Raw genomic sequence first — 51457 nt, forward strand, 5'->3', positions numbered from 1 at the left:
CGTTGTCGATTCAAGTCACGCCCATTCGACTATGCAATGAATCACTCAACTTCAACGGAGACAAGACCATGCGATTCATGATCATTGTAAAAGCCAGCCCCGATTCCGAGGCCGGCGTGATGCCCAGCGAAGAACTGATGACCGCAATGGGCAATTACAACGAGGAACTGGCCAAGGCCGGCATCCTCATCGACTGCGATGGCCTGCAGCCCAGCAGTAAAGGTGCCCGTGTGCGCTTCTCGGGAGATAAACGCACAGTGATCGATGGCCCGTTCGCCGAAACCAAAGAGCTGATCGCCGGCTACTGGCTGTGGCAGGTGAAGTCGAAAGAGGAAGCGATCGAGTGGGTCAAGCGCTGCCCCAACCCGATGCCGGGTACAGAGGCCGAGATCGAGATTCGCCAGGTGTTCGAGGCCGAAGATTTCGGTGCCGAGTTCACCCCGGAACTGCGTGAACAGGAAGAGCGCGTGCGGGCACAGGCGAAGAAGCAATGAAGCACACCTACGCGCGACTCAGCATTCAACAGTGATGTTGACTGACAATCCTTCTTCGCGAGCAAGCCCATGCCCACAGGAGATTGTGGTTGGCAAATCAGCCAAGGCTCACTCAATACCTGTGGGAGCGTGGTTTGCCCGCGAATGGATCTTCAATTCAACAAGCAAACCCGTTGACGCGACAACCACCTGCTAGAGTAAAAAAAGCCTTCATGCAGGCCAGACCGAATGTCATCTTCGGAAAATGAGGAAACGTCTATGAAAGGTTTGCTTCGCGTTGCGGGATTCAGCCTGATGGCGCTTTTCGCAAGTTGTGGTGTCGGTGCCCAGACAATGCAAAGTCATGCGGCGCCGGTTGCGCTCACTGTCATACCGGCCGACATCCCGGGGGAATAGCCAAGGGGATTGATCGTTCCCATGCCTGGGAACGATCTTGCGCGAACAATAAACCCGCGTTACTTGGACTTGAATTTTACAAACGACTGATTCATGTCCGAAGCCCAGCCATCGATCACGTTTTTCACGTCATCGGCTTTCATCACCTGAGCTTCGTTTTCCAGCGGTTTGCCGGTGCCCTTGCGCACCACCTGGGCGATGACTTTGTTGGTGCCGCCGTCGAGAAACACCGCTTCGGTGGCCAGATCGGTTTGCTGATCGCGAGCACCGCTGGCGGTGGTGACGGCCGCTGCCACCAGGGCGATCGGGATCACTTCATATGGCTTGAGGCTTTCGGTCTTGCTGCTGACGGCGGTGATCGCCGCACGCACCACGATAACGCCTGGGCCGGGGCCGCTGGCCAGTGGCAGGGATTTACCCAGTTCGCGCTTGAGCGCTTGATCGTAGTAGCTGGTGATGCCGTTCAACGTGGTCTGAGGGATTTTCGCTGTCGGCTGCGGTTTGGGATAGAGCTGAGTCGGCTCGATGTAGGCACTGGTGTATTTGTTGACGTTGAGCTTGGGATCGACCCAGCGCATCACCACGGCGCCCGATGGCGACTTGGCTTCCTTGAGCTGGCTGTAGTCCTTGAGAAAGCCGGAGTACTGGTCTGGCTCGACGACTTTGCTGGCGCAACCCGCCACCCCGAGAGAGGCGATGCACAGTGTGCTCATCATTAACGCAAGCTTCATGCTTTAACTCCTGTCAGAAGGACGGCAACGGTATTGCCTACGAGAGTTACAGGTATAGCTAATGCCCGGCGTTTTTGTATCGAAAATCACAATTTTCAGCTCTCGCCACGGTCGCGGCAATCACCACGAAGACCCGCTTTTCGCTGCCAACTCCCGCCGGCTATTGGCCCGCATCGCCTTGATCAACGATACCGTGCCCACCAGGATGATCACCGCGCCGAACAGGAAGTCGATGGTGTACAACTGGAAATCGTTCAACGGCCCCACCAGGAACACCCGGATCGCGCCAATACTCACCAGCGTCGCGAGAAAGTCGATGCCCGGCTCGTCGCGATAGAACACATGCAGCAGCGGCAGGCACATCACCAGCAACAACAGCAACACAATCACCTTGAACGAGCCCTTGCGCTCGACGCTGAACGCGCATTCGTTGGCGCCGTAGGGCTTGTAGTCCTGCTCACTGATCAGCGAATTTTTCTCGTTGATGTACTCGACACGGTTGTACTTCTGGATCGGCGTAAAGGTGTTGGACATCTGCATGCTGGTGGTGACGTTTTTGAAGCGCAGGTCGACGCGCTCGTTACCCTTGAGGTAGTACAACACCGGTTTGTAACCGTAGCGGTAGGTGTCGAACGGAAAGTCGGTCGCACGCCCCTGGACGTCGATGGGCCGGGACTCAAGTTCGGCGTAGGCACTTTTGTTGACCGAAGACAGGTTACGGCTCAGGGGTTTGATCTTGACCTGTTCCATGAAAATCGGCGCAACGCCGTAGGACCACTGCAGCGGTTCCATGCGCAGCCGCAGTTCGTTGCGGCCCAGGTCGTAGCGATCAAAGGTTCGCTCGGAAACGACAACCGCCCCCGAGAGCATGAACTCGCCGCGAACGTTGTTGGTGATGCGCAGCGACAGTTGATTCTTGCCCTGCCCGCCGCTATCGCTGGCCGGCGGCGTGCCGCACCAGGCGTAGCTGTCGAACGCATCCCCGAGCTGGCCGTTACGGTTCTCTTTGAACACATAAAAATAACTGCCCCACAGGGCCGCCATCAGCAACAGCGCTATCAACCCTAAAATCTTCTTGCCCGCGCCCAAACCAGACTCCTTTCTTCACCAACTCCTTATGAGACGCGGACTCTATCAAAATGCCATCATCGGCCCAAGCAAAAGATCTCGATGCCCTACCGCCGCCGAAACAACGGCCGCGGCTCGATCACCGAACGCCCATACAACACGCTCATCCCCGCCAGTCCCTTCAGCGCATCTTCGGCAGACTTGTCTTCACGCACGGCAAAGCTGTCGAAACCGCATTGGCGCATGTGGCTGAGTTGATCGCGCAGCACATCGCCAATCGCGCGCAATTCGCCTTGCCATCCGAATCGCGTGCGCAACAGATAGGCCTGGCTGTAGGCACGTCCGTCGCGAAAACTCGGGAAGTCCAGGGCAATCAGCGGCAGGTCGGGGAACCACGGAATCAGATTTGTCACTTCGTCGTCAGGACCGAGCCAGACACCTTCGAGCGCGGTTGTGGTGTCGGCGTTAAGGGCCAGCCACTGGGGTAACGGCAGGATCAGCGGCCCGGCCGGCGGTTCACCGGTCGTTTCACGAATCAACTGCCACGGGTCATCGCGCACCCACTCGGCACCGCCCTCTCGCAAACGCAGCAGATTGTTCATGCCGACACCTCCAGCACCTTTGGATAAACCCGTTCCTTGAATGGCTCCAGACCGATGCGCGCCAGGGTATCGACGAACAGTTCTTCGCTCTCGCGGTAGCGCACGAATGTGCCGATGATCCGTTCAATCACATCGGGCACTTCGGCGGCACTGAAGGACGGGCCGATGACCTTGCCCAACGCGCTGTCCTTGCCCTGGGCGCCGCCGAGGGTGATCTGGTACCACTCGCTGCCGTTCTTGTCGACGCCAAGGATGCCGATGTTGCCGATGTGGTGATGGCCGCAGGCGTTCATACAGCCGGAGATGTTCAGGCTGATGTCGCCCAGGTCATGCAGGTAATCCAAATCGTCGAAACGCGCCTGAATCGCTTGCGCGATGGGGATCGACTTGGCGTTGGCCAGGGCGCAGAAGTCGCCGCCGGGGCAAGCGATGATGTCAGTCAGCAAGCCGATGTTGGCACTCCCCAGGCCTTGCTCGCAGGCCAGGCACCACAGCGCGTAAAGGTCTGCCTTGGGCACGTCCGGCAGGACGATGTTCTGTTCATGGGCGATGCGGATTTCGCCGAAACCGAACTGCTCGGACCATAGCGCCACCGCTTCCATTTGTTCGGCCGTGACATCCCCCGGCGGCGCGGCGATACCCGGCTTGGTCGACAGCACCACGCTGGCGTAACCCGGCACCTTGTGCGGCTGAACGTTGCGCGCCACCCAACGGGCGAACGCCGGGTGCTCGGCCAGGCACGTGCCGAAGTCCAGGTCGGTGCCGGCCAGTGAACGGTAATCGGGTGGCACAAAGGCACTGGCGACACGCTCATACTCGACGTCGGTCAACTGCGCCGGGCCGTCCTTGAGGTGTTGCCACTCCTCCTCCACTTCCTTGGCGAACGCTTCGATCCCCAGGGCCTTGACCAGAATCTTGATCCGCGCCTTGTACTTGTTATCGCGCCGTCCGTGGCGGTTGTAGACCCGCAGCACCGCCTCGACATAAGACAGCAAATGCTGCCACGGCAAGCCTTCGCGAATCTGCAGACCGAGAATCGGCGTACGCCCCAACCCGCCGCCAACGATCACCCGCAAGAGCATTTGCCCGCTGTCGTCGCAATAAAGATAAAGACCGATGTCATGCATCATGATCGCCGCGCGGTCCTGTTTCGCCGAACAGATGGCGATCTTGAACTTGCGCGGCAGGAACAGGAATTCCGGGTTGATGGTCGACCATTGCCGCAGGATCTCCGCCAGCGGACGCGGGTCCATCAGCTCGTCCGCCGCGACGCCGGCGAAGGCTTCGGTGGTGATGTTGCGCACGCAGTTGCCGGAGGTCTGGATCGCGTGCATTTCCACTTGGGCCAGGCGTTCGAGGATGTCCGGGACCTGGGCCAGTTCGATCCAGTTGAACTGCATGTTTTGCCGGGTGGTGAAGTGGCCGTAACCACGATCGTAGTCCCGGGCAATGCTCGCCAGAGTGCGCATTTGCCTGGCGCTCAGGGTGCCGTAAGGAATCGCCACGCGCAGCATGTAGGCGTGTTTTTGCATATACAGGCCATTCTGCAAACGCAGGGGCAGGAACTCTTCTTCGCTCAATTCGCCGGCCATGAAACGTTCGACCTGATCGCGAAACTGCGCAACACGCTCGAACACCAGGGCCCGGTCATAGTCATCGTATTGATACATGTGGCTACCTCATCAGGATTGATCGGGCTCTGCGGCTCGCTCTCGAGGTAGCGACTATGAACCTGCGGCACAGCACGTTACAGATTCAGCTAAACACTAAAAAACCGTATCAGGACGCGACTGATGGCCGCAGGCATGCCCCACATCTGATCCGTATAAATGAAAGTTTCCTGAGACTGTTTTGTTTCCGGCAGGGTTTCTACAGTTCATCGCATGCCAGACCGGGTGGCCTGGCAAGACTTTGCAACCGTGGAAGAACTGACCATGAGCACAGCAACAATCGGACTGGCCTATAACTACAAGGTCGTCCGCCAATTCGTCGTGGCAACCGTGGTATGGGGCGTCGTCGGGATGGCGATGGGGGTATGGATCGCCTCGCAACTGGTATGGCCCGAGATGAACCTCGACCTGCCGTGGACCACCTTCGGCCGCTTGCGTCCGCTGCACACCAGCCTGGTGATTTTCGGCTTTGCCGGCAGCGCGCAATTCGCCGCCAGTTACTACGCCGTGCAGCGCACCTGCCAGGTGCGGCTGTTCTCGGACAAACTCGCTGCATTCACCTTCTGGGGCTGGCAATCGGTGATCGTGGTGATGCTGATCAGCCTGCCGCTGGGCTACACGACCACCAAGGAATACGCCGAGATCGAGTTCTCCGGCGCGGTGTGGATGACGGTGGTCTGGCTCGCCTATGCCATCGTGTTCTTCACCACCGTGGTGCGCCGCAAGACCAAGCATATCTACGTCGGCAACTGGTTCTTCGGCGCGTTCATCGTGGTGATCGCCATGCTGCACGTGGTCAATCACCTGTCGATTCCGGTGGACTGGTTCAAGTCGTATCCGGTGTACTCCGGGGCCACCGACGCCATGGTGCAGTGGTGGTACGGGCACAACGCGGTGGGCTTTTTCCTCACCACCGGGTTCCTCGGGATGATGTATTACTTCGTGCCGAAACAGGTGGGTCGGCCGGTGTATTCCTATCGCTTGTCGATCGTGCACTTCTGGGCGCTGATCACCCTGTATATCTGGGCCGGTCCCCACCACCTGCACTACACCGCACTGCCGGACTGGGCGCAGTCCCTGGGCATGGCGATGTCGCTGATTCTGCTGGCGCCGAGCTGGGGCGGTATGATCAACGGCATGATGACGCTGTCGGGGGCCTGGCATAAGTTGCGTACCGACCCGATCCTGCGCTTCCTCGTGCTGTCCCTGGCCTTCTACGGCATGTCGACTTTCGAAGGGCCGATGATGGCGATCAAGACGGTCAATGCCCTCTCCCACTACACCGACTGGACCATCGGCCACGTGCACGCCGGCGCCCTCGGTTGGGTGGCGATGATCACCTTCGGCGCCATCTATCACATGGTTCCGAAAGTCTTCGGCCGCACGCAAATGCACAGCGTGCCGCTGATTAACCTGCACTTCTGGCTGGCGACCATCGGCACCGTGCTGTACATCGCCTCGATGTGGGTCAACGGCATCACCCAGGGCTTGATGTGGCGCGCAATCAACGACGACGGCACGCTGACCTACTCGTTCGTCGAGGCGTTGCAGGCCAGTCATCCGGGCTTCATCGTGCGGTTTGTCGGCGGGGTGTTCTTCCTCAGCGGCATGCTGCTGATGGCGTATAACGTGTGGCGTACGGTGCGGGTTGCGGATGTGAAGATGGCCGAACTTGAAGCGCAGTATGCCTGAGGTAAGGAGCCTGACATGATCGAAATGGCATTGAATCTATTGGGCGTGCTGGGGCTTTGGCTGGCGATCGAATACTGCTTGAAACACCAGACGACCGAGAGCCTGGACGATGCCAGCCTGATTCCGTTTGCCGATGACCCCGAGGTGGCGCGGCGGGTGGAGTTGGCTACCGGCAAGAGAGTGAAAGCGGTAGCGCCGCAAGAGTTGAAACCTGGCTGGGGCAACCTCGAAATCTGAGGTACACCCAATTCACTGGGGGAGCGGGCTTGTGGCGAGGGGGCTTGCCCCAGTTGGGCCGCGCAGCGGACCCAAGACCTGCGAGCGCTGCGCACTCGAACGGGGCGGTACGGCGGTCCGACAAGCCCCCTCGCCACACAGGCATTAGTTGCGCTCGCGGGGAATCAGGCTCTGCAGTTGCTGCGCCAAAAAGTTTGCATCGAAGGCAAACGTGTCCGGGTCTTTCAGGCCGTTGGTCTTGCGCCATTGCCAGGCGCTGGACGGTGGCAGGCACACCAGCGAAATACTGCCATAGCGCGCCGCGGTCAACCCCATCACGGCAAGGGAAATCTGCCCACCAACGCCCATCACGTCCGGCACAAACTCCACCGGTTTGCCGGCGATAACGACGCTCAGTTTCTCGGTCTTGAACGTCGACGTCTCCACCGGCACACTCGGCCCGGATGCGACATACGCCTCGCGGCTCACTTCCAGCAGGTTCGGTGCCAGGACCGGTGCCAGCCACTGCTGGATCTGATCGAACAACTCCCCGATGCGCGTCGCCCACACGGCCGATTGCGCTTCAAACAGTTGCTTCTTGTGCGCTTCGCTTTCTGCGTAGTGGCGAAGCATCTCGCCCAGTTGCTGTACGTCGTCCATTGCGGTGTTCCTTTGGTTGAAGCGGTGCTGCGGACTTTGAGCATGGCAGATGCGCGCTGCCGGCGTACGACTAAAAGCGCGAGCGGTACTGGCTGGGGGTCATGGCCAGGTATTTGCGAAAGGCACTGCCCATGTGGGACTGATGGGCGAAGCCGACATCCAGAGCGATGCTGGCCAAGGGCAGAGCCGTGCGCTCGATCAGCCTGCGTGCGGCCTGAAGCCGCACTTCAATGAGGTAGGCGTGAGGCGTCAGGCCAATAGCCTGGGTGAAATCGCGCAGAAAGCGCAGTTCGTTGTGCCCATAAGTGGCAGCCAATTGTTCCAGCGTCAGGGGATTCTGGAACTGCTCGACGATCTGTTCCATGACTCGGGCAAAGGCCTTGGGCGTGGCACGCTGCGTTGTATCGGTTATCGAACCCGCGACGCCAACCAGCTCCACGGCACAATGCTCAAGCGCCAGCAGGTCAGGTTGCGTGGCGAGCAACTGACGCCGCATATCTCGCGCCAGGGTCAGCGCACGCCGATTGCCGCAAGATTGCATGCGGTGAGTGGCGGCCGGTAACAGTTCGCTGGCGAACGGCTCATCCAGCCGCATCAACAGATACTCGCCACCGCTGGCCGATTCGGAAAACACCTCCACGCCGACCGGCGTGTACGCCAATACGCCCGGCCAGGTATCGAAATCCGTCCGCCGGTCAGAATCGATCGCATGCACGCCCTGCTGACGTTCCAGCGTCACTCCGAGGGTTTGTGACTGCGCCGGATCCCGCGCGCTGTACGGCGCACGGGGCAAGAGTTGCAGGCAGAGTCTGCCGCCCAACAGGTTCTCGCTCAGCACACCGGGCATGTGAAATTTCCTGATAGATCGGAACAAGGATCCACTGGACACTCTCTCGCAAGGGTTTGCCATTCACAGGAGCATGACATGCGCACCATCGGCCTTATCGGCGGCATGAGCTGGGAGTCCAGCGCCGAGTATTACCGTCTTATCAACCAGCAGGTACGCGACCGCCTCGGGCCGTTGCGTTCGGCGAAATTGCTAATGTACAGCGTCGACTTCGGCCCTGTCGAACAGGCCCAACATGCCGGGCGCTGGGACGATGCGGCGGCGATTCTGGTGGATGCCGCGCAACGCCTGGAGGCTGGCGGCGCCGACTGCGTGGTGCTGTGTACCAACACCATGCACAAGGTGGCCGGGCAGATTCAGTCTGCGATTGATGTTCCGTTCCTGCACATTGCCGACCCTGCCGCTCAGGCGGCACTGGACGCCGGGGCGCTGCGGGTAGGCCTGCTCGGTACTGCATTCACCATGGAGCAGGACTTTCTCAAGGCACGTCTGACGGCCGAGGGCCTGACGGTGCTGGTGCCGGAGGCTGAAGAGCGACAGGCGGTGCATCGGATCATCTATGACGAGTTGTGCGTCGGGGTCATCAGCGAGGCGTCGCGCCAGGTCTATCAACGGGTGATCGAAGCGCTGACCGAACGCGGCGCCCAGGCGATCATCCTCGGCTGCACCGAGATCGGCCTGCTGATCAAACCCGAACACAGCGCCCTGCCCTTGTTCGACACCACCGAACTGCATGCGCAGGCGGCGGTGGCGTTTGCGTTGGGCGACTGACTCAACCTTCCTTGGGCGTGCGACGCAAGCGCGCCATGCTCAGGGTATCGACCAAGCGACCGTCACGCACGGCATAGTCGCGGAACAGGCCTTCGGTCTCGAAGCCGAATTTTCGGTACAGGCCGATGGCCGCTTCGTTGTCGGCGTACACCGAGAGTTCGACCCGTTGCAGGTTCATCCAGTTGTCGGCGACATCGAGCGCCGCCGCCAGCAGCTTCGAACCGACACCCTTGCCTTGCCAAGCCACGGCGACACCCATGCCGAAGCTGCCGGCGTGGCTGCGGCGAACTCGCGAAAACTGTTCCAGACCGATGTTGCCGATGACCGTTCCCTGGTGCAGCGCCACCAGTTTCACCGCCCGTTCGTTGTCGGCCATCAGGCGTTGGCGCCAGACCTCGGTGGACTGAAACGGCATCTGCAGCACCTGACGGGCCACAGCCGGGTCGTTGTAGAGGGCGGTGACGCCCTCGATGTGGGATTCGTTGAAGCGTTCGAGGGTAATGACGGAGTCGGCGGGCATGAGTGTTTCGTCCTTGATGCGTACATGGCCGCCTACTCTATAACGCCACAAAGGTGTTCTGCCAGAAGCTCAGTCAAGCTGCTCGAACCACTCCCGCCGCTCGTTGAAGGTGTTGCGGATCAGCTCGACGATGCCCTGCACCTCGGCCTCATTTCGGGAATCGGCATTGACCGCCATCCACACCTGGCGCTGCATCGGTTGGTTGAACAGCCCGGGCAACGCCAGCAGCCCTCGATCGAATCGGCTCATGTAGTGCGGCAGCAAACCGATGCAGGCGCTGCAGCGGATCATCTCCAGCATCAGCTCATAGGAATGCAACTGCACCACTCCCGCCAGACGCTGCTCCACCAGACTGTTCCACGGCCCGAAGGCGCCGACCTGGCGGTCGTGTTGCCATTGCACCAGCATGAAGTCGGCCAGGTCACCCAGGCTGTCCGGGCGGGCCGCGACCCGCGAGTAACGTTTGGCAATGTGCGGCAGATAGTCCAGCCGTGCCAGGCGCTGGGGCTCGGTGATGGCAAAACTGGGGCCTGGTAACGGCGAATCCGTGCCTGTCAGCCACACCACCACATCGGCGCTGATCGCCCGCAGGGACAACTCGCTGTCGAGGGAAATGATGTCCAGGCGCACACTGGTGTTGCGCCGCAGCAGCGAGACCAGGTCGCGACCGAGGATGTCGTGCAGGATCGACTCGGCCACGGCCAGGCGAATCAAGGGCTGTTCAATCACCGGCAAGTCGCGTTCACGGGCCAAGGCCATCAACTGCGCCTGAAGCTGCAACCCGTCACGACTGAGGGCAAAGCCATTGCCCGAATGGCAGAACAACGAGCGCTGCAGTTGTGTTTCAAGTTGCGCCAATTGTTTACGCAACTGGGTCGACTTGATATTGAGACTGCGGGCCGCCTGCATGAAACAGCCACAGCGGGCGCTGACCCTGAAAGACTGCAGCAACACCGGATCGATTCCGGCTATCCGTGAGTGTAAGGCGTTACTGTGTTCTACGGGCGAATGGTACTCGGCCACGCCCTGACGCCCGGCGGATTCCATGAATGACATTGATGACTCCCTGTCGATCTGTCCTTGAGCGTTTCATCCTGCTGATCGTTCATGAACCTGATGTGACAAGCGGGCAAAAACCAAACCAATAATCAACCGCCGGGGGGTTGCCGAAAACTCACCGCCAGGCGATTCCAGCTGTTGATGGCGCTGATGGCCATCGTCAGGTCGACCAATTCCCCTTCACCGAACTGCTCCCGGGCCAGTGCATAAACATCGTCCGGCACATGGCTTTGCGCGAGCAGGGTCACCGCTTCGGTCCAGGCCAGGGCCGCCCGCTCCCGAGGGCTGAAGAAGCCACTGTCGCGCCAGACCACGATCGCATACAGCCGCCGATCGGTCTCGCCGAAGCGGCGCGCGTCCACCGAGTGCATGTCGGTGCAGAAGGCGCAGCCATTGAGCTGCGAGGCGCGGATCTTGATCAGGTTCAGCAACGCCGGTTCGATGCTCAGATCACGGGTCAAGGCCTCCATGGCGATCATGGCTTTCATCGCCTTGGGCGATGCGCTGTAGTAATCCAGGCGAACGGTCATGGCGGCGGCCTCGTGGCGCGAATCGGTATCTCCACGTTAGGCGCTGATGCACGAGCGTTACAGAGCCAATTCAGCGAAAAAGCCATGGACCGCCCGACAGAAGACCAATCGCCGGTTTTTCACCCACACAACTTCTGTGCAGTCACTCATGCAGGTAATCTGGCGCGACGCACAGTCGCCTCACAATCGCCCAGGAGCCCCGCCGGTATGGAACTTCACGTTGTCATCAACGGCCGCAAGGATCTGGCAGGCCAGCTGTACCGGCAACTGCGCAGCGCCATTGAATCCGGGCGCCTGGCAGCCGGCACGCAGCTGCCGCCCAGCCGTTTGCTGGCCGAACAACTGGGGATTTCGCGCAAGACCATTTCCGACACGTATGCGCAACTGACCTACGAAAACTTCCTCACCGGGGTGATCGGCAAAGGCACCTACGTCAATGCCCGGGCGGCAAAAGTCGTCCGTAAACAGAGCCATTCGGAATTGGCCAGCTTCGATGTCATCGAGAGCTGGCGCAAGTTGCCGACGTTCTTGCGCCACCCGACGCTGGAAGGCTCGCTGCGCTACGACTTTATCGGTGGTGCAACCAGCAAGGGCCAATTTCCGCAGGACGACTGGCGCCGTTGTACCTCCCATGCCTTGCGCCAGATCGCCGGCTCCAAGGGTTTCTACAGCCAGCCCGAAGGCCTGCCGGCGCTGCGCAATGCAATCGCACAGCACATCGCATTTTCCCGCGGGGTCAATTGTCGGGACGAAGACGTTGTGGTGTGCAATGGCGCGCAGCAAGCGCTGGACCTGATTTCCCGGGTGTTGACCCAACCGGGCAGCCTCGTGGCCATGGAGGACCCCGGTTACCCTCCTGCGCGCCTGTTGTTCGGGACTCATGGCGCAACGGTGGTCGGCGTGCCGGTCGATGCGCAAGGCATCCAGGTCGAGCACATTCCCGACGGCACGCGGCTGATTTATGTCACCCCCTCGCACCAGTTCCCCTTGGGCATGCCCATGAGCCACGAGCGTCGGCTGGCGCTGCTGGAGCGGGCCCACGAACTGGGGGCGATCATCATCGAGGACGATTACGACAGCGAGTTCCGCTATGAAGGACGGCCCACCGACTCGCTGCAAAGCCTGGATGAACGCGGCATCGTCGCCTACGTCGGCACCTTCTCGAAGACCCTGTTGCCGGAGTTGCGGCTGGGGTATGCGATTTTGCCGCCGGCGATTCTCGAAGCGGTGATCAGCGCCAAGCAACTCACCGACCGGCACACCTCCACCCTGCCCCAATGGGCGCTGGCCAAGTTCATCGCCGAAGGCTGTCTGCTCAAGCACATCCGGCGTTGCCACACGATTTACGCCGGGCGCCGCGAACGGATCCTGGCGAGGATGGCGGGCGACCTTTCGCCATGGTTCGAAGCGGTGCCGACCACGGCCGGGTTTCACATGGCGGTACTGTGCAAGGTGCCGGTCGATATTCCATTGGTGATCGAGCTCGCGAAAAAAGTCGAAGTGGGGCTCTATACCCTGGACGACTTTTTTTACCAGCAAACGCCACGGGCCGGGCTTTTCCTGGGATTCGGGGCGATCGAAACCCTGGACATCGACATCGCCCTGGACCGTTTGCGGGACATTTTGCAGCAGGTTGGTTGAGGGATTGGTCTGCGGTTTTATCCGGTGATTGGCTATTGGCGGCCCAAGGGGGCAGGCCTATCCTGCATGGGCGTTATCCCTCAATGAGCAGGATTCGTCCGGCCTGATTCAGGAGTGTGAGTAATGTCCAACCAAGTGTTCAACACTGTAAAGATACGAGCTGCCGCCGGTCGCTCGGACGAACTGGGCAAACAACTGCAAAAGATTGTCGACACCCTGCGCGAACTTCCGGGCTGTGACGGCTATATGGTCGACCGCTGCCCCGAAGACGACACCCGCTGGACGGTCAGCGCCCGCTGGCAATCGGAAGCGGCCATGCAAGCGCATTTCAATCGCCCCGAAGTGCAAGGCTTTATCGGCCTGATCGACAGCCGACTGGCCAATGCCGTCGACTTCAACAGCTTTCCTATCGTCTAAAACAAGATCAAAAGATCGCAGCCCCGTAGCAGCTGTCGAGCCTGCGAGGCTGCGTTCGGCTGCGAAGCAGTCGTGAGTCCAGCTGACGCGATCTGTCTGACGCACCGCGAGTTCTGATTTGACGACTGCTTCGCAGCCGAACGCAGCCTCGCAGGCTCGACAGCTGCTACAGGGAACGTAACATCAGTGATTGGTCCCCTCACCTTCCGGAAAATTGGCCGTTTGATTGCCCGACGGCGCGGCTTACCGTGGTCCCTGACGACTCACCACCACAGGTAATCAACCATGAATGCACTTCGTTTTTTTGCCGCCTCTCTCACCGCCCTGGCCCTGAGCGTTTCAGCCTCGGCATTCGCCGACAAAACCGCCGCCCCTTCGGAAAGTGTCACCATCCTGCAAGACCAGATGCTGAAAAACGCCCCCGGCAAAAAAGCCTTGATGATCGAAGTCGATTACCAGCCGGGCCAATCTTCCATTGCCCATAAACACCAGGGTACGGCCATGGCCTACGTGCTGTCAGGGGAGATCACCTCTCAAGTCAAAGGCGAAAAAGCGATTACCTACAAGGCTGGCGAATTCTGGTATGAGCCGGCCGGTTCGGAACATCTGGTCTCGAAAAATGCCAGCGCCACCCAACCCGCCAAGCTGTTGGTGTTCATGGTGTTGGCCCCGGATGAGAAAGTGTTGATTCCTTTGCAGAACTGATCGCTGAGGCGAAGAGGCCCGACCAGCCCCCCAAAAAACCGTCAGGCAAAAAAAAGCCCCGTCTCTCTCGAGACGGGGCTTTTTCATTCAACGCTCAATCAGGCAGCCGGTTCCAGCTCGGCACCCGCAGTAGCGGTGATAACGGCAGGTACTACCGTTTGACCGCTCAACGCGACATCCAGCAATTCACGGTTGGCCACCGCGTACATGGCGTAATCAGTGCCACTGGCGGCACGGATTTCCACCAGCATGGCGCGCCAGCGTTCGATCATGCCTTCGTTCTGCTCCATCCACAGCTCCAGGCGTGTTTCCACGTCCTGGGTGCCGTCGCCCTGTTGCAGGACCGAGATGGTGATCGCACGTTGTTGCCAGTCGACGTCATCGCGGAACGCTTCACGGGCCAGGGCTTGCCAGTTGTTTTCAACCGGCAGGGCGCTGATCTGTTGCAGGTACCAGGTGATGTCCAGCGCACTGCCCACGGCGAAGTAGGCCTTGGCCACATCTGCTGGATCCTGGCCGGTCACGTCGGAGGCTTCGATGATCGGCAGCAGGGTGTACAGGTGCGTGGTGCCAGCCACCATGCGTGCCAGCAACTCCGGCACACCGGCTTCGACGTACGCCTGATAGCGAGCCTGCCAGGTGTCGCGAATCTCGCCACTGAGCAGTTCGTCAAGCTTGAGGCCCAACTCCTTCAGGTGCGGACCGAAATGCGCGACGTCACGGGCGGCGTTCTGCTCGTTGCGGCGGGCACGCAGGAACCAGCGCGTAGCGCGACGGCCCAGACGCATCAGCTCGTCCATCAGCTCCAGTTGTACGTCGGCCGAGACCTGATAATCCAGGGCTTCGATCTGACGGAACCAGTGCGGGAGGTGGAAAATGTCACGCACGATCACATACGCACCGGCCACGTTCGCCGGGCTCATGCCGGTCGACTCTTTGAGCCGTTGAACGAAGGTGATGCCCATGTGGTTGACCAGATCGTTGGCGATCTGGGTGCTGACGATTTCGCGCTTCAGGCGGTGACGGCGCATGGCGACAGAGAACTTGCTGACCAGCGTCGGCGGGAAAGCGGTTTCCATGTCGCGGGTCAGGTAGTCGTCGTCCGGCACCAGGGAGCCCAGCAACTGCTCCTTGAGGTCGATCTTGCTGTAGGAGATCAGCACCGACAGCTCGGCACGGGTCAGGCCATGGCCTGCCGCGACGCGCTCGTTGATCGCGTCTTCCGACGGCAGGAACTCGATGGCGCGATCCAGCTTGCCACGGGCTTCCAGATCGTTCATCAGGCGCTTGTATTCAGCGATCCGCGGCAAGGCACGACGGGCCGCCAGGGACAGTGCCTGGGTCTGCTTGTAGTTGTTGCCCAACACCAGGCCACCGACTTCGTCGGTCATGCTCGCCAGCAACTGGTTACGTTGCTTGTCGGTCATGTCGCCGGCCTGAACCACTTCGTTCAGCAGGATCTTGATGTTCACTTCGTGGTCGGAGCAGTCCACGCCACCGGCGTTGTCAATGAAGTCGGTGTTGGAACCGCCGCCATTGAGGCCGAACTCGACGCGACCCAGTTGGGTCATGCCCAGGTTACCGCCCTCGCCCACAACCTTGCAGCGCAGTTCGTTACCGTTCACGCGCAGTGCATCGTTGGCCTTGTCGCCGACATCGGCGTGGCTTTCGCTGCTGGCTTTGACGTACGTGCCGATACCGCCATTCCACAACAGGTCTACCGGTGCCTTGAGCAAGGCATTGAGCAGTTCGGTCGGGGTCAGCTTGTCGGCCTGAATGTCGAAGCGCTCTTTCATCTGCTCGGAGATGGCAATGCTCTTCGCGCTACGGGAGAAGATACCGCCGCCTTCGGACATGATGCTGGTGTCGTAATCCGACCAGGCCGAACGCGGCAGGTCGAACAGGCGCTGACGCTCGGCGAAGCTGCTGGCAGGCTCCGGGTTCGGGTCGATGAAGATGTGCAGGTGGTTGAAGGCTGCGACCAGTTGCAGCTTGTCGGACATCAGCAAGCCGTTACCGAACACGTCACCGGCCATGTCGCCGACGCCTACCACGGTGATGCTGTCTTCCTGGACGTTGATACCGCGTTCGCGGAAGTGGCGTTGTACGCCGACCCACGCGCCCTTGGCGGTGATACCCATTTTCTTGTGGTCGTAACCGGCGGAACCGCCAGATGCGAACGCGTCGCCGAGCCAGAAGCCGTAGTCGATGGCGATACCGTTGGCGATGTCGGAGAAGGTCGCAGTGCCCTTGTCCGCCGCCACCACCAGGTACGGGTCATCGTCGTCATGGCGCACGACGTTGGCCGGTGGTACCAGCGCACCGTCTTTCAGGTTGTCGGTGATGTCCAACAGGCCCGAGATGAAGATGCGGTAGCAGGCGATGCCCTCGGCCGCGATCTCGTCACGGCTGCCGCCCAGTGGCAGGCGACGCGGCAGGAAGCCACCCTTCGCACCCACCGGCACGATGACCGAGTTCTTCACTTGCTGGGCTTTTACCAGGCCCAGGACTTCGGTGCGGAAGTCTTCTTCACGGTCGGACCAGCGCAGACCGCCGCGAGCCACGTTGCCGAAGCGCAGGTGCACGCCTTCGACGCGCGGCGAGTAAACGAAGATTTCGAACTTCGGAACCGGCTTCGGCAGCTCTGGAATCTGGTGCGGGTTGAACTTGAAGCTGAAGTAGGACTTGTTCTGACCGTGAGCATCGGTCTGGTAGAAGTTGGTCCGCAGGGTCGCCTTGATCAGGTCCAGGTAACGACGCAGGATGCGGTCTTCGTTGAGCACCTGAACATCGTCCAGTGCGCTCAGAATCGCGTGTTCCAGGCGTTGTTGCTTGTCTTCCAGGTCGTCACTGGCCAGCTTGCGCGCCAGGTAGAAACGGGTTTTGAACAACCGGGTCAACTCGCGAGCGATGTCGGTGTGGTTGTTCAGGGTGCTGGCGATGTAACCCAGGTCGAAGCCCAGACGGATCTGCTTCATGTAACGGGCATAGGCGCGCAGCAGCGCCACGTCGCGCCATGGCAGGCCTGCGGTCAGTACCAGACGGTTGAACGCATCGTTCTCGGCATCGCCACGCACGATGTGGACGAAGGCGTCCTGCAAGGTGTCGTTGAGTTGCTGGATGTCGAGTTCCAGGCCTTCGGCAGCCGTGAACGCAAAGTCGTGAATCCAGAACTCGCGACCGCTGTTGTGGCGCAGGCGATACGGGAATTCACCCAGTACGCGCAGGCCGAGGTTTTCCAGGATCGGCAACACATCAGACAACGCCAGCGGCGTGTCGGCGTGATACAGCTTGCAGTGCAGCTCACGTTGGCCCGATACCTGACCCAGCGGCTGATAGAAGCTCATCACCAGCGGATTCTTTTCGCTCAGGCTCAGCAGGTGCTGCATGTCGACCACAGCCGAGTGGGCGGCGAAGCGCTCGCGGTAACCAGCCGGGAAGCCTTTCGGGAAGTCGGCCAGCACGTTGGTGCCCTGGGCTTCGCCGAAGCTCTCGACCACCAGGCTGGCGTAGTCGTCCTGCCAGCTGCGGCAGGCCTGCACCACTTCTTTTTCCAGCAGAACCGGGTCGATGTCCAGACGGTTCTTCGGGTCGACCCGCAGAATCAGCTGCACACGGGCCAGCACGGATTCGGAGAAGAAGGTCCAGAACTCGCAGTCAGAGGCTTTCAGACGATCCATCAGCACTTGCTGGATCTTCTGGCGCACTTCGGTGGAGTAGATGTCACGCGGCACATAGGCCAGGCAGTAGCAGAAACGACCGTACGGGTCTTTGCGCAGGAATACACGGATCTTGTTGCGTTCCTGGATCTGCACGATCGACATCACGGTGGCGAACAACTCATCCACCGGCGTCTGGAACAGGTCATCGCGAGGCAACACTTCAAGTACCTGGGCCAGTTCCTTGCCCAAGTGAGCCTTGGCCTGGAAGCCCGAGCGCTGCTCGATGATCTCGACCTTGCGACGGATGTAAGGAATGACCCGCACGCTTTCGCCATACACCGACGAGGTGTACAGGCCCATGAAGCGGCATTCCTTGACGACCTTGCCGTTGGCATCGATCTGGCGGATCGACACGTAGTCCGGGTAGGCCGGACGGTGGACACGGCTTGGGTGTGCCGCCTTGGCGAACGACAGCGGCGTCGGTTCACGCAGATAGTTGACGGCGTAGTCTTCGATGCGCAGGTCATCGACGGTCAGGCCGGCGCGCAGCAGCTTGGTCAGGCCGAGGAACGAGCTCTGGTCATAGTCGATGTGACCGCCGTTCTGATCCTCGCCCACCACGAACTCTTCGTAGCCCAGGAAGGTGAAGTGGTTGCCCACCAACCATTCCAGGAAGCTCTTGATTTCGGATTTTTCTTCGGCGTCGATGGCGAACTGGCTATTGTCGATGCCTTCGATCAGCTCCTGGACCTTGGCTTTCATCGGTTCGAAATCGGCGACCGCAACGCGGACTTCACCGAGAACCTGCTCCAGCTCTTTGGTCAGGACATTCAATTCGGCCGTGTTGGCGCAACGGTCGATTTCCAGGTACATCAGCGATTCTTGCAGAATGCCTTCACCCTGGGTGCCTTTCGGCAGGATTTCCAACAGCTCACCCTTGCTGCCGCGACGCACGCTCAGCACAGTGGTTTGCAGGGTATGAATGCTGTAGCCGCGACGGTTCAGCTCGGTACGCACCGAATCCACCAGGAATGGCAGATCGTGGTGCAGCACTTCGACCGCGGTGTGGGTCGACTGCCAGCCGTGGCGTTCGTAATCGGGGTTGTAGACACGCACTTGCGATTGAGCGTGATCGAAGCGCTCAAGCAGGCGCCATGCAGAAAGGGTGCAACCGGCGAGGTCGGACAACCGACGTTGGGTCAGCTCGTCGAGGGAAATGATGCCGAAAAATTGTTCGGCGAACAGCGCCACTTGTGGCAGTGCCTGTTCACTGATGTGCTGCGCCAGTGCCGCTTGCAGTTGGTGCTGGAAGTCGGCTTTGCTGGCTGCGGTGAAGAACGCCATCTGTGGTACTCCGCTTGGGCTTGTTATTGATGGAAGCGTCGCGTGCAAACCCCTTTCGGGGCAATCCGTCACCCTGTTCCTGATTCTCGGGCAGAGGAAACAGGACGACAGTTGGGTGAAGCTGGACGAGACACTCAGGTCACATTCACCTTCCATTGAATGGGCATCTGCAAAAACGACTGGCGGGGCTACCATCGCAGCCATCGTCAATGCCTTTACGGGTGCTCATCCGTTGCGCAGCTTAACCAGTGCGGCAAGGGCCGTGCTTGCAGCGCTGCGACATATTCGGTCATCGGCACGTAACTCGTGGCATGCGCCTCGAACAACACTAGCAGCCGTGCAGGAAAACGGGCGTTTTATGCCCGGATTTACGGCACCTTCGTACCAGAAATGACTCGAGACGCATCGGATGTTCACAACACATCCTCTGACACTCAGCCAAGCAGAAATTCCCCAGGGCTGGCAGAATTGCCGTTTGTTGTGTTCACAACGCTCGCCGAGCCAGGATTTCCCCCATGCAAATCACAACCGATCTCTTGATCGTCAACCCGTGCGATGACGAAGAAGACAATCTGGCCATGCTCTGCTGCACCAGTGCCGAGGGCGAAATGTTCCTGATGAGCCGCTTTCCGGACGAGGACGAGCTGGAGATCATCTTCCACGACAAGCCTTCGGCCCTGGATGGCGTGAAAGTCACCCTCAGCCCTGACCGTCTGCTGATCGAAATCGCCGCCGTGGACGCCGATGCGCTGGGTGGCAATGATTCGCTGGAAATCCTGCACAGTACCGATGCCAGCGATCTGGCTGAGGTGGAAGAAACCTTGCAGAACATCCTCAATGGGATTGGTACTTACATCAGCGAAATCTGATGGCGGTTTAGTGATCGTTCCCACGCTCTGCGTGGGGATGCAGCCTGTGACGCTCTGCGTCACGATTTTAAAGCGGGACGCAGAGCGTCCGGTGATGCATTCCCACGCAGAGCGTGGGAACGAGCGTTAATCCGCACATTTCTACAAAATGCCGTTAGTCGGCGCCCCCCGCGATGGATTAAAGTAACGCCCCCAGCCCTGGCGTTATTCGAACGTCTTCGGTCACCCTTTCCAGGAACAGTCATCGATGGAACATCGTGAAGCGCTGCTCGCGCTGCGAACCTTTCTTTCAACGCAGATTCTCGGCCAGGAAAAACTCATCGAGCGCTTGCTCATCGCCTTGCTCGCCGACGGTCACATGCTGGTCGAGGGCGCCCCGGGGCTGGCCAAGACCAAGGCCATCAAAGAACTCGCCGAAGGCATCGAAGCACAGTTCCATCGCATCCAGTTCACCCCCGACCTGCTGCCGGCCGACATCACCGGCACGGAAATCTATCGCCCGGAAACCGGCAGCTTCGTGTTCCAGCAAGGCCCGATCTTCCATAACCTGGTGCTGGCGGACGAAATCAACCGTGCCCCGGCCAAGGTCCAGTCGGCCCTGCTCGAAGCCATGGGCGAACGCCAGGTCAGCGTCGGGCGCAGCACCTACGAGCTGTCGCCGCTGTTTCTGGTCATGGCCACGCAAAACCCCATCGAGCAGGAAGGCACCTACCCGTTGCCCGAAGCCCAGCTCGACCGGTTCCTGATGCACGTGAAAATCGGCTTCCCCGACGCCACCGTCGAACGACGGATTCTGCAACAGGCCCGTGGCGAAGCACTGCACGGCGAAACCAAACCTGAACGCCGGGTCAGCCAGCAGGCGATCTTCGCCGCGCGCAAGGAAATCCTCGGGTTGTACATGGCCGACGCCGTGGAGGAATACCTGGTGCAACTGGTCATGGCCACCCGGATCCCGGCCAAGTTCGACCCGGAAATGGCCGAATGGATCGCCTACGGCGCCAGTCCACGCGGCTCCATCGCCCTCGACCGTTGCGCCCGGGCGCATGCCTGGCTGGCCGGTCGCGACTTCGTCAGCCCCGAAGACATTCAGGCGGTGCTGTTCGATGTGTTGCGTCACCGCATCATTCTTTCCTTTGAAGCCGAAGCCGCTGGCATCGACCAGGACCGGGTGGTCCAGCGGATTCTCGACGTCGTAGCCGTCGCTTGACCCCGATGAACACCCTTCTGCCGCCCGAGCCGGGCATCCGCATCAGCCTCGCCGAGCTGATCGAGATGCGCCATCGTGTGCGCGAAGTGCAGCTGTTTTCCACGCCGAGCCAGCGCAGCCCGCTGATCGGCCTGCACCACTCCAAACTGCGCGGGCGCGGGGTGGACTTCGATCAGGTGCGGGTCTATCAGGCCGGCGATGATGTGCGCAGCATCGACTGGCGCGTCACCGCCCGGACCCAGGAACCGCACACCAAGCTGTTCCATGAGGAGCGCGAACGACCGATTTTCATCATGGTTGAACAGAGCCGTCGGCTGTTTTTCGGCTCCGGGTTGATGTTCAAGTCGGTGCTGGCCGCCCAGGCCGCGAGCCTGATTGGCTGGGCCGCGCTGGGGCATAACGACCGGGTCGGCGGGCTGGTGTTCGGCGACAACGAGCATTACGAAATCAAGCCGCGACGCAGTAAGCAGAGCCTGCTGCAACTGCTCAACCGGCTGGTGCGGGTCAATCAATCGCTGCACGCCGAGCGCGAACCTGACCGCGACGCCTTCGGCATAGCCCTGCGCCGCGCCCGGGAAGTGCTGCGCCCCGGCAGCCTGGTGATTGTGATCTGCGACGAACGCGCCTTGTCCGACAGTGCCGAGCAGCAACTGAGCCTGTTGTCGCGCCATTGCGACCTGTTGCTGCTGCCGGTGTCCGACCCGCTGGATCACGCCCTGCCCGCCGCCGGCCTGCTTCGCTTTGCCGAACACGGCGCGCAACTGGAACTCGACACCTTGAATTTCGACCTGCGCCAGGCCTATCGCGCCCAAGCGGAAGCACGCATTGACCGCTGGGAGCTGCTGGCGCAGAAGCTGCGGGTGTTGCTGATGCCGTTGAGCACCCAAAGCGAAATGGTCGAGCAATTGCGTGAATACCTGAACCCACAACGTCCGGGGAAAGGTCGATGAGCAGCCTCGATCAACTGCAACCGCTGATTTCCCCGCCACCGATCGGCTTCTGGCCGCCGGCACCGGGCTGGTGGCTGCTGCTGTTGTTGCTGCCGCTGATCGGTTTCGGCGTATGGCAGTTGCGACGCTTCATTCCGGACAAGCGCCCTGTCGTGCGCGCTGAACAACCGCTGGACCCGGTGCGCCTCGCCGCCCTGGCCGAACTCGCGCTGATGCCCAAACCCTACGACGGCGCCCCGGCCGGTGCCTGGCTGCAGCAACTCAACGGTTTGCTCAAACGCCTGTGCCGCAACCATTACCCCTACAGCCAGAGCCACACCCTCAACGGCCGCCAATGGCTGGCGTTCCTTGATAACCGCTGCCCGGCTGCCGGCCTCACGCGCTGGATGGTGCTGGTGGAAGGTGCCTACAAGCCCGAATGCAAACTCGACGACAAGGCCATCGCCGGCCTGACTCAAGCCGTCGACACCTGGATTCGCAAACATGTTTGAGTTCGCCTGGCCGTGGATTTTCGCCCTGCTGCCGCTACCGTGGCTGATGCGGGTGCTGTTGCCAGTGGCCGACAGTGGCGAACCGGCGCTCAAGGTGAGCTTCCTCAGCGACCTCGAAGGCCTCGCTCGCCGCCGCGCCCGGGCCAACCTGCCGACCTGGCGCCAGCAAGCCCCGTTCATTCTGATGTGGCTATTGCTGCTGATCGCCGCGGCGCGCCCGCAATGGCTCGGCGAACCGCTACCGATTGCCGCCAGTGGCCGCGATTTGCTGGTGGCGGTGGACGTCTCCGGCTCAATGGACTTCCCCGACATGCAGTGGCAGGACGAAGACGTCAGCCGACTGTCACTGGTGCAACATTTGCTCGGTGATTTTCTCGAAAGTCGCGATGGCGACCGGGTCGGGTTGATCCTGTTCGGCAGCCAGGCCTATCTGCAAGCGCCGCTGACCTTCGACCGCCATACCGTGCGTGTCTGGCTCGACGAAGCGCGAATCGGTATTGCCGGCAAGAACACCGCCATCGGCGACGCCATCGGCCTGGCCCTCAAACGCCTGCGCCAACGCCCGGCACAAAGCCGCGTGCTGATTCTGGTCACCGACGGTGCCAACAATGGCGGCGAAATCGATCCGCTGACAGCCGCACGCCTGGCGGCGAATGAAGGCGTAAAAATCTACCCGATCGGCATTGGCGCCGACCCGGAACAAAGCGGCACCCTGGGCTTCCTGGGCATCAACCCGAGCCTGGACCTCGACGAGCCGGCCTTGAAAGCCATTGCCCAAGCCACCGGAGGCCAGTATTTCCGCGCCCGCGACGGCCAGGAATTGCAGGCGATCAAGACCACCCTCGACAAACTGGAACCGGTAGCCCAGCAACCTACGCAGGCCCGTCCGGCCCAGGCGTTGTATCACTGGCCTCTGGCGATGGCGCTGCTGTTGAGCATGCTGCTGGTGATCCGTGAGCGCTGGCCGGATAACCCGTTGCAACGTCTATTCACCAAGAAGCTGTTTACCAAAGAGCGGTTTCTGCATACGCAACTGCCCGACTGGCGTCAGCGCCTCAAACGCCTGCGTCTGCGGAGGCGCCGATGATCGCTCTCTGGCCATACTGGTTCCGCCCTTGGTGGCTGCTATTGCTGCCGTTGCTGGGCTGGTTGCTCTGGCAACTCTGGCACCGGCAGAAGCGCGCGGGTCGCTGGCAAATGATTCTGCCACCGGCCTTCCATGCCGCCTTGCTCAGTGGTGGCAGCGGTCGCGAGAGCAAACTGCCGTGGGTCGCCCTGGGCCTGGCCTGGGTGCTGACCGTGCTGGCCCTGCTGGGGCCGAGCTGGCAACGCGTTGAGCAAACCGGCCAGAAACCCGCTGACCCGCTGGTGGTGCTGCTTGAGTTGACCCCGGAAATGCTTGCCGCCGACGTGGTGCCAAACCGGCTGGAACAGGCCCGGCGCAAACTGCTGGATCTGCTGCAAAACCGCAGCGACGCGCAGACCGCCATCGTCGTCTACGCCGGCAGCGCCCATACGCTGGTGCCACTGTCGGATGACCTGTCGACCAGCCGCAATCTTTTGGATGCGCTCAAGCCGTCGCTGATGCCCCAGGCCGGTCATCGCGCCGATCTGGCGGTGGCCAAGGCCCTGACGCTGCTGGATCAGGGAGCCCTTGGCCAGGGGCGGATCCTGCTGATCGGTTCGTCGCTGACGGAACACGAACGCCAAGGGATTCGTCAGGCGCTGGACGCCAAGTCCACACAATTTCTGATGCTCGGCATCGGTACCGCCGAAGGTGCGCCGGTCGCGCAGGACGACGGCAGTTTCCTCAAGGACGATCAGGGCGCGATTCTGGTGCCGCATCTGGACGGCCCCAGCCTGAAAGCCTTTGCCAATGGCCTGGGTGGAGGTTACGCCCAGGCACGCCTGGACGATGCCGACCTGCGCGACCTCGGCCTGCTCGACGGCCCACGGGACCTGCGCAACGACGGCCAGACGTTGCGCCTCGACACCTGGGCCGATCAAGGCTACTGGCTGCTGCTGCCATTGTTGTTGCTGGCCGCCTGTGCCGGGCGTCGCGGCTGGCTGTTCTGCTTGCCGCTGCTGTTCCTGCTGCCGCAACCGAGTTATGCCTTCGATTTCGAAGACTTGTGGCTGCGGCCCGATCAGCAGGGTTTGCACTTGCTCAAACAAAAGCGCCCTGCCGAAGCCGCGCAGCATTTCGAAGACCCGCAATGGCAAGGTGTGGCGCTCTATGAAGCTGGCGACTACAGTGGCGCCGCCCAGCGGTTTGCCCAAGGCAACGACGCCCACGCCCACTACAATCGGGGTAACGCGCTGGCCAAAAGCGGCGAACTGGAAGCGGCGCTGGATGCTTATGAGCAAGCGCTGGAGCTTCAGCCAGACCTGCGCCCGGCGCTGACCAACAAGGCACTGGTGGAAACGCTGCTCAAGCAGAAAACCGCTACACCGCCCGTCGAGCCGGACAAAACCGCCGAGGGCGAAACCGAAACCATGCCTCAGGAACCGCCACCGGGCAGCGCCACCCAGCCGAGCGATGGCGAGCCGAAAACCGATGCCCAACAGGCCGCGCCGGACGCCGAGCAGCCGCCCACGGCACCACCGCAATCGGGCGCCAATGAAGTTCCGGGCAGCGAATTGGGGGATGAACAAAGCACCACGCCACCACGGCGCCCCGCCAGCGACATGCTCGAAGGCGAACAGCAACAGGCGCTGGAGCAATGGTTGCGCAAGATCCCGGATGACCCCGGCGAACTGCTCAGGCGCAAATTCTGGTACGAACAGCAACAACATCAGGATCAGGGAAAAACTCGATGACCCGCTTCACCGCCTTCTTGCTTGCACTGCTTCTGTGGACCGTTCAGGCCCAGGCCGCGGAGCTGGTCGCCAGTGTCGATCGCAGTCGCCTGAGTTCCGGGGAGACGGTCGAACTGACTCTGGAATCCAGCGACGTGACCCAGTTCGGCAAACCCGACCTGACTCCGCTGGAGCCGCAGTTCGAGGTGCGCGGTACCCGTCAGGTCAACCAACCGAACACCCTCAACGGCAACACTCAAGCGACCACCCGCTGGATCATCACCCTACTGCCCCGGCAGAACGGCAGTGTGGTAATTCCGTCACTGCAACTGGGCGAGGCGCAGAGCCAACCGATTACCGTGCAGGTGATCGAAAGCGAAACCCAGGACAGCAGCAACACGCTTGCGCCGGTGTTCATCGAAGCCAGCCTCGACCAAAACAGCGTCTATGTGCAGGCTCAGGCGATCCTGACCTTGCGCATTTATCATTCGGTGTCGCTGTACGACGACAGCAGCCTGACCCCGTTGCAGATTCCCGATGCGCGCATCGAACAACTGGGCGAGTCGCGCACCTACGAGAAAGCCATCAACGGTTTGCGCCACGGCGTGATCGAAATGCGCTACGCGATCTACCCACAGCACAGCGGTGTATTGACCATTCCGGCGCAAGTGTTCAGTGCCACACTGGTCGATGCCCAACCGTCCCAGGACGGATCGCCCCAGGGGCCAAAACCGGGCAAATTGATGCGCGTCAGTTCCACCGAGATTCCGCTGACGGTCAAGGCCAAGCCCGGCAGTTATCCAGCCGATGTTCCCTGGCTACCGGCCCGCAGCCTGAGCCTGAGTGAAAGCTGGAGCCCGGAACCGGATCATGCGCAGGTCGGCGACTCGCTGACCCGCAGCCTGACCTTGAGCGCCGAAGGCCTCGCCAGCTCTCAACTGCCACCGTTGCCCGCCACCGAGATCAACGGCCTGCGGCGCTACCCGGATCAACCGGTGCTGAGCAACCAGAGCGGAGAGCGTGGCTTGGTCGGCAGTCGCGAGGACCGTGAAGCCCTGGTGCCGACCCGCACCGGCGACATCGACTTGCCGAGCGTTGAAGTGATCTGGTGGAACACCTTCGAGGATCATCTGGAACACACCAGCCTGCCGGCCCGCACGCTGCAAGTGGCGAGCAATCCGAGCCTGATCGTCGACACCCCGGCGAGCAGCCCGCTGGTGATGTCCGGCGCCAGCAACGAAGCCCTTTGGTGGTGGAAACTCAGCACGGCAATTCTGGCCTGCACCACCCTGCTGGGCTTCGGCCTCTGGTGGCGCGCCCGCTCGCAACCGGCAGTCCTGCGGGCAGCGCAGACCGGCCCGAGCCCACGCACGCTGCTCGACGACCTCAAACGCGCCTGCCAGGCCAACGACACCCACGCCACCCGCCAGGCCCTCGACGCCTGGGCCCGGCAACAACCGGAAACCCTGGCCGACATGGCCGCCCGCTTCGTGCCGCTGTCCGATGCCCTCGACGGCCTGAACGGCGCGCTCTACAGCGAAACCGGCCAGTACTGGCAAGGCGAAGAACTCTGGCGCGCCATCCGGGCGATCCCGACGGCCGAAGGGTTTCAAGGCGTGGTCGGCGACAGCGGGTTGCCGCCGCTTTATCCCAAATAATCACTGGACCTTGTGGCGAGGGAGCTTGTCGGATCGCCGCACTGTCCCGTTCGGCTGCGCAGCAGTCGCAAATGGCTGATGCGCCATACCGGAAGAAATGAGGGGTGTGGTTTTGGGGCTGCTTCGCAGCCCAGCGGGAGCAAGCTCCCTCGCCACAGGCCTTCGGCTCGATCAGATCCATCGCGCCATCCCAAGTATTTGCCAGTAAACTCTCCCCTCTTTAGCCGCCATCATTTCCCCCGCGGCCATCACCTTATTTTGTTGCGGAGTACGCCTTGCGTCTGTTCCACACCTCCGACTGGCACCTTGGGCAGAACCTGCACGGCCAGGAACGCGATTTCGAGCACGCCTGTTTTCTCGACTGGCTGCTGCGTCAGCTGAAGCTGGACCAGCCTGATGTGCTGCTGATTGCCGGCGATATCTTCGACACGGTCAACCCGCCGGTCAAAGCCCAGGAACGCCTCTACGATTTCATCGTCAGCGCCCACGAGCAGCAGCCCTTGCTGACCATCGTGATGATCGCCGGCAACCACGACTCCGGCTCGCGCATCGAACTGCCCGCGCCGTTGATGCGCCGCTTGCGCACTCACGCCCTGGGGCGCGTGCTGTGGCTGGATGACGGCCAACTGGATGCCGAACGCCTGTTGCTGCCGTTGCCGGATGCCAGCGGCGCAATCGCTGCCTGGTGCCTGGCGCTGCCGTTCCTGCGCCCCGCCGAAGTGACCGGCGCGCAGCTGGGTGACAACTATTTGCGCGGCATCGGCCAGGTTCACGAATGGCTGATTGAAGCGGCGAACGCCAAGCGCAAGCCGGGTCAGGCGCTGATCGCTATCAGCCATGCGCACATGGCCGGCGGTTCGGTGTCCGAGGACTCCGAGCGCAGCCTGATCATCGGCAACGCTGAAGCCCTGCCTGCCAGCCTGTTCGGGCCGAGCGTCAGCTATGTCGCCCTCGGGCATTTGCACAAGCCGCAGAAGGTCAACGGTGAAGAGCGCATCCGCTACAGCGGCTCGCCGATCCCGCTGTCATTCTCCGAGATCGGTTATCAGCATCAGATTCTCGACATCAAACTGGATGGCGAAACCCTGCTCAGCGTCGAACCGAAGCTCATTCCCCGACCAGTGAACCTGCAACGCCTCGGCCCCGCGCCGCTGGCGGAGATCCTGCTGCAACTGGCCGACCTGCCCAACATTGACCTGCTCGCCGACATCCAGCGCCAGCCGTGGCTGGAAGTGCGGGTGCGCCTCGATGAACCGCAACCGGACCTGCGCCATCAAGTGGAAACAGCCCTGCAAGGCAAAGCGGTACGGCTGGTGCGGATTGCCGCCGAATACGCCGGCAACGGCAGCCGCGACGGCGTCGAGGACGGCGCCACCTTGATCGAACTGGACCAACTGACGCCGCAGGAACTGTTCAGCCGCGCCTGGCAGGACAACTATGGCAGCGAGGTCGATGAGCAAACGCTCAGGGACTTCGCCGAGCTGCTGCAAGACGTGCAGATGGAGAGCGAACAGCCATGAAAATCCTCGCGATCCGCTTGAAAAACCTCGCCTCCCTGGCCGGGCCATTTGAAATCGACTTCACCGCCGAACCCTTGGCCAGTGCCGGTCTGTTCGCGATTACCGGGCCGACCGGCGCCGGCAAAAGCACGCTGCTCGATGCGCTGTGCCTGGCGCTGTTTGGCGCCGTGCCGCGGCTGAACAATACCGGCCGCGATGCCAAGGTTCCGGACGCCGATGGCGAAATCGGCACCGGCGACCCGCGGACCCTGCTGCGTCGTGGCACCGGAGAAGGTTATGCCGAAGTGGATTTCGTCGGCATCGACGGTCGTCGCTATCGCGCGCGCTGGGAGGCCAATCGCGCTCGGGAGAAGGCCGGCGGCAAGCTGCAAGCCAGTCGCCAGAGCCTGCGCGACATCGATCAGGATCAACTGCTGGCCAGCCAGAAAGGCGAATACAAGACCCAGCTCGAAACGGCGCTGGGCCTGAACTTCGAACAGTTCACCCGCGCCGTGTTGCTGGCCCAGAGCGAGTTCAGTGCGTTCCTCAAGGCGGACGACAACGACCGTAGCGAACTGCTGGAAAAGCTCACCGACACCGCGCTCTACACCCGCCTCGGTCGCCGCGCCTTCGACAAGACCAAAGAAGCGCGCGAAGCCCACAAGCTGTTGCAGGACCAGGCCACCGGGGTCACGCCACTGTCGCCTGAAGCCCGGGCCGAGCTTGATGAGCGCTTCAATGACGCGCAGCAGCAACTCAAGACCCAGCAGGCGCAGCTCAAGCAATTGGAGCTGCAACACACCTGGCTCAAGGACCTGCGCCAGTTGCAGGACGCGCAACAGAGCGCCACCGAGCAACTGCAATCCGCCCAACAACACTGGGACAGCCTGGCCAGCGAGCGCTTGAAGCTGACCCGTCTGGAGCAACTGGCCCCGCAACGGCACCAATTCGCGCGAAAGACCGAATTGACCACCCAGCTCACACCGCTGGCGGCACAGATTCAGCAGCATACCCAACAGCAAACCGAACTGAACGCGCGTCAGGCTCAGCTCGAACACAGCCTGAGCGCGGCGCAAACGGCACTGGCCGCCGCACAAAGCCAACACAGCACCAGCGCGCCGCTGCTGCGTCAGGCCTTCGAAGAGCAAAGCACCCTCGCCCGCCTGGTCAAGGACGCCAGCCTCAGTGCCGACCTCAAGCAGCAGGCAGAACTGGCCAGCACTCAGGGCCAAAGTACGATTCAGGGCTTGCTTGACCAGCAGAAACAGGTCGCAGAACGGTTGCAGCGTATCGCCGGTGAGCTTGAGCAGAGCACTCATCTGGCGCCACTGAGCGACGCCTGGAACGCCTACCGCGATCGCCTGCAACAACTGATGCTGATCGGCAATCGCCTGAACAAGGGCCAGTCCGAACTGGCCGGCCTGGAGCAAAGCGCCACCCGCGCCGCCGAGGATCTGGCCGCTCAACGCCAGAGCCTGGAGCTGCTGTACAAAGAGGCTGGCGCCGAGCCCGAAGCCGTGGCCGAGCAGATTCAGATCCTTGGCAGCCTGCTACAGGACAACCGCAAGCAACTGCGGGCCGTTGAAGAACTGACGCGGCTGTGGGCCAGCCAACAGGAACTGGACAAGCGCGGCACCGAACTTCAACAGCGCCAGCTCACCGCGCAGCAAGCGCGTGATCGCCTGACCCAGGACGGGGTGAAGACCAAGGCCGAATTGACGGTCGCCGAACAGACCCTGACCGTCACCCGCGAACTGCTGGAACGTCAGCGCCTGGCACGCAGTGCCAGCGTCGAAGAGCTGCGTGCACAACTGCTGGACGATCAGCCGTGCCCGGTTTGTGGCAGCCCGGACCATCCTTATCATCAGCCCGAAGCCTTGCTGCAAAGCCTCGGTCGGCACGATGAAAACGAACAGGCCAATGCCCAGAAAGCCGTTGACCTGCTCAAGGAAAAACTCACCGATCTGCGCGCCGAAGTCGGTGGCCTGATTGCTCAGCAAAAGGAATTGCTACAACAGCAAGAACAACTCGCCACTCAGCAACAGAGCCTGGCACCGAGCCTGGAAGCGCACCCTCTGTCTGCTCAACTGTTGGCCCAGGACGCAGACAAACGCGATGCCTGGCTGACCCAACAAAGCAGCCAGTTGAACCAGAGCATCACCCAGGACGAACAGCGGCAAACCGCCCTGCTCACCCTGCAACAAGATGCCGCGCGACTGGCGCAACAACTGCGCAGCGCCGAAACGGCGAACCAACAGGCGACACAACACCTGCTCAACCAGCAACGGGAGTTGAGCAGCGATCGCCAACGCCTGGACGAAGAACTGAGTGCGTTCAGCAGCCTGCTGCCAGCCCAGACGCTGGAAGCCCTGCGCAATGAACCCGCCGCGACTTTCATGCAGCTCGACCAGCAGATCGCCCAGCGCCTGCAACAACTCGAACAGCAGCGCGATGAACTCGCTGAACAGCAACAACGCCAGCAGACGCTGGACAAAGAACAAGACCGCCAGCAGACCCGCACCCAGCAACTGGACGCCGCGCAGCAGCAGTTCAGCGCGTTGGCCGGGCAACAACAGGCTTGCCAGGTAAAACTGACGCAACTGCTGGGCGAACACGCCAGCGCCGAACAATGGCAGCAGCAACTGGATCAGGCCGTCGAACAGGCGCGCAATGCCGAAGCGACGGCCAATCAGGAACTGCAAAGCGTGCGCACGGGGCTGGTGCAACTGGCCGCCGAACTCAAGGCGCAACAGGAACGTGCACAAGCCCTGGAAAGCGAAGACCGCGAGCTCAGCAGCAAGATCGCCGACTGGCGCGCGCAGCATCCGGAGCTGGACGACGGTGGGCTGGAAGCGCTGCTCGGTGTCAACGACCAACAGCTCAGCGAGCTGCGTCAACGATTGCAGCAAAGCGAACAAGACATCGCGCAAGCCAAGGTGCTGTTGCAGGAGCGGGATCAGCGCTTGCGCGATCATCAGGCGCAGCACAACGGCAACCTGGACGCCGGACAACTGGCCACGGCACTGGCCGAGCTGCAAAACCTGTTCGCCGCCAGCAAGCATCGCTGCGCCGAATTGCGTGCTGAACAAACCGAAGATCAGCGTCGACAAAACGCCAATCAGGCGCTGACGCAGCAGATCGCCGACGCCTACGCCGAGTACCAGCGCTGGGCGCGCTTGAGTGCGCTGATCGGTTCGGCCACCGGCGACACCTTCCGCAAAATCGCCCAGGCCTACAACCTCGACCTGCTGGTGCATCACGCCAACGTCCAGTTACGGCAACTGGTGCGGCGCTATCGCCTGAAACGGGGCGGCAGCATGCTCGGGTTATTGGTGATGGACACCGAGATGGGCGATGAACTGCGCTCGGTGCATTCGCTGTCCGGCGGCGAGACGTTCCTGGTGTCGCTGGCGCTGGCGCTCGGTTTGGCATCGATGGCATCGAGCACGCTGAAAATCGAATCGCTGTTCATCGACGAAGGCTTCGGCAGCCTCGACCCCGAATCCCTGCAACTGGCCATGGACGCCCTCGACGGCCTGCAGGCGCAAGGACGCAAGGTCGCGGTGATTTCCCACGTACAGGAAATGCATGAACGGATTCCGGTGCAGATCCAGGTCCACCGTCAGGGCAACGGCCTGAGTACCCTGGAGGTGAAATGATCACGCTGTATTCGTTCCGCCGCTGCCCCTACGCCATGCGCGCTCGCATCGCCCTGCGTTATTCGGGGGTTGCGGTGAATATCGTCGAGGTCAGCCTCAAGGCCAAACCGGCCGAAATGCTCGCGCTGTCGAGCAAAGGCACGGTACCGGTGCTTAGCGTGGATGGCCGGGTGATCGATGAAAGCCTGGAAATCATGCGCTGGGCGCTGGCGCAGAACGACCCGCAGGACTGGTTGCTCAAGGATGACCCTGTCGGGCAGCAATACATCGCCGGGCTGATCGAAGAAAACGATCAGGTGTTCAAGGTGCACCTCAATCGCTACAAATACGCCGAGCGTTATCCCGAGCAACCAATGACGTTTTATCGCGCCGAGGGCGAGGTGTTCTTGCGCAAGCTGGATCAATTGCTGGAGGGGCGCGCCTACTTGCTGGGCGAGCACCCGAGCCTGGCGGATGTCGCCTTGATGCCGTTCGTGCGGCAATTCGCCCATGTGGATCGCGAGTGGTTCGGGCAGACACCTTATGTGCGATTGCAGGGCTGGTTGCAGCGCTTTCTGGAATCGGATCTGTTCACCGGTGTGATGCAGAAGCAGCCTTTGTAGCAGCTGCCGAGCGTGCGAGGCTGCGTTCGGCTGCGTAGCAGTCGTAAACTCGGCTGATGCGGTCTGACTGATGCACCGCAAGCTCTGGTTTTACGACTGCTTCGCAGCCGAACGCAGCCTTCGGCAGCTGCTACAGGTGTGGGTGTGTGCAGGTAAGGGAATCAAGCCAACACTTCACACATCCCCAACGCCGAGCAATCCACCTGGAATGGCCCGAAAAATTCGCCATTGGATTTGCTCGGCGGATTACCCACCAGCAACTCCAGCGCCTTGGCGGTCTGGATGTTGTGGGCGATGTTGTGGTTGCATTCGATGGCCCGTGCCACCGAGCCCGCCGAGCCCTGCCCGATCCCCAACAACGAAGCGCCATTGGTCATGAACGCCAGAAAGGCGATGACCCAGAGTCTGCGTCCTTTCATGCCCCTGCCACCCCCGCCAAGTCGACGTCATCAACCACCGCATGTTGAGCGCGGTGTTCGAACTGGATGCCGGGATAAGCGACCTGAATCGGTGCTTGAAGGCTGTGTTGCGATTGAGCCGAAAGGCTGACGACCAACACCATGGCCACGTAAAGACCAATGGCCAGGTAGGCGCCGTGTTTGGCAGAAGTGAGGATGGTGCTGGCCATGGTGATCTCCGTGGGCATGTTTCAGTGCCCACAGAATCGATCAAAAAACAGAAGATAACTAGCGACCTTTATGCATAGTAGCTATCAGTTTTATTGATCTTTAACCCAGCGCGTTTCAATCCTCGATAAAACTCATCAAGCGCTCACGGGCCGCGTCCGGCTCGTTGGGAACGGGCTGGGCAGCCGACAGAATCGGGGTGGAATAGAGAAACAGGAGAACCACTGCCAGACGCATTGCCATGCTGTCGATCCTTATTAGAGAAGGAGTCAAAAAATCAGCGTCAAATTTAAACACATGGCTATGTGATATCAAGCAATACATTGATGGCAATATGATGCTGTCGTAAATGCGTTATGCAGGAGCGACATCACTTCGAGGCTTTTCGACGCCTGTTTGGGCCGATCGGCAAGTGACTTCGCTCCTGCATAAAGGGTGCAGGGCTGACATTTCAGTGTTGGTTTTTGTGATCCAGTGCGGCGTAGAAGTTGGCGCTCTGTTGCAGGTATTTCTGGGTGTAGCTTTGGGTGTGGGATTTTTTGTCGCTGATTTCAACGTTGGCGCTGGCAGGCAGAGCAACAGTGGCGGAAATAGCGGAAGCGGCGATAACAGAGAAGAGATTGAAGTTCATGGCGGTATTCCTCGATTCAGTTGGCTTGCTTGCCCGGTTGGGCCGTGAAGCAAACTTAACTCCCGAGGGTCGGCGCCTTGAAATGCTTTGTAGCATTAGCCGATATCAGTCTCATTAATAGAAGGTTGCAGGCCCCATCAACCGGGGCCTGCGGCCTATTGACGCAGCAGGAACTTGAGATCGCTCGGGGCATCCATCGGCAGTTTTTGCACGGTTTTGCCCAACAGACCGGTCTTGGCGTCACGCTCGATGACGACAATCTGGTTGCTCTTCTGGTTGGCAATCAGCACGAATTTGCCGCTCGGGTCGAGACTGAACTCGCGCGGGTGATCACCGTCCACCGAGCGACGCTGAAGCTCCTTGAGGTGGCCGGTTGCCGGGTCGATGGCGAACACCAGCAACTGATTGGCGGTGCCACGGTTGCTGACGTAAAGGAACTTGCCATCGGCCGAGGCGTGAAGCGCAGCCGCGGCCTTGCCCGATGTGGGCAGCCCCGCCGCCAGATCGACCAACTGCGTTTGTTCGAGTTGGCCGTCCTTGTAATCGAACACCGCCACCTGCGCGCTCATTTCCATGGTCAGCCAGGCGTGCTTGCCATCGGCGCTGAACAGTAAATGTCGCGGCCCGCTGCCGGGGGGCAACGGGACGGACGCGGGTTTGGCGGCAGTCAACGGCAGTTCCGGATTGGCCTTGGGGTCGAAGCGATAGATAAAGATCTTGTCCGCGCCCAGGTCATTGGAAAACACGTATTGACCATCCGGCGAAGAGATCGCCGAATGCACGTGCGCCGACATCTGCCGCACGGGGTCGATCCGGCTGGACGGATGACCGCTCATCTGCACGACGGGTTTCAGCTTGCCATCGGGGCTCACCGGTAACACCGCCAGGGTGCCGCCCGGGTCTTCAGCCACCGAGTAGTTGCTGACAAACAGATGGCTGGCATCACCGCTGATGCTCGAATGGGTCGGCTCGTTGCCCAGGGTTTGCACCTGGTTGATCAGGCTCAGCTCATGGGTTTTCGGATCGATTGCGTAACTGCTGACGCGCCCTACCGGATCGGCCTGCCCCGGGCCGTTTTCGTTGACCGCGAACAAGCGACGTTGATCCTTGGACACGGTCAGCCAGGACGGGTTGGCGCTCTTCACCACTTGCAGCGGCTTGGCATCGATCTGCCCGGTGCGGCTGTCGAAGTTCAGGCGATAAATCCCCTGGCTCTGGCCGGCGGTGTACGACCCCACCAGTAATTCGTAGTTGTCGACCGGCGCCGCCTGCACGCCCATCGCGCCGACGCTGCCGGCGATCAACAGTGGCCAGAAGTTACGCATCCTCATTCGTTTCGTCCTCGTCATCCTGACCACCAAACGCTTCCATAGGTACCAGCCGGTGTTCACCGGAATCACCGGTGATGATCCAGCTCTTCAAATCGGGATCGAAAGTCGCTGCCTTGATCTGCGCCATGCTGAACTCCCAGCGCTTGAGCGCCCGACCGTCCATGCATTCGATGTGCAGGTTATCGTCTTCATCGAGAGAGAAGTCGAAAGCGTGCAGCCCGTCGATCTCCAGCATGTCGCAATGTTCGAGGGCGTTGAGCAAGGTGTCGTTTACGGCAGTCATGGCAGTCAATCTTTGAATGGGAAAGACGCAATGATAGCTCAATGCGGGAACGGACTGTGGCGAGGGGGCTTGCCCCCGTTTGAGTGCGTAGCACTCACAAAATCTTTGGTACATCAGCGATTTTGGGGCTGCTTTGCAGCCCAACGGGGCGGTGGGGCGTTCCGACAAGCCCCCTCGCCACAGCCGTTAGAGCGCTTCTCGTGATGGTTTGCCATCGACCAAACGTTGGATGCGCAACGGATTGCCATTCTTCAACGCGTCCGGCAGCAGGCTGTCGGGGTAGTTCTGGAAGCACACCGGGCGCAGGAAACGGTCGATGGCCAGGGTGCCCACCGAGGTGCCGCGCGCATCGGAAGTCGCCGGATACGGCCCGCCATGGACCATCGAATCGCAGACTTCCACACCCGTCGGATAACCGTTGAGCAAGATCCGCCCGACCTTCTGCTCCAACAAGGGCGTCAGCTCGCCGAAGCGTTCGAAGTCCGCCGGCTCACCGATAATCGTTGCCGTCAGTTGCCCGTGCAGGCCGTTCAGCGCAGCACTGAGTTGCGCCTGATCCGCCACTTCAACAAACACCGTGGTCGGGCCGAACACTTCCTCTTGCAGCACTTCATCGCCATCGAGCAACAGACTCACATCCGCCTTGAACAATTGCGGCTGCGCCTGATTGCCTTGTTGCGGATTACCGGCCAAGTGCTCGATTTTCGGATGCGAAAGAAGCTTCTGCAGGCCTTTGCCATAGCTGCTCAAGGTGCCGGCGTTGAGCATGGTTTGCGCCGGCTGATCGCCGATCAGCCCGGCCACCTGCTGTACGAACGCACTGAACTGCGGCGAACGAATGCCGATCACCAGCCCCGGATTGGTACAGAACTGCCCGCAGCCCTGCACCACTGAAGCCGTGAGGTCACGGGCGATGCTTTCAGCACGAGTATCCAGCGCCTGCGGTAACACGATCACCGGGTTGATGCTCGACATCTCGGCGAACACCGGAATCGGCTGCGGCCGTGCCGCGGCCATGTCGCACAGCGCCCGACCGCCTTTCAGTGAACCGGTAAAACCGACCGCCTGAATCGCCGGGTGCTTGACCAGCGCTTCCCCTACTCCACCACCGTAGATCATGTTGAACACACCGGCCGGCATGGCGGTTTTTTCAGCGGCGCGAATCACCGCGTCGGCCACCCATTCAGCGGTTGCCATGTGGCCGCTGTGGGCCTTGAACACCACCGGGCAGCCGGCGGCCAAGGCCGAAGCGGTGTCGCCGCCAGCAGTGGAGAACGCCAACGGAAAGTTACTCGCGCCAAACACCGCCACCGGCCCCAGGCCAATGCGGTACTGACGCAGGTCCGGACGCGGCAGTGGCTGGCGTTCCGGCAGCGCCAGATCGATCCGCGCGCCATAGAAATCACCACGCCGCAGCACCTTGGCGAACAGACGCATCTGGCCGCTGGTGCGCCCACGCTCACCTTGAATCCGCGCCGCCGGCAACGCGGTTTCGCGGCAGACTACGGCCACGAACTCATCGCCAAGGGCGTCCAGTTCATCGGCAATCGTGTCCAGAAATTGCGCACGGCGCTCGGCGCTCAGGCTGCGATAGGCCGGGTAAGCGGCGGCGGCAGCCTTCGCGGCGGCGTCGACTTCTGCAGCGGTGGCTTGGTAGAAATCGTGGGGCAAGGCCTCGCCGGTGCTGGCATCGGCGCTCTGCAGTTTGACGGTGCCGGCAGCGCTGCGCTCGCCGCCAATGTAGTTGTGACCAAGAATCCGGGTCATGGGTGTCTCCTTAAAGTGTGCCGACGGTGCCGGGTTCGAACGCTGCTTCAACCGGAGCGATGCCGTTGATCAAGGGTGCGCCGAACTCGGCCTGGCTGATCTCGAACACATCACCCGGCCGGGTACGGATGCCATCGGCGAAGGACAGGGTCGCGGTGCCAAAGAAGTGGATGTGCACGTCGCCGGGGCGCAGGAACTGGCTGTACTTGAAATGGTGATACTCGAGGTTTTCCAGGCTGTGGCACATGTTGGCTTCGCCACTGAGGAACTCGTTCTGCCAGAGCACTTCGCCGTCGCGCAGGATGCGACTGGTGCCTGCCAGGTGTTGCGGCAGTTCGCCGACCCGAAGCTCCGGGCCATAGCTGCAACTGCGCAGTTTCGAATGGGCCAGGTAAAGGTAATTCTTGCGTTCCATCACGTGATCGGAGAACTCGTTACCCACCGCAAAACCGAGGCGATACGGTTTGCCGTCGTGGCCGATGACATAGAGGCCGCTGAGTTCGGGCTCTTCCCCGGCATCTTCAGCAAAGGGCGGTAGCGGGAAAGGCTTGCCCGGTCGCACGACGATGCTGCCATCGCCCTTGTAGAACCATTCCGGTTGCACGCCGGCCTGGCCGGCTGCAGGTTTACCGCCCTCCACACCCCACTTGAAGATGCGCATGGTGTCGGTCATCGCCGCTTCATCGCCGGCCTGCTGATGCATTTTGTCCCGAGCCGAGGCGCTGCCCAAATGGGTCAGGCCGGTGCCGCTGACCAGCATATGCGCCGGGTCCGGGTGATCCAGCGGCGGCAGGATGCGCAGCTTGGCCAGCAACTCGGCATAGTTGTGGCTGATGCCCAGCCCCAGGGTTTGAACCTGTCGCTCAAGAGTGGTGCCCGCCTCGATCGCCGCCAGCGCCAGATCCCGCACCGTGTGCGCATCCTGCACTTCACGCACCAGACCGTCTTCGACCACGCCGACGCGGCGTTCGCCATTACTCAATTCGAACTGAACTAAACGCATGAACCTTCTCCTGTTAATGCAAAACTTGTTGGCCAATCTCGCGTCAGGTACGGGTAGCACCGCGGGCACTTGCCACGAACTGGTCGACCGGCAGCACGTGCTTGCGTTCCAGCAGGCGATACACCACGCCGGTCAGGACCAGGCCGAACACCATCACGCAGGACAGGAAATACAGCCCCGACGCCAGGTTGCCGGTGTACTCCTTCAGCGCACCGATCACGAACGGGCCGATGTAGCCGCCGAGGTTGCCCACCGAATTGATCAACGCGATTCCTGCCGCCGCACTGGCGCCGGCGAAGAAGCGCCCCGGCAAGGTCCAGAACACCGCCGTGCAGGAAAACAGCGCGAACGCCACCAGGCACAGCGCCGCCAGTTGCAGCACCGGTACCGACAGCCAGGCGCTAAGGAACAGGCCGATGGCACCCAACACATACAGCACCGCCAGATGACCGTAGCGATCATTCAGGCGGTCGGAACTGCGCGGAATGATCAGCAAACCGATGATTCCGAAGATGTACGGCACCGATGACACGAACCCGGTCACCAGGTCCGTGCCACCGAACTGCTTGATCAGCGTCGGCAGCCACAAACCGAGGCCATAGATGCTCAAGGTCACCGGCAGATAGAACAGCGCCAGCAGCAACACCCGTTTGTCCTTCAGTGCATGCAACGGATTGCCGTGGCAGGTCTGGCCATACTCGGCGAGGTCTTTTTTCAGTTCCCCGGTCAGCCAGTCTTTCTCGGATTGATCCAGCCATTTCACTTGGTCCGGGCCGTCCGGCAAGTAGCGCAGCACCGGCCAGGTCAGCAGGATCGCTGGCGTACCGATGACGATGAACAGCCACTGCCAGCCGTGCAGGCCAAGCGTGCCGTCCATACCGAGCAAACCGCCGGACACCGGGCCGGTGATCATCATGGCGATGGGTTGGGAAAGGATGAACAGCCCGAGGATCTTGCCGCGATGGCGAATCGGGAACCATTGGGTGATGTAGTACAGCACGCCTGGAAAGAACCCGGCTTCGGCCGCGCCGAGCAGAAAACGCATCACATAGAAGCTGTTCGGGCCCTGGACGAACGCCATGCCGATGGTGATAGCGCCCCAGGTGACCATGATCCGCGCGAACCAGCGTCGGGCGCCGAAGCGGTCGAGCATCAGGTTGCTGGGGATCTCCAGCAGAAAGTAGCCAATGAAGAAAAGCCCGGCACCAAATCCGTAAGCCGCATCACCGATGCCGACGTCGGCGCCCATGTGCAGCTTGGCGAACCCCACGGCGGAGCGATCCACATAGGCGATCAGGTACAGCAGGATCAGGAAGGGAATCAGTTTCAACGTGATGCGACGGATAAGCCGCAATTCCTGGCTCATGAGTTCGGTCTCCGATTGTTGTTGTTATAGAACCTCGGGGGACGCCTCTCGCGGAAAACCATCAGGGCCATCCCTCCGTTGAAAACGACTATATAGTATTACTATTTAACCAACAACACTTCCAAACAGCCGAAATTGCGCTTATGTTACGCCACAGCTCGAACAATATAGTCATACAATAAGAGAACCGATCATGACTGATAAGAAACCCACCCTGCGCTCCGCCCAATGGTTTGGCACTGCCGACAAGAACGGCTTCATGTACCGCAGCTGGATGAAGAATCAGGGCATCGCCGACCATCAGTTCCACGGCAAGCCGATCATCGGCATTTGCAACACTTGGTCGGAACTGACCCCGTGCAACGCGCATTTCCGCCAGATCGCGGAGCACGTCAAACGCGGGGTGATCGAAGCCGGTGGCTTTCCTGTGGAATTCCCGGTGTTCTCCAACGGCGAATCGAACCTGCGCCCCACCGCCATGCTCACCCGTAACCTGGCGAGCATGGACGTCGAGGAAGCCATTCGCGGCAACCCGATCGATGGCGTGGTACTGCTCACTGGTTGCGACAAAACCACTCCGGCGCTGCTGATGGGCGCGGCTAGTTGCGACGTGCCGGCGATCGTCGTCACCGGTGGGCCGATGCTCAACGGCAAGCACAAGGGCCAGGACATCGGTTCGGGCACGGTGGTGTGGCAGCTCAGCGAACAGGTCAAGGCTGGCACGATCACCCTTGATGATTTCCTCGCGGCCGAGGGTGGCATGTCCCGTTCCGCCGGGACCTGCAACACCATGGGCACTGCCTCGACCATGGCTTGCATGGCCGAAGCGCTGGGCACGTCCCTGCCCCACAACGCGGCGATTCCGGCAGTCGATGCGCGCCGTTATGTGTTGGCGCACATGTCGGGTATGCGTGCGGTGGAGATGGTTCGCGAGGATTTGAAGCTGTCGAAAATCCTCACCAAGGAAGCCTTCGAAAACGCCATCCGGGTGAACGCTGCCATCGGCGGTTCGACCAACGCGGTGATCCACTTGAAAGCCATCGCCGGACGCATCGGTGTCGAACTGGACCTGGACGACTGGACCCGCATCGGTCGCGGCATGCCGACCATTGTCGACCTGCAACCGTCCGGGCGCTTCCTGATGGAAGAGTTCTACTACGCCGGTGGCTTGCCTGCAGTGCTGCGTCGCCTGGGCGAAGCCAACCTGATTCCGAACCCGAACGCCCTCACCGTCAACGGCAAAACCCTCGGTGAAAACACCAAGGACGCGCCGATCTACGGCCAGGACGAAGTGATCCGCACCCTCGACAACCCGATCCGCGCCGACGGCGGCATCTGCGTGTTGCGCGGCAACCTGGCGCCACTGGGTGCGGTGCTCAAGCCCTCTGCGGCGAGTGCCGAGCTGATGCAACATCGCGGGCGCGCGGTGGTGTTCGAGAATTTCGACATGTACAAGGCGCGGATCAACGATCCGGAACTGGACGTGGACGCCAACTCGATTCTGGTAATGAAAAACTGCGGGCCGAAGGGTTATCCGGGCATGGCCGAAGTCGGCAACATGGGCTTGCCGGCCAAGCTGCTGGCCCAGGGTGTGACGGATATGGTGCGGATTTCCGACGCACGCATGAGCGGCACGGCGTACGGTACCGTGGTCTTGCATGTGGCACCGGAAGCCGCCGCCGGCGGGCCTTTGGCGGCAGTGAAGGAAGGCGACTGGATCGAGCTCGATTGCGCCAGTGGACGTTTGCATCTGGACATTCCGGATGCCGAACTGGCCGCGCGCATGGCCGATCTGCAACCGCCACAACAGTTGCTGGTGGGTGGCTATCGCCAGCTGTACATCGACCATGTGCTGCAGGCGGATCAGGGCTGCGACTTCGACTTCCTCGTCGGTTGTCGTGGAGCCGAGGTGCCGCGTCACTCTCACTGACCCTCTGGATTCTGTAACCACAGCAGAACCTGTGGCGAGGGAGCTCCCTCGCCACAATGATTGTGCCCGCCGCGCCTGCTATCATGCGCAGCACCCCATCGCACAGGACCGCGCCGTTCCCCATGGATTACCGCAAACCCTCCGACCGCAAAAGCATGCACTCGCGCATCGTCCAGGAATTGGGCATGCAGATTGTCTCGGGACGCTTCAAACCGGACGACAAACTGCCCGCCGAAGCCCTGTTGTGTGAGGAATACGCGGTCAGCCGGCCAGTCCTGCGCGAAGCGACCCGAGTGCTGGTTGCCAAGGGCCTCGTGTATTCCCGTCCGCGGGTCGGCACCGTGGTCAAGACGCGCCGGGAGTGGCACATGCTCGACCCGGACGTGCTGCACTGGCTGATGCAAAGCAGCCCGCAGAATGAGTTCTTCAGCCTGCTGACCAGCGTGCGCAGCATCATTGAACCGGCCGCTGCAGCCCTGGCCGCGCAGTTCGCCACCGACGCAGACATCGCCTCCATCGGTGAAGCCTACCAACGCATGGAGTCAGCACCGACGCCTGAAGCCTTGTTGCAGCCGGACCTGGATTTCCACAGCCGCATCGCCGACGCGACCCACAACGACCTGCTGGCGAACCTGTGCAACATGTTGTCGGTGGCGATTGCCGAAGCCTTGAAGCACTCCAACCAACGGCCGAACCTGCATGAACTGGCGTTGCCTCGGCATAAGGCGATTCTCACGGCTATCGAGAATCGCGATGCGCTGGGTGCGCGGCATGCGACGTTGGTGCAACTGGACGATGCGCGTAACGCGCTGAATGTGGTGCTCGGCACCGATCCCGCATAACCACCACAATTCCCCTGGGCTCATTGCCACCACGTAGTCATCCCTTAGATCATCGAATTGTCGGATCTGCGGTATCCCGTTACCGCACATCCATTCCGGCCTCGCCTTACTTTGCGTGACTCAACCCATGCAAAGGATTGCATCATGCCGATACCTGCATCCCCCCCTGCCACGGCGGACATGACCGATATCATCGCGCACGCCGTCAGCGCCCGCTTCAGCTCCCGCCCCACCCTGCGCTCGGAAACCGCTCGCCTGCTCAAGGACGGCGTACTGGAAAAATACCCGCAACTGGACTTCGACCCTGAGCGAACCAAAATCGCGCAGCCGATTCCCAACGGGGCCTGGCGCCTCACGTTACTGCTGGACCTGGTACTGGATTATCTGGCCAGCGGCACACCTGTCGATTTCAGCGAGCGGTTCGGTCGTGCCTGCTTTCTGACCAACCGTGCGCCCGCGCAACTGACTATCGGCAAAACCACATCACGCCTGCCTGATCTCCAGGTGATTGCGGGGGTCATCCTTGAGCTGCCCGACTTGCTGCACATCGGGCTCCAGGAATCGCTGACCCTTTACTGGAACCAGAAGGACGAGGCCGGCGTCAGCCGCTGGCAATGGCTGGGAAACTTGCTGGCCGGCGTCCTGCAGACATCCGCGACCCGCCTGTCGAAAAGCAACCCGGTGCAGGCCGGGATTCTCGCGGAGCTGGCCAGCCACCCGGACAACCTGCAGCGTCTCCAGCAATCCTGGTCAAAAGGCCCCATACAAGCCTGCACCCTACAAACCACCCTGACCAACGGTGACGTCTCCATTACGCTGCAGGCCTCCGAGCTCCTGGTGACTTGTGGTGAAACCCATTTGTTGTGCAGCGTGACCGGCAAAATCGAGCCCTTCGCTTCCCTGGAAGCTTTCGGCCTGGCTTGGGGCGCACGGTTTCAGCGGGCATACAAAGCCGATGTCATCACCTGGAAGCGGTTTGAGCCGGACGGCAACATCTTTGACATTCAGGCTGCCCTGCTCCTGAACCGGCAGCTGGAAGATCTGGCTGAGCTCAAACTGCCTGCCAACCAGGGCCTGGGCGAGTTGGTGAAACACGTTGACGCGATCACCGAAGTCGCCACGCTGTTCATCGACAGCCAACCGGACGAGGCCGCTTTTCAACCGATACAGGCGTCGATTCCCAGGTGGTTGCAAGCGGCGACACCCACTGACCGCATGGCCTATCGCAAGCACGTCCTGGCCATGGCCAGCGTCAAGCAACAGACCCAGGGGCGCACCTTCAACGATGGCATCGACGACCTTCGTACGTTTGCCCGAAAAGCCTTGCACAAGCAGATGCAGGAAGATTATCCGCTGGCGCCCGGTTATAACTCCGACGAGCTGGAACTGACTTTTCATGTACCCGTCGGTGACCTCGGCAGCGGCTACATCGAAACCGTCAAAATGACCCTGACCGAGCTGGCGATCAACAATCTCGCCGCAAAACCCAAGGGCCGCATGACTGTCCGTCACACCGGAGACCAACTGATTCAGCAGTGGACTACCGACGACTATCTGCTGGACCTGGTGAGCCGGGTCAATGTCGGCCAGCACTATCCCGAACTGATCGAAACCTTGCTGCTCGGCGAGACCGACGACGCACGGGAGCGGGAACGATTGTTCGCGCTGGAACTGTCGGTTCATCTCCCCCTGCTGGCCCTCGAACATTCGATCAAGGGTGAGCACGGGTTCACCCATCTGGGGTATCGCTATGTCGATGCGTTGATGAATCGCACCGCCGCCGAACGGGTCGTCAACGAACAAGCCGTGGTCATCCGGCCCCTGGCGTTCCAACGCAAGGACGGCGCCGACTGTGATGTGGCCGCCAACATGTTCATCATCGAGCCCAAAGACTTGCAGGCCAGTGCTCCGCATATCCTCTATCGCCCGTTGTACACCCCGTCACTGCAGCAATACGCCGCACGCAGCGACTTGCTCAAAGCGGTCGCGCAACAGGGCGCGCTGCAAACCAGCGTGCTGACCTGGCTCCCGGACCGCGCACGTCCGGTTTACGACAACAACGGTTTCAACGAACCGCATATCAACCACTTTCACATCGGCGACGAGTTCTCGCCGCCAGACAAGCCGAAACCGGCGATTCTGGCAGGCGACGAAGCTGCGGCCCAGTGGCTCAGTGCAGTGGAGGAAGGTCGATTGCCGGCCAGCCTGTTCGCCAGCAACGCCCGGGCGCTGGCCGATCTGGCTGACAGGCAATCGGTGTCCAATGCCGAAAGCCGTTGGGCGATCATCCTTGAGGGTGGCTGGCTGGTCTTTAACAACCTGGTACTGCCGCTGTTGCGCGGCCCGGCAATGCTGGTGGGCTGGATGCTGCAAATCACCCATAGCCTGATCAACGACCTGCCCGCACTGGACAGTGATGACCCAACTACCCGGAATCTGGCCTGGATCGATGTGCTCTTGAACATCGGCCTGCTCCTTTTGCATGTCGCACGAACTCAAGGTGAACGGCCTGCACTCGCGCCAGAGCGCATGGGCGAAGACGCTCCGGTGCCCCTCGATCCGCTGCGCCGTCTGTTGCCACTGGACTTGCTGCATCCCGAGACAACCATCACTCAAGAAACACCCGGACTGCCCTCCGAACCGCCGGGCAGTGGCAATACGTTGCTGGATTTCAACCTGTCGACCGCTCGGGACTCGACCTCGGCGCGGCTGTTCAACAAGCTGCAGGCGGTCAAGGTTGCATGGCCCGCGTCTCTGCCAGAGCCTGTTGCAACCGGTCCGTTCAAGGGGCTGTACCGGATCGACAACAAATGGCACGTCACGGTCGCCGGCCTGCTGTTTCGCGTGAGTGTCGTGCCCGGTTTCGGTGAGGCCTACCTGGTGCATCCCGAGCATCCCGACCATCCGGGAATCAAGCTCAAAACCGATGGATACGGCCGGTGGACGCTGGATCAAGGGCTGAAACTGCTCGGCGGAGGACGTAACGCCAGGCGGGATGCCCTGCGCGAGAGCAAACAACAACGCATCAGCCTGCTGGAACTGAACCACCAGGAATTTTTGCAGCAACAGACGCAGGTGCAAAAACGCGTTGATATCGCGGAAAAGCTGATGGAGCTGAAAACAAACGACCCCGCCAGCAGCGAGCAGGATCGCACCACTTTTCGCCAACGGTTCGCAGACGAGCTGGACAAACAGAGCGAAACCTATGTCACGGCGCTTGCCGAAATCCGCGAAAAAAGCGCTCTGAGCAAAACTGATCCCGATCCAAACCTGCAGCGCAACCTGCTGGAGAATCTCATCAACAACGCGCGCAAACGTGTGGTCATCGCTGACCGGGAACGGGAAGCCACCAATCGAACTTACGCGGACTTGACCCGCGGTATCGAACACTTGCGCGAAGCAATCAAGGACAAGGGCAACGTCGTACTGGATCGATACTTCGAATTCATGCGCAGGACCTCCGAAGTCAACGAAACCATGATCAGGTTCTACGAAGAAACAGAGAGCCGACTTGCGGAGCTTAAACACCTGTCTCGCTTGGGCTTGGAGGACTGGAAACGGTTGACCGACAATCGCTCCGAGAATGAATTGACCGCTTTGCGAGTCAAATCCTACCAACTGAGCATCTTGCGTATTCTCAGCCTGAAGGAACTGGGTAGCGCCACCATGGCCCCACTCGAACGCGCACTCGATCCCCTGATGTTGCTGTCTCGCTCCCATTCCGAACTGCAAACTTCTCGCACTTATAACAATAGCGATCGGATCGCCGTTCTGGACAACCTGGTCGATCACTACCGCAAAGCACTGGATGGGCTTGAAAGTATCGGCATCTTCAATGCCGAAGAATTACAGCCGGCGGCCTTCAATCGCCTGCGAGAGATCATCGGTGAACTGCGCCTCGATGCCGAGCGACGTCTGGCCGATGACCTTCAAAATCTCCCGCAACCTTCGGTCTCCGAGCCCGGTCCGTCTTCACCCGGAGCCAGCAAGCCCCCGATCCAGCGCCCCTCTTCATGGGCCAGTCGCAAGCGGGTCATCAAAACCGCCAAGGGCACTCTGATCGGCGATATTCGCCCCCGCGTGGCTAACCAGGGCGGAGACATTGTTGATATCAACGGTCCACTCGAAGATGCACCACTGGCTTCGTTCCATGAACATGAACCGAATGTCTGGGTAGAAATGATCGAGGTCAGGCAGCCCGCACCCAAGGCCTCCGCGCACTCCTACGCACAGCTCAAAGGGGATGCCCGCAAGGCCATCGCCAATGTCGACAAGCAGGTAAGGAAAATCGAGGGTTACGCGCAACGCGCAAGCTCACCCAAGGAAATTGAAGAACAATTGCAACGCGAAGCACAAAAGCTGACCGGGTATGCCGAGGGTCTGGAACACCATGAGGCCCCCTCGCCAAACCGGGAACAAGATGCCTCGTTAATCCGCGATTTACGCGATCACGCGCGAGCCCTCGACAGTAAGGCATCGGAACTGCGCATCCGCATGACACTGGCCCAGCCCCCCAGCAGTGAGGGTGTGGAGTTTCTGTTACGGTGCAAGGAGGTTTACCCACGCATGATCGGTAATCGCGTACAACTGAAAACCGGACGTAAAGACTTCATGCAGGAGTACGTCCTGTTGAACAAAGACGATCAACCCTGGGGGTACGCGCATTTCCACTATGAGCGCTTCGATGATGCCAAGACGCAATATACCCAGGCCCATCTGAAAACCAGGGAACAACGCTTCGAAACCTACGAATCGGCGATGGCCAAGGCTACAGATCCGAAACAGAAAATCGATATCCACCGCGGGATCATCAGCAAGGAACTGGCCAACAGTGCATTCCTGACGCTACAACCACGCTGAGTGATTCGGTCCCTGTCTAGTCCTGAAACAGGTGTAAACCTTATTCAGGACGAGACACCCCCATAAAAAAAGCCGCAACCTGAGTTGCGGCTTTTTGGGTCAGGCTGACGCCTAGTGAGCAAACAGCGAGTTGCCCTTCTGCCCCGCCAGTTTTTCCGGTTTGATCAGGAACCGCGCCAGCGCCGGCAGCAGCCACAACGCGCCGAACATGTTCCAGAGCAGCATGAAGGTCAGCATCAGGCCCATGTCGGCCTGGAACTTGATCGCCGAGAAGATCCAGGTGCACACGCCGATTGCCAGGCACAGACCGGTGAACAACACAGCTTTACCGGTGGACTTCAGCGTCTGGTAGTACGCCTCTTGCAGCGACAGACCGGCACGCAGGAAGCTTTCCAGGCGACTGTAGATGTAGATCCCGTAATCCACGCCGATCCCCACCCCGAGTGCCACCACTGGCAAGGTCGCCACTTTCACACCGATGCCCATGAACGCCATCAGTGCGTTGCCGAGCACCGAGGTCAGCACCAGCGGCAGCACGATGCACAAGGTCGCCGCCCAGGAACGGAAGGTGATCATGCACATGGTCGCGACGCAGATGTACACCAGCACCAGAATCGTCAGTTCGGAACGCTTGATCACTTCGTTGGTGGCGGCCTCGATCCCGGCGTTACCGGCCGCGAGGAGGAATTCCAGGCCTTCCTTGTTGTTGTCCTTGGCGAAGTCCTGCACCGCATGAACCGCGCGATCCAGGGTTTCGGCCTTGTGATCGTTGAGGAACACCAGCACCGGCGCCAGGGAGCAATTGTTGTTGTACAGACCATCGGCACGGGCGATGGAGTTGTTCAACACGTCCGGATTGCGCGACAGGGTTTCCCATTTCAGGTTGCCCTCGTTCATGCCCTTGATCATTTGCTTGGACACGGTCACCAGCGAGATCGCCGACTGCACGCCCTCGGTGTTCTGCATCTTCCACATCAGCTCGTCGATCGGTGCCATGGCTTCATAGCGCGAGCACCCTTCAGGCTTGGTCTTGACCATTACCACCAGCACGTCGGAACTGGTGGAATAGTTGTTGATGATGAAGCTGTTGTCCTTGTTGTAACGCGAGTCCGGACGCAGTTCCGGCGCACCCTGGTCGAGGTCGCCGATTTTCAGGTTCTGGCTGTACCAAAGGCCACCGCCAAAGGCGATCAGCGCCAGGAGAATGGAGACCGGTGCGACTTTCGGGCTGGCAAAGTTCGCCAGCAGGCGCCAGAAGGGATGCTCGCGGTGCGCGTCTTTCTTGCTGCGGTCGACGGCGCGTTTGCTGATACCCACGTAGGAAATCGCTACCGGCAGCAGGATCAGGTTGGTGAACACGATCACCGCCACGCCGATGGACGCGCCGATGGCCAGTTCACGAATCACGCCGATGTCGATGATCAACAGCGTGATAAAGCCCACCGCATCCGCGAGGATCGCGATCATCCCCGGGAGGAACAACTGACGGAATGTTCGCCGCGCCGCAGTCAGTGCGTTGTCCGCCTCGCTGGACTGCAAGGCGATACCGTTGATTTTCTGCACGCCGTGGGAAATCCCGATGGCGAAGATCAGGAACGGCACCAGCATCGAGTACGGATCCAGCCCGAAGCCGAAAAAGTGCATCAAGCCGAGCTGCCAGACCACCGCCACCAGCGTCGTACTCAGTACTGCCACGGTGCTGCGCATGCAGTTGGTGAACCAGTACAGCAGGATCAGGGTGATGACGAAGGCGACGCCGAAGAACATCACCACCATGACCAGCCCATCGATCAGGTCGCCGACTTTCTTGGCGAACCCGACAATGTGGATCTTCACGTTAGGGTTCTGGGTTTCGAACTTGTTGCGGATCTTGTCTTCAAGTTCATGCGAGAACTTGCGGTAGTCCAGTACCAGCAACTTGCCCTGGTCTTGCGGGTCCGGGTAGGACTCCAGCAGCGGGATGTCGACGATGCTCGACTTGAAGTCGTTGGCCACCAGCCGCCCGACTTGCCCGGACTTGAGCACGTTGTTGCGCAGCAGGTCGAGGCTCTGCTGGGAGCCGTTATAGCTCTGGGGAATCACCTCACCACCGGCGAAGCCCTCCTCCGTCACCTCGGTCCAACGCACGCTCGGGCTCCACAGCGACTTGAGGCCGGAACGGTCGACGCCGGAGATGTAGAACACCTCGTCGTTGATCTGGCGCAGGGTCTCCATGTACTCCTTGGAGAAGATGTCGCCATCGGTGGCTTCAACGGAAATCCGTACGGTGTTGCCCAGGTTCGCCAGATCGTTGCGGTGCTCCATCATCTTTTCAATGAACGGATGCTCGAGCGGGATCATTTTTTCGAAACTGGTGGACGGCCGGATCAGCGTCGCCTGCCAGAACAGGAAAATACTGACCAGCAGGCAGATGACGATCACCGCCGGGCGGTTGTTGAAGATCAGGCGCTCAAGAAACGTCGCCTTGTCCTGATGAGGAGTGCTTAAGGATGTCATAGACCCGCCTTCTTATTATTTGCCCGGCTCATTTGGACGACCCGTTTGTGCCATTCTCTGCGCCCGTTGGCGAGGTGACGCGCACGCCGCCCTGGCCTGCCAGAATCAGATTACCGTTACCCGCCGCCGTGACCGACGAGACGGAAATGCGATCGGGACGGTTGAACACGCTGAAGGTCTCGCCGTCGTCGCTGCTGCGAATGACACTGCCGCCGTTGCCGACGATCACGATGGAACCGTCGTCGAGCAACGTGGCGCCGGACAGGCCGAATTCCAGCGCACCGCGTGCAGCCTTGAGTTCGACCTGATCCCACGTGGTGCCGAAATCCGTGGAGCGATAGAGATTGCCCCGCAAGCCGTAGACCAGCAGCGTGGCCGGTTGCGCGGTGCCGATGACGCCGAACAGCGAGCCCTCGTAGGGGCCTTCAAGCTTTTCCCAGGTCTGCCCTTCATCGGCGGAACGGAACATGCTGCCCTGCTCGCCGACGATGAAAATGCCGGAATCCTTGACTGCAGCTATGGCGTTGAGGTGGTACTGGTCTTCGTTGGCCAGGCGATCGCTGACGTCTTCCCAGTTTTTGCCACCGTCGGTGGTTTCCAGCAAGGCACCGTAGGCGCCCACGGCATAGCCGCTGTTGACGTCCTTGAACCAGACGTCGAGCAGCGGCGATTCGCGGCGCAGGTCTTCGAATTGCTTGGTCCAGGTGACACCGCCGTCTTCACTGGCGAGGATCTGCGCGTCATGGCCGACGGCCCAACCGTGCTTGTCATCGACAAAAAATACCGCTGTCAGCAGTTGCCGGGTCGGCACCTTGGCTTGGGTCCAGGTCGCACCCTGGTCATCGGAATAAAGAACGTGCCCGCGATCGCCGACCGCCACCAGGCGTTTGCCGGCATGCACGACATCGAGCATCAGGCCTTTGCTGGCCTTGGCGGATTCAATGGAATAAACCACGTCGGTGGTCGGCGCGGCAGCGGCCAGCACAGGAGCCGACAACACGGCACAACCCAACAGCGAGAGCGCTGTAGCCAGCAACGCGAACCTGCGTAACGCCGGCGGGCGGCAAATACTCACACCCATGACAGGCTCACTCATAGACCTTCCCCCATTATTATTGTTAGGTCATTCAACCTTTCAGGGCGCCGTAAGGGGGTGCTCACCGGGACTGCCCTATTCCAGAGCATAGTCCTGAAACCCGCAATCCAGAGCCCCTTCGGAAGCTGGGCTTATCCTATCGGGGTTTGGAAAGGTCTGACAATCGACGCCACGTTATGTTTTGTTAACCGGGGGGATATGGGGTGTGGGTGAATGGGGAGGCATTCGGAGCGGTGATTGGAGTCTGGGGTCTGGGGTCTGGGGTACATATCCGTTTCTGCGGTAACGGCGGCTATTGGTTCCGCTCTTACAGCGGGTCACTTTGGAAAAGCGCCAAAGTAACCAAAGCGCTTTTGCCCCTTTCGTTCGGTGCCTCGCCCAGGCTCGGCATGCCCTCGCTCCGGTCCTGCTCCGTGGGCCCGCCGCCATCGGCCATCCATGGCCGGGGGCGGCTAACCCGGCATCCA

42 protein-coding genes are annotated in these 51457 nt (G+C 60.8%); 21 read left to right on the forward strand and 21 right to left on the reverse strand.

Features of this window, described 5'->3' with window-relative positions:
* The first annotated feature begins 68 nt into the window (after nucleotides 1-68).
* Nucleotides 69-494 carry a YciI family protein gene (locus AC07VO_RS02785; RefSeq protein ID WP_192350688.1) on the forward strand — a complete coding sequence of 142 codons (426 nt, stop codon included), beginning with the start codon at nucleotides 69-71 and terminating at the stop codon, nucleotides 492-494.
* A gap of 455 nt (nucleotides 495-949) precedes the next feature.
* Here AC07VO_RS02785 and AC07VO_RS02790 read toward each other — a convergent pair whose 3' ends face one another.
* From AC07VO_RS02790 to AC07VO_RS02805, 4 genes are all read right to left on the reverse strand, one after another.
* A complete protein-coding gene (locus AC07VO_RS02790) occupies nucleotides 950-1621 on the reverse strand; it encodes a DUF3313 domain-containing protein (protein ID WP_019650018.1) in 672 nt (223 codons plus the stop codon).
* Nucleotides 1622-1741: 120 nt separating this feature from the next.
* On the reverse strand, nucleotides 1742-2710 hold the full coding sequence (locus AC07VO_RS02795; protein ID WP_192350690.1) for a hypothetical protein: 969 nt from the start codon (nucleotides 2708-2710) through the stop codon (nucleotides 1742-1744).
* An 86-nt stretch (nucleotides 2711-2796) separates the two neighbouring features.
* The gene (locus tag AC07VO_RS02800) at nucleotides 2797-3291 is read right to left on the reverse strand and encodes a DUF934 domain-containing protein (protein ID WP_018926147.1); all 495 of its coding nucleotides are present in this window, start codon (nucleotides 3289-3291) and stop codon (nucleotides 2797-2799) included.
* Nucleotides 3288-4961 (reverse strand): nitrite/sulfite reductase, encoded by a 1674-nt coding sequence (locus tag AC07VO_RS02805; protein ID WP_192350692.1) that lies wholly within the window; start codon nucleotides 4959-4961, stop codon nucleotides 3288-3290. The genes AC07VO_RS02800 and AC07VO_RS02805 overlap by 4 nt, the downstream gene beginning before the upstream one ends.
* Before the next feature lie 264 nt (nucleotides 4962-5225).
* Between AC07VO_RS02805 and ccoN the strand changes: the two genes are divergently transcribed.
* Nucleotides 5226-6653 carry a cytochrome-c oxidase, cbb3-type subunit I gene (gene ccoN, locus AC07VO_RS02810; protein WP_026286424.1) on the forward strand — a complete coding sequence of 476 codons (1428 nt, stop codon included), beginning with the start codon at nucleotides 5226-5228 and terminating at the stop codon, nucleotides 6651-6653.
* 15 nt (nucleotides 6654-6668) lie between these two features.
* Nucleotides 6669-6890, forward strand: a complete 222-nt coding sequence (locus AC07VO_RS02815) for a cbb3-type cytochrome c oxidase subunit 3 (RefSeq protein ID WP_192350694.1) — start codon at nucleotides 6669-6671, stop codon at nucleotides 6888-6890.
* A gap of 144 nt (nucleotides 6891-7034) precedes the next feature.
* Here AC07VO_RS02815 and AC07VO_RS02820 read toward each other — a convergent pair whose 3' ends face one another.
* Nucleotides 7035-7529 (reverse strand): hypothetical protein, encoded by a 495-nt coding sequence (locus AC07VO_RS02820; protein WP_064618184.1) that lies wholly within the window; start codon nucleotides 7527-7529, stop codon nucleotides 7035-7037.
* Between the two features lie 70 nt (nucleotides 7530-7599).
* Entirely contained in the window at nucleotides 7600-8376 is a 777-nt protein-coding gene (locus AC07VO_RS02825; protein ID WP_192350696.1) for a helix-turn-helix domain-containing protein, read from the reverse strand.
* A 78-nt stretch (nucleotides 8377-8454) separates the two neighbouring features.
* Between AC07VO_RS02825 and AC07VO_RS02830 the strand changes: the two genes are divergently transcribed.
* Nucleotides 8455-9147 carry an aspartate/glutamate racemase family protein gene (locus tag AC07VO_RS02830; RefSeq protein ID WP_192350698.1) on the forward strand — a complete coding sequence of 231 codons (693 nt, stop codon included), beginning with the start codon at nucleotides 8455-8457 and terminating at the stop codon, nucleotides 9145-9147.
* Between the two features lies 1 nt (nucleotide 9148).
* Here AC07VO_RS02830 and AC07VO_RS02835 read toward each other — a convergent pair whose 3' ends face one another.
* The 3 genes from AC07VO_RS02835 to AC07VO_RS02845 all read right to left on the reverse strand — a co-directional run bounded on the left by AC07VO_RS02835 (nucleotide 9149) and on the right by AC07VO_RS02845 (nucleotide 11256).
* Complete coding sequence (locus AC07VO_RS02835) at nucleotides 9149-9667, reverse strand: GNAT family N-acetyltransferase (protein ID WP_018926154.1); 519 nt, start codon at nucleotides 9665-9667, stop codon at nucleotides 9149-9151.
* 69 nt (nucleotides 9668-9736) lie between these two features.
* The gene (locus tag AC07VO_RS02840; protein ID WP_192350700.1) at nucleotides 9737-10723 is read right to left on the reverse strand and encodes a LysR family transcriptional regulator; all 987 of its coding nucleotides are present in this window, start codon (nucleotides 10721-10723) and stop codon (nucleotides 9737-9739) included.
* Between the two features lie 92 nt (nucleotides 10724-10815).
* Nucleotides 10816-11256, reverse strand: coding sequence for a carboxymuconolactone decarboxylase family protein (locus AC07VO_RS02845; RefSeq protein ID WP_192350702.1), 441 nt, complete (start codon nucleotides 11254-11256; stop codon nucleotides 10816-10818).
* 207 nt (nucleotides 11257-11463) lie between these two features.
* Here AC07VO_RS02845 and pdxR point away from each other — a divergent pair, with 207 nt between their 5' ends.
* The 3 genes from pdxR (at nucleotide 11464) to AC07VO_RS02860 (ending at nucleotide 14019) form a co-directional block, all read left to right on the forward strand.
* Nucleotides 11464-12897, forward strand: coding sequence for a MocR-like pyridoxine biosynthesis transcription factor PdxR (pdxR, locus tag AC07VO_RS02850; RefSeq protein ID WP_018926157.1), 1434 nt, complete (start codon nucleotides 11464-11466; stop codon nucleotides 12895-12897).
* 123 nt (nucleotides 12898-13020) lie between these two features.
* Nucleotides 13021-13314 carry a putative quinol monooxygenase gene (locus tag AC07VO_RS02855; RefSeq protein ID WP_018926158.1) on the forward strand — a complete coding sequence of 98 codons (294 nt, stop codon included), beginning with the start codon at nucleotides 13021-13023 and terminating at the stop codon, nucleotides 13312-13314.
* Nucleotides 13315-13599: 285 nt separating this feature from the next.
* Nucleotides 13600-14019, forward strand: a complete 420-nt coding sequence (locus tag AC07VO_RS02860) for a cupin domain-containing protein (protein WP_192350704.1) — start codon at nucleotides 13600-13602, stop codon at nucleotides 14017-14019.
* Between the two features lie 98 nt (nucleotides 14020-14117).
* Here the strand turns inward: AC07VO_RS02860 and AC07VO_RS02865 are convergent, their stop codons facing one another.
* Nucleotides 14118-19025, reverse strand: coding sequence for an NAD-glutamate dehydrogenase (locus AC07VO_RS02865; protein ID WP_192350706.1), 4908 nt, complete (start codon nucleotides 19023-19025; stop codon nucleotides 14118-14120).
* Between AC07VO_RS02865 and AC07VO_RS02870 the strand changes: the two genes are divergently transcribed.
* The 11 genes from AC07VO_RS02870 (at nucleotide 19000) to AC07VO_RS02920 (ending at nucleotide 32759) form a co-directional block, all read left to right on the forward strand.
* Nucleotides 19000-19419 (forward strand): hypothetical protein, encoded by a 420-nt coding sequence (locus AC07VO_RS02870; protein ID WP_140393602.1) that lies wholly within the window; start codon nucleotides 19000-19002, stop codon nucleotides 19417-19419. The genes AC07VO_RS02865 and AC07VO_RS02870 overlap by 26 nt on opposite strands.
* 121 nt (nucleotides 19420-19540) lie before the next feature.
* The gene (locus tag AC07VO_RS02875; protein ID WP_086946140.1) at nucleotides 19541-19894 is read left to right on the forward strand and encodes a hypothetical protein; all 354 of its coding nucleotides are present in this window, start codon (nucleotides 19541-19543) and stop codon (nucleotides 19892-19894) included.
* A 247-nt stretch (nucleotides 19895-20141) separates the two neighbouring features.
* Nucleotides 20142-21101 carry an AAA family ATPase gene (locus AC07VO_RS02880; RefSeq protein ID WP_007941298.1) on the forward strand — a complete coding sequence of 320 codons (960 nt, stop codon included), beginning with the start codon at nucleotides 20142-20144 and terminating at the stop codon, nucleotides 21099-21101.
* A gap of 5 nt (nucleotides 21102-21106) precedes the next feature.
* Nucleotides 21107-22051, forward strand: coding sequence for a DUF58 domain-containing protein (locus tag AC07VO_RS02885; RefSeq protein ID WP_086946141.1), 945 nt, complete (start codon nucleotides 21107-21109; stop codon nucleotides 22049-22051).
* Nucleotides 22048-22542 carry a DUF4381 domain-containing protein gene (locus AC07VO_RS02890; protein WP_019579298.1) on the forward strand — a complete coding sequence of 165 codons (495 nt, stop codon included), beginning with the start codon at nucleotides 22048-22050 and terminating at the stop codon, nucleotides 22540-22542. Before AC07VO_RS02885 ends, AC07VO_RS02890 begins: the two co-directional genes overlap by 4 nt.
* The gene (locus AC07VO_RS02895) at nucleotides 22535-23629 is read left to right on the forward strand and encodes a vWA domain-containing protein (protein ID WP_064618194.1); all 1095 of its coding nucleotides are present in this window, start codon (nucleotides 22535-22537) and stop codon (nucleotides 23627-23629) included. Before AC07VO_RS02890 ends, AC07VO_RS02895 begins: the two co-directional genes overlap by 8 nt.
* Nucleotides 23626-25362, forward strand: coding sequence for a vWA domain-containing protein (locus AC07VO_RS02900; RefSeq protein ID WP_086946142.1), 1737 nt, complete (start codon nucleotides 23626-23628; stop codon nucleotides 25360-25362). Before AC07VO_RS02895 ends, AC07VO_RS02900 begins: the two co-directional genes overlap by 4 nt.
* The gene (locus AC07VO_RS02905) at nucleotides 25359-26999 is read left to right on the forward strand and encodes a BatD family protein (protein WP_086946143.1); all 1641 of its coding nucleotides are present in this window, start codon (nucleotides 25359-25361) and stop codon (nucleotides 26997-26999) included. The genes AC07VO_RS02900 and AC07VO_RS02905 overlap by 4 nt, the downstream gene beginning before the upstream one ends.
* 275 nt (nucleotides 27000-27274) lie before the next feature.
* Nucleotides 27275-28519, forward strand: coding sequence for an exonuclease SbcCD subunit D C-terminal domain-containing protein (locus tag AC07VO_RS02910; RefSeq protein WP_086946144.1), 1245 nt, complete (start codon nucleotides 27275-27277; stop codon nucleotides 28517-28519).
* Nucleotides 28516-32157, forward strand: coding sequence for an AAA family ATPase (locus tag AC07VO_RS02915; protein WP_495007474.1), 3642 nt, complete (start codon nucleotides 28516-28518; stop codon nucleotides 32155-32157). Before AC07VO_RS02910 ends, AC07VO_RS02915 begins: the two co-directional genes overlap by 4 nt.
* Nucleotides 32154-32759, forward strand: a complete 606-nt coding sequence (locus AC07VO_RS02920) for a glutathione S-transferase (RefSeq protein WP_086946146.1) — start codon at nucleotides 32154-32156, stop codon at nucleotides 32757-32759. Before AC07VO_RS02915 ends, AC07VO_RS02920 begins: the two co-directional genes overlap by 4 nt.
* Before the next feature lie 161 nt (nucleotides 32760-32920).
* Here the strand turns inward: AC07VO_RS02920 and AC07VO_RS02925 are convergent, their stop codons facing one another.
* The 9 genes from AC07VO_RS02925 to AC07VO_RS02965 form a co-directional block, all read right to left on the reverse strand.
* Nucleotides 32921-33178: a hypothetical protein gene (locus tag AC07VO_RS02925; RefSeq protein WP_018926169.1), complete on the reverse strand. Its 258-nt coding sequence runs from the start codon at nucleotides 33176-33178 to the stop codon at nucleotides 32921-32923.
* Nucleotides 33175-33387 (reverse strand): hypothetical protein, encoded by a 213-nt coding sequence (locus tag AC07VO_RS02930; protein WP_018926170.1) that lies wholly within the window; start codon nucleotides 33385-33387, stop codon nucleotides 33175-33177. The genes AC07VO_RS02925 and AC07VO_RS02930 overlap by 4 nt, the downstream gene beginning before the upstream one ends.
* Nucleotides 33388-33502: 115 nt before the next feature.
* Nucleotides 33503-33628: a hypothetical protein gene (locus AC07VO_RS02935; protein WP_007901166.1), complete on the reverse strand. Its 126-nt coding sequence runs from the start codon at nucleotides 33626-33628 to the stop codon at nucleotides 33503-33505.
* Nucleotides 33629-33836: 208 nt separating this feature from the next.
* Nucleotides 33837-34016, reverse strand: a complete 180-nt coding sequence (locus AC07VO_RS02940; protein WP_018926171.1) for a hypothetical protein — start codon at nucleotides 34014-34016, stop codon at nucleotides 33837-33839.
* 155 nt (nucleotides 34017-34171) lie between these two features.
* A complete protein-coding gene (locus AC07VO_RS02945; RefSeq protein WP_086946148.1) occupies nucleotides 34172-35341 on the reverse strand; it encodes a lactonase family protein in 1170 nt (389 codons plus the stop codon).
* On the reverse strand, nucleotides 35334-35630 hold the full coding sequence (locus AC07VO_RS02950) for a DUF5629 family protein (RefSeq protein WP_018926173.1): 297 nt from the start codon (nucleotides 35628-35630) through the stop codon (nucleotides 35334-35336). The genes AC07VO_RS02945 and AC07VO_RS02950 overlap by 8 nt, the downstream gene beginning before the upstream one ends.
* Before the next feature lie 186 nt (nucleotides 35631-35816).
* Nucleotides 35817-37397 carry an aldehyde dehydrogenase (NADP(+)) gene (locus tag AC07VO_RS02955; protein WP_086946149.1) on the reverse strand — a complete coding sequence of 527 codons (1581 nt, stop codon included), beginning with the start codon at nucleotides 37395-37397 and terminating at the stop codon, nucleotides 35817-35819.
* A gap of 10 nt (nucleotides 37398-37407) precedes the next feature.
* Nucleotides 37408-38400: an AraD1 family protein gene (araD1, locus tag AC07VO_RS02960; RefSeq protein WP_018926175.1), complete on the reverse strand. Its 993-nt coding sequence runs from the start codon at nucleotides 38398-38400 to the stop codon at nucleotides 37408-37410.
* Nucleotides 38401-38443: 43 nt separating this feature from the next.
* Nucleotides 38444-39766, reverse strand: a complete 1323-nt coding sequence (locus AC07VO_RS02965; protein WP_086946150.1) for an MFS transporter — start codon at nucleotides 39764-39766, stop codon at nucleotides 38444-38446.
* Between the two features lie 193 nt (nucleotides 39767-39959).
* On the opposite strand from AC07VO_RS02965, the gene AC07VO_RS02970 reads away from it, so the two are divergent.
* From AC07VO_RS02970 to AC07VO_RS02980, 3 genes are all read left to right on the forward strand, one after another.
* Complete coding sequence (locus AC07VO_RS02970) at nucleotides 39960-41696, forward strand: IlvD/Edd family dehydratase (protein ID WP_018926177.1); 1737 nt, start codon at nucleotides 39960-39962, stop codon at nucleotides 41694-41696.
* Between the two features lie 122 nt (nucleotides 41697-41818).
* Nucleotides 41819-42538: a FadR/GntR family transcriptional regulator gene (locus AC07VO_RS02975; protein ID WP_495007476.1), complete on the forward strand. Its 720-nt coding sequence runs from the start codon at nucleotides 41819-41821 to the stop codon at nucleotides 42536-42538.
* Nucleotides 42539-42682: 144 nt separating this feature from the next.
* The gene (locus AC07VO_RS02980) at nucleotides 42683-47398 is read left to right on the forward strand and encodes a dermonecrotic toxin domain-containing protein (RefSeq protein ID WP_086946151.1); all 4716 of its coding nucleotides are present in this window, start codon (nucleotides 42683-42685) and stop codon (nucleotides 47396-47398) included.
* 111 nt (nucleotides 47399-47509) lie between these two features.
* Here AC07VO_RS02980 and AC07VO_RS02985 read toward each other — a convergent pair whose 3' ends face one another.
* Complete coding sequence (locus AC07VO_RS02985; RefSeq protein WP_086946152.1) at nucleotides 47510-49894, reverse strand: efflux RND transporter permease subunit; 2385 nt, start codon at nucleotides 49892-49894, stop codon at nucleotides 47510-47512.
* A 28-nt stretch (nucleotides 49895-49922) separates the two neighbouring features.
* Nucleotides 49923-50990: a WD40/YVTN/BNR-like repeat-containing protein gene (locus AC07VO_RS02990; RefSeq protein ID WP_086946153.1), complete on the reverse strand. Its 1068-nt coding sequence runs from the start codon at nucleotides 50988-50990 to the stop codon at nucleotides 49923-49925.
* Between the last annotated feature and the right edge of the window lie 467 nt (nucleotides 50991-51457).

The organism is Pseudomonas sp. GW821-FHT03E01, assembly GCF_059420765.1.

Bases quoted from the DNA above. Each gene is read 5' to 3' on its own strand.
- AC07VO_RS02830 (WP_192350698.1), top strand. From the start codon at position 8,455: ATGCGCACCATCGGCCTTATCGGCGGCATGAGCTGGGAGTCCAGCGCC.
- AC07VO_RS02905 (WP_086946143.1), top strand. From the start codon at position 25,359: ATGACCCGCTTCACCGCCTTCTTGCTTGCACTGCTTCTGTGGACCGTT.
- AC07VO_RS02805 (WP_192350692.1), bottom strand. From the start codon at position 4,961: ATGTATCAATACGATGACTATGACCGGGCCCTGGTGTTCGAGCGTGTT.
- AC07VO_RS02950 (WP_018926173.1), bottom strand. From the start codon at position 35,630: ATGACTGCCGTAAACGACACCTTGCTCAACGCCCTCGAACATTGCGAC.
- AC07VO_RS02955 (WP_086946149.1), bottom strand. From the start codon at position 37,397: ATGACCCGGATTCTTGGTCACAACTACATTGGCGGCGAGCGCAGCGCT.
- AC07VO_RS02885 (WP_086946141.1), top strand. From the start codon at position 21,107: ATGAACACCCTTCTGCCGCCCGAGCCGGGCATCCGCATCAGCCTCGCC.
- AC07VO_RS02815 (WP_192350694.1), top strand. From the start codon at position 6,669: ATGATCGAAATGGCATTGAATCTATTGGGCGTGCTGGGGCTTTGGCTG.
- AC07VO_RS02915 (WP_495007474.1), top strand. From the start codon at position 28,516: ATGAAAATCCTCGCGATCCGCTTGAAAAACCTCGCCTCCCTGGCCGGG.
- AC07VO_RS02990 (WP_086946153.1), bottom strand. From the start codon at position 50,990: ATGAGTGAGCCTGTCATGGGTGTGAGTATTTGCCGCCCGCCGGCGTTA.
- AC07VO_RS02900 (WP_086946142.1), top strand. From the start codon at position 23,626: ATGATCGCTCTCTGGCCATACTGGTTCCGCCCTTGGTGGCTGCTATTG.
- AC07VO_RS02975 (WP_495007476.1), top strand. From the start codon at position 41,819: ATGGATTACCGCAAACCCTCCGACCGCAAAAGCATGCACTCGCGCATC.
- AC07VO_RS02895 (WP_064618194.1), top strand. From the start codon at position 22,535: ATGTTTGAGTTCGCCTGGCCGTGGATTTTCGCCCTGCTGCCGCTACCG.
- araD1 (WP_018926175.1), bottom strand. From the start codon at position 38,400: ATGCGTTTAGTTCAGTTCGAATTGAGTAATGGCGAACGCCGCGTCGGC.
- AC07VO_RS02930 (WP_018926170.1), bottom strand. From the start codon at position 33,387: ATGGCCAGCACCATCCTCACTTCTGCCAAACACGGCGCCTACCTGGCC.
- AC07VO_RS02785 (WP_192350688.1), top strand. From the start codon at position 69: ATGCGATTCATGATCATTGTAAAAGCCAGCCCCGATTCCGAGGCCGGC.
- AC07VO_RS02985 (WP_086946152.1), bottom strand. From the start codon at position 49,894: ATGACATCCTTAAGCACTCCTCATCAGGACAAGGCGACGTTTCTTGAG.
- AC07VO_RS02800 (WP_018926147.1), bottom strand. From the start codon at position 3,291: ATGAACAATCTGCTGCGTTTGCGAGAGGGCGGTGCCGAGTGGGTGCGC.
- AC07VO_RS02845 (WP_192350702.1), bottom strand. From the start codon at position 11,256: ATGACCGTTCGCCTGGATTACTACAGCGCATCGCCCAAGGCGATGAAA.
- AC07VO_RS02860 (WP_192350704.1), top strand. From the start codon at position 13,600: ATGAATGCACTTCGTTTTTTTGCCGCCTCTCTCACCGCCCTGGCCCTG.
- AC07VO_RS02880 (WP_007941298.1), top strand. From the start codon at position 20,142: ATGGAACATCGTGAAGCGCTGCTCGCGCTGCGAACCTTTCTTTCAACG.
- AC07VO_RS02790 (WP_019650018.1), bottom strand. From the start codon at position 1,621: ATGAAGCTTGCGTTAATGATGAGCACACTGTGCATCGCCTCTCTCGGG.
- AC07VO_RS02935 (WP_007901166.1), bottom strand. From the start codon at position 33,628: ATGGCAATGCGTCTGGCAGTGGTTCTCCTGTTTCTCTATTCCACCCCG.
- AC07VO_RS02840 (WP_192350700.1), bottom strand. From the start codon at position 10,723: ATGTCATTCATGGAATCCGCCGGGCGTCAGGGCGTGGCCGAGTACCAT.
- AC07VO_RS02835 (WP_018926154.1), bottom strand. From the start codon at position 9,667: ATGCCCGCCGACTCCGTCATTACCCTCGAACGCTTCAACGAATCCCAC.
- pdxR (WP_018926157.1), top strand. From the start codon at position 11,464: ATGGAACTTCACGTTGTCATCAACGGCCGCAAGGATCTGGCAGGCCAG.
- AC07VO_RS02970 (WP_018926177.1), top strand. From the start codon at position 39,960: ATGACTGATAAGAAACCCACCCTGCGCTCCGCCCAATGGTTTGGCACT.
- AC07VO_RS02925 (WP_018926169.1), bottom strand. From the start codon at position 33,178: ATGAAAGGACGCAGACTCTGGGTCATCGCCTTTCTGGCGTTCATGACC.
- AC07VO_RS02890 (WP_019579298.1), top strand. From the start codon at position 22,048: ATGAGCAGCCTCGATCAACTGCAACCGCTGATTTCCCCGCCACCGATC.
- AC07VO_RS02825 (WP_192350696.1), bottom strand. From the start codon at position 8,376: ATGCCCGGTGTGCTGAGCGAGAACCTGTTGGGCGGCAGACTCTGCCTG.
- AC07VO_RS02875 (WP_086946140.1), top strand. From the start codon at position 19,541: ATGCAAATCACAACCGATCTCTTGATCGTCAACCCGTGCGATGACGAA.
- AC07VO_RS02940 (WP_018926171.1), bottom strand. From the start codon at position 34,016: ATGAACTTCAATCTCTTCTCTGTTATCGCCGCTTCCGCTATTTCCGCC.
- ccoN (WP_026286424.1), top strand. From the start codon at position 5,226: ATGAGCACAGCAACAATCGGACTGGCCTATAACTACAAGGTCGTCCGC.
- AC07VO_RS02965 (WP_086946150.1), bottom strand. From the start codon at position 39,766: ATGAGCCAGGAATTGCGGCTTATCCGTCGCATCACGTTGAAACTGATT.
- AC07VO_RS02855 (WP_018926158.1), top strand. From the start codon at position 13,021: ATGTCCAACCAAGTGTTCAACACTGTAAAGATACGAGCTGCCGCCGGT.
- AC07VO_RS02945 (WP_086946148.1), bottom strand. From the start codon at position 35,341: ATGCGTAACTTCTGGCCACTGTTGATCGCCGGCAGCGTCGGCGCGATG.
- AC07VO_RS02980 (WP_086946151.1), top strand. From the start codon at position 42,683: ATGCCGATACCTGCATCCCCCCCTGCCACGGCGGACATGACCGATATC.
- AC07VO_RS02920 (WP_086946146.1), top strand. From the start codon at position 32,154: ATGATCACGCTGTATTCGTTCCGCCGCTGCCCCTACGCCATGCGCGCT.
- AC07VO_RS02820 (WP_064618184.1), bottom strand. From the start codon at position 7,529: ATGGACGACGTACAGCAACTGGGCGAGATGCTTCGCCACTACGCAGAA.
- AC07VO_RS02865 (WP_192350706.1), bottom strand. From the start codon at position 19,025: ATGGCGTTCTTCACCGCAGCCAGCAAAGCCGACTTCCAGCACCAACTG.